This window comes from Spirochaetota bacterium, from assembly GCA_034190085.1.
Taxonomy (GTDB): Bacteria; Spirochaetota; UBA4802; order UBA4802; family JAFGDQ01; genus JAXHTS01.
The window spans coordinates 1-57,671 of the sequence record JAXHTS010000055.1; the positions used below are offsets into that span (position 1 = coordinate 1).

Annotated in this window: 46 protein-coding genes; 25 read left to right on the top strand and 21 right to left on the bottom strand. The window is 37.0% G+C overall.

Annotated features, from left to right (window positions below; all coding sequences use genetic code 11):
• Positions 1-268: 268 nt before the first annotated feature.
• The 6 genes from SVZ03_10975 (at position 269) to SVZ03_11000 (ending at position 5,548) form a co-directional block, all read left to right on the top strand.
• Positions 269-1,150, top strand: coding sequence for a hypothetical protein (locus tag SVZ03_10975; GenBank protein MDY6934724.1), 882 nt, complete (start codon positions 269-271; stop codon positions 1,148-1,150).
• A 160-nt stretch (positions 1,151-1,310) separates the two neighbouring features.
• On the top strand, positions 1,311-2,063 hold the full coding sequence (locus tag SVZ03_10980) for a class I SAM-dependent methyltransferase (protein ID MDY6934725.1): 753 nt from the start codon (positions 1,311-1,313) through the stop codon (positions 2,061-2,063).
• Between the two features lie 107 nt (positions 2,064-2,170).
• On the top strand, positions 2,171-2,761 hold the full coding sequence (locus SVZ03_10985) for a GyrI-like domain-containing protein (GenBank protein ID MDY6934726.1): 591 nt from the start codon (positions 2,171-2,173) through the stop codon (positions 2,759-2,761).
• A gap of 118 nt (positions 2,762-2,879) precedes the next feature.
• The gene (locus SVZ03_10990; GenBank protein ID MDY6934727.1) at positions 2,880-3,644 is read left to right on the top strand and encodes a GNAT family N-acetyltransferase; all 765 of its coding nucleotides are present in this window, start codon (positions 2,880-2,882) and stop codon (positions 3,642-3,644) included.
• A 60-nt stretch (positions 3,645-3,704) separates the two neighbouring features.
• Positions 3,705-4,601 carry an SDR family oxidoreductase gene (locus tag SVZ03_10995; protein ID MDY6934728.1) on the top strand — a complete coding sequence of 299 codons (897 nt, stop codon included), beginning with the start codon at positions 3,705-3,707 and terminating at the stop codon, positions 4,599-4,601.
• 494 nt (positions 4,602-5,095) lie between these two features.
• Positions 5,096-5,548, top strand: a complete 453-nt coding sequence (locus SVZ03_11000; GenBank protein ID MDY6934729.1) for a hypothetical protein — start codon at positions 5,096-5,098, stop codon at positions 5,546-5,548.
• Between the two features lie 129 nt (positions 5,549-5,677).
• Here SVZ03_11000 and SVZ03_11005 read toward each other — a convergent pair whose 3' ends face one another.
• Positions 5,678-6,889 (bottom strand): aspartate aminotransferase family protein, encoded by a 1,212-nt coding sequence (locus SVZ03_11005; protein ID MDY6934730.1) that lies wholly within the window; start codon positions 6,887-6,889, stop codon positions 5,678-5,680.
• Between the two features lie 578 nt (positions 6,890-7,467).
• Between SVZ03_11005 and SVZ03_11010 the strand changes: the two genes are divergently transcribed.
• Positions 7,468-7,806, top strand: coding sequence for an FHA domain-containing protein (locus SVZ03_11010; GenBank protein MDY6934731.1), 339 nt, complete (start codon positions 7,468-7,470; stop codon positions 7,804-7,806).
• A 126-nt stretch (positions 7,807-7,932) separates the two neighbouring features.
• Here SVZ03_11010 and ahbD read toward each other — a convergent pair whose 3' ends face one another.
• From ahbD to ccsA, 3 genes are read right to left on the bottom strand one after another with little or no spacing between them, the layout of a single operon-like run.
• Complete coding sequence (gene ahbD, locus SVZ03_11015) at positions 7,933-9,036, bottom strand: heme b synthase (GenBank protein ID MDY6934732.1); 1,104 nt, start codon at positions 9,034-9,036, stop codon at positions 7,933-7,935.
• Complete coding sequence (gene hemA, locus SVZ03_11020; protein MDY6934733.1) at positions 9,033-10,346, bottom strand: glutamyl-tRNA reductase; 1,314 nt, start codon at positions 10,344-10,346, stop codon at positions 9,033-9,035. The genes ahbD and hemA overlap by 4 nt, the downstream gene beginning before the upstream one ends.
• Before the next feature lie 2 nt (positions 10,347-10,348).
• The gene (gene ccsA, locus SVZ03_11025) at positions 10,349-11,017 is read right to left on the bottom strand and encodes a cytochrome c biogenesis protein CcsA (GenBank protein ID MDY6934734.1); all 669 of its coding nucleotides are present in this window, start codon (positions 11,015-11,017) and stop codon (positions 10,349-10,351) included.
• 31 nt (positions 11,018-11,048) lie between these two features.
• On the opposite strand from ccsA, the gene SVZ03_11030 reads away from it, so the two are divergent.
• From SVZ03_11030 to SVZ03_11045, 4 genes are all read left to right on the top strand, one after another.
• Positions 11,049-11,216 (top strand): hypothetical protein, encoded by a 168-nt coding sequence (locus SVZ03_11030; protein MDY6934735.1) that lies wholly within the window; start codon positions 11,049-11,051, stop codon positions 11,214-11,216.
• Between the two features lie 533 nt (positions 11,217-11,749).
• A complete protein-coding gene (locus SVZ03_11035; protein MDY6934736.1) occupies positions 11,750-12,973 on the top strand; it encodes a hypothetical protein in 1,224 nt (407 codons plus the stop codon).
• 465 nt (positions 12,974-13,438) lie between these two features.
• On the top strand, positions 13,439-14,293 hold the full coding sequence (locus tag SVZ03_11040; GenBank protein ID MDY6934737.1) for an HDOD domain-containing protein: 855 nt from the start codon (positions 13,439-13,441) through the stop codon (positions 14,291-14,293).
• Positions 14,290-15,168, top strand: a complete 879-nt coding sequence (locus tag SVZ03_11045; protein ID MDY6934738.1) for an MBL fold metallo-hydrolase — start codon at positions 14,290-14,292, stop codon at positions 15,166-15,168. The genes SVZ03_11040 and SVZ03_11045 overlap by 4 nt, the downstream gene beginning before the upstream one ends.
• Before the next feature lie 116 nt (positions 15,169-15,284).
• Here the strand turns inward: SVZ03_11045 and SVZ03_11050 are convergent, their stop codons facing one another.
• The 6 genes from SVZ03_11050 to SVZ03_11075 all read right to left on the bottom strand — a co-directional run bounded on the left by SVZ03_11050 (position 15,285) and on the right by SVZ03_11075 (position 22,725).
• Positions 15,285-16,832 carry an AMP-binding protein gene (locus tag SVZ03_11050; protein MDY6934739.1) on the bottom strand — a complete coding sequence of 516 codons (1,548 nt, stop codon included), beginning with the start codon at positions 16,830-16,832 and terminating at the stop codon, positions 15,285-15,287.
• A gap of 340 nt (positions 16,833-17,172) precedes the next feature.
• Positions 17,173-17,595 carry a cobalamin B12-binding domain-containing protein gene (locus SVZ03_11055; GenBank protein MDY6934740.1) on the bottom strand — a complete coding sequence of 141 codons (423 nt, stop codon included), beginning with the start codon at positions 17,593-17,595 and terminating at the stop codon, positions 17,173-17,175.
• 59 nt (positions 17,596-17,654) lie between these two features.
• Positions 17,655-19,340, bottom strand: a complete 1,686-nt coding sequence (locus SVZ03_11060; GenBank protein MDY6934741.1) for a methylmalonyl-CoA mutase family protein — start codon at positions 19,338-19,340, stop codon at positions 17,655-17,657.
• Between the two features lie 375 nt (positions 19,341-19,715).
• Positions 19,716-20,438, bottom strand: a complete 723-nt coding sequence (locus tag SVZ03_11065) for a hypothetical protein (protein ID MDY6934742.1) — start codon at positions 20,436-20,438, stop codon at positions 19,716-19,718.
• A 180-nt stretch (positions 20,439-20,618) separates the two neighbouring features.
• Entirely contained in the window at positions 20,619-21,863 is a 1,245-nt protein-coding gene (locus SVZ03_11070) for a SufD family Fe-S cluster assembly protein (GenBank protein MDY6934743.1), read from the bottom strand.
• Positions 21,864-21,969: 106 nt separating this feature from the next.
• Positions 21,970-22,725 (bottom strand): ABC transporter ATP-binding protein, encoded by a 756-nt coding sequence (locus SVZ03_11075; GenBank protein ID MDY6934744.1) that lies wholly within the window; start codon positions 22,723-22,725, stop codon positions 21,970-21,972.
• Between the two features lie 464 nt (positions 22,726-23,189).
• On the opposite strand from SVZ03_11075, the gene SVZ03_11080 reads away from it, so the two are divergent.
• From SVZ03_11080 to SVZ03_11090, 3 genes are all read left to right on the top strand, one after another.
• On the top strand, positions 23,190-23,957 hold the full coding sequence (locus tag SVZ03_11080; GenBank protein ID MDY6934745.1) for a hypothetical protein: 768 nt from the start codon (positions 23,190-23,192) through the stop codon (positions 23,955-23,957).
• 154 nt (positions 23,958-24,111) lie between these two features.
• Complete coding sequence (gene mfd / locus SVZ03_11085; protein ID MDY6934746.1) at positions 24,112-27,537, top strand: transcription-repair coupling factor; 3,426 nt, start codon at positions 24,112-24,114, stop codon at positions 27,535-27,537.
• 256 nt (positions 27,538-27,793) lie between these two features.
• Positions 27,794-28,447 carry a hypothetical protein gene (locus SVZ03_11090; protein MDY6934747.1) on the top strand — a complete coding sequence of 218 codons (654 nt, stop codon included), beginning with the start codon at positions 27,794-27,796 and terminating at the stop codon, positions 28,445-28,447.
• 58 nt (positions 28,448-28,505) lie between these two features.
• Here the strand turns inward: SVZ03_11090 and SVZ03_11095 are convergent, their stop codons facing one another.
• From SVZ03_11095 to SVZ03_11110, 4 genes are all read right to left on the bottom strand, one after another.
• Positions 28,506-28,982 carry a hypothetical protein gene (locus SVZ03_11095; GenBank protein ID MDY6934748.1) on the bottom strand — a complete coding sequence of 159 codons (477 nt, stop codon included), beginning with the start codon at positions 28,980-28,982 and terminating at the stop codon, positions 28,506-28,508.
• 31 nt (positions 28,983-29,013) lie between these two features.
• The gene (locus SVZ03_11100) at positions 29,014-29,712 is read right to left on the bottom strand and encodes an enoyl-CoA hydratase/isomerase family protein (GenBank protein MDY6934749.1); all 699 of its coding nucleotides are present in this window, start codon (positions 29,710-29,712) and stop codon (positions 29,014-29,016) included.
• Positions 29,700-31,589: a PAS domain S-box protein gene (locus tag SVZ03_11105; protein ID MDY6934750.1), complete on the bottom strand. Its 1,890-nt coding sequence runs from the start codon at positions 31,587-31,589 to the stop codon at positions 29,700-29,702. Before SVZ03_11105 ends, SVZ03_11100 begins: the two co-directional genes overlap by 13 nt.
• 212 nt (positions 31,590-31,801) lie before the next feature.
• Positions 31,802-33,745 carry a PAS domain S-box protein gene (locus SVZ03_11110; protein ID MDY6934751.1) on the bottom strand — a complete coding sequence of 648 codons (1,944 nt, stop codon included), beginning with the start codon at positions 33,743-33,745 and terminating at the stop codon, positions 31,802-31,804.
• Positions 33,746-34,435: 690 nt separating this feature from the next.
• Here SVZ03_11110 and SVZ03_11115 point away from each other — a divergent pair.
• The 3 genes from SVZ03_11115 to SVZ03_11125 all read left to right on the top strand — a co-directional run bounded on the left by SVZ03_11115 (position 34,436) and on the right by SVZ03_11125 (position 38,494).
• Positions 34,436-35,713 (top strand): CoA transferase, encoded by a 1,278-nt coding sequence (locus SVZ03_11115; GenBank protein MDY6934752.1) that lies wholly within the window; start codon positions 34,436-34,438, stop codon positions 35,711-35,713.
• An 85-nt stretch (positions 35,714-35,798) separates the two neighbouring features.
• The gene (locus SVZ03_11120; protein MDY6934753.1) at positions 35,799-37,019 is read left to right on the top strand and encodes a CoA transferase; all 1,221 of its coding nucleotides are present in this window, start codon (positions 35,799-35,801) and stop codon (positions 37,017-37,019) included.
• Positions 37,020-37,198: 179 nt separating this feature from the next.
• Entirely contained in the window at positions 37,199-38,494 is a 1,296-nt protein-coding gene (locus SVZ03_11125) for a CoA transferase (protein ID MDY6934754.1), read from the top strand.
• Between the two features lie 143 nt (positions 38,495-38,637).
• Here SVZ03_11125 and SVZ03_11130 read toward each other — a convergent pair whose 3' ends face one another.
• From SVZ03_11130 to SVZ03_11160, 7 genes are all read right to left on the bottom strand, one after another.
• Entirely contained in the window at positions 38,638-40,755 is a 2,118-nt protein-coding gene (locus tag SVZ03_11130; GenBank protein MDY6934755.1) for a cytochrome c3 family protein, read from the bottom strand.
• 295 nt (positions 40,756-41,050) lie between these two features.
• The gene (locus SVZ03_11135; GenBank protein MDY6934756.1) at positions 41,051-42,505 is read right to left on the bottom strand and encodes a hypothetical protein; all 1,455 of its coding nucleotides are present in this window, start codon (positions 42,503-42,505) and stop codon (positions 41,051-41,053) included.
• A gap of 500 nt (positions 42,506-43,005) precedes the next feature.
• Positions 43,006-43,230: an FmdB family zinc ribbon protein gene (locus SVZ03_11140; protein ID MDY6934757.1), complete on the bottom strand. Its 225-nt coding sequence runs from the start codon at positions 43,228-43,230 to the stop codon at positions 43,006-43,008.
• A gap of 234 nt (positions 43,231-43,464) precedes the next feature.
• On the bottom strand, positions 43,465-44,607 hold the full coding sequence (gene hflX / locus SVZ03_11145) for a GTPase HflX (protein ID MDY6934758.1): 1,143 nt from the start codon (positions 44,605-44,607) through the stop codon (positions 43,465-43,467).
• Positions 44,588-45,100: a DUF192 domain-containing protein gene (locus tag SVZ03_11150; GenBank protein MDY6934759.1), complete on the bottom strand. Its 513-nt coding sequence runs from the start codon at positions 45,098-45,100 to the stop codon at positions 44,588-44,590. The genes hflX and SVZ03_11150 overlap by 20 nt, the downstream gene beginning before the upstream one ends.
• Before the next feature lie 35 nt (positions 45,101-45,135).
• Positions 45,136-45,897 (bottom strand): hypothetical protein, encoded by a 762-nt coding sequence (locus SVZ03_11155; GenBank protein ID MDY6934760.1) that lies wholly within the window; start codon positions 45,895-45,897, stop codon positions 45,136-45,138.
• Between the two features lie 326 nt (positions 45,898-46,223).
• Positions 46,224-46,418: a hypothetical protein gene (locus SVZ03_11160; protein MDY6934761.1), complete on the bottom strand. Its 195-nt coding sequence runs from the start codon at positions 46,416-46,418 to the stop codon at positions 46,224-46,226.
• A gap of 1,262 nt (positions 46,419-47,680) precedes the next feature.
• Here SVZ03_11160 and SVZ03_11165 point away from each other — a divergent pair.
• From SVZ03_11165 to SVZ03_11200, 8 genes are all read left to right on the top strand, one after another.
• Entirely contained in the window at positions 47,681-49,000 is a 1,320-nt protein-coding gene (locus tag SVZ03_11165; protein ID MDY6934762.1) for a hypothetical protein, read from the top strand.
• Positions 49,001-49,020: 20 nt separating this feature from the next.
• The gene (locus tag SVZ03_11170; GenBank protein ID MDY6934763.1) at positions 49,021-49,455 is read left to right on the top strand and encodes a hypothetical protein; all 435 of its coding nucleotides are present in this window, start codon (positions 49,021-49,023) and stop codon (positions 49,453-49,455) included.
• 106 nt (positions 49,456-49,561) lie between these two features.
• Complete coding sequence (locus SVZ03_11175) at positions 49,562-51,001, top strand: hypothetical protein (GenBank protein ID MDY6934764.1); 1,440 nt, start codon at positions 49,562-49,564, stop codon at positions 50,999-51,001.
• 18 nt (positions 51,002-51,019) lie between these two features.
• Positions 51,020-51,454, top strand: a complete 435-nt coding sequence (locus tag SVZ03_11180) for a substrate-binding domain-containing protein (protein MDY6934765.1) — start codon at positions 51,020-51,022, stop codon at positions 51,452-51,454.
• Positions 51,455-51,568: 114 nt separating this feature from the next.
• Complete coding sequence (locus SVZ03_11185) at positions 51,569-52,999, top strand: hypothetical protein (GenBank protein MDY6934766.1); 1,431 nt, start codon at positions 51,569-51,571, stop codon at positions 52,997-52,999.
• 13 nt (positions 53,000-53,012) lie between these two features.
• On the top strand, positions 53,013-53,447 hold the full coding sequence (locus SVZ03_11190) for a substrate-binding domain-containing protein (GenBank protein ID MDY6934767.1): 435 nt from the start codon (positions 53,013-53,015) through the stop codon (positions 53,445-53,447).
• An 89-nt stretch (positions 53,448-53,536) separates the two neighbouring features.
• Positions 53,537-54,964 (top strand): hypothetical protein, encoded by a 1,428-nt coding sequence (locus tag SVZ03_11195; GenBank protein MDY6934768.1) that lies wholly within the window; start codon positions 53,537-53,539, stop codon positions 54,962-54,964.
• An 833-nt stretch (positions 54,965-55,797) separates the two neighbouring features.
• Entirely contained in the window at positions 55,798-57,510 is a 1,713-nt protein-coding gene (locus SVZ03_11200) for a methyl-accepting chemotaxis protein (GenBank protein ID MDY6934769.1), read from the top strand.
• The last annotated feature ends 161 nt before the right edge of the window (positions 57,511-57,671 follow it).

A 57,671-nucleotide genomic window follows, 5' to 3' on the forward strand; every position in this document is an offset into this window, starting at 1 on the left:
CAAATCCTCACGAATTCGCCCTTGCCTTTCGCTAATAGTTCTCGTCAAATATTACTTGACGGCGACCTTCCTAATAAGAGACTCTCATTCCATAAGTTCACACACATGCCGGGCGTACACAAATCGTTTAAGCGGACGCAACCGTTATTTTATCTTAGCAGACTCTTGAAAACGAAATTAAGTTGATCAATTCTATTCAGTCGTGTATGGAAGATAACTGCGAAGCTTAACTCAAACGTTAACTAACGACAGGTAGGAATAACAAAAGATGAAATTAGCAAAAGAAGATCTTCAATTATTTTACAAATTGCATCCTGCTTTACTTTTATTTACAAATCAAGAAGCACAAGTAATACAAAATGTAAATGATTTACAACAATTTTGGGATCTGGATATTAACGACAAGGCAAAAATCAGAAATGAATTATACAATAATATAGATATTATTAACAAATTATATGAAAATAATCCATTTAGTTTTACGGAACGTGAATTAAGAATTGTACTTGATTGGAAGAATTATATTAAGGGTGAATTTATTGTATATAATCAATATAAAAAATATTGCGCCTTTACCTGTGATGATGACAACTTAACCAAAACATATGGTGTAATTGGATTGTCTAATTCATTTGATGAAATAATAGAGGAATTTCCAATTTTAGTTAAAACTGTTCTGTTACCATTTAAAAATCAAATCATCTATGATGGATTTTTTTCGCCTTATTCAATATATTTTGGCCCTAATATTCGAGCTGAATTGAAAGAAAAATATGAAGTATCCAAGGCTAAATATGGAATTATTGAACGACTTCCCTTCCATCCTCCTTCAAAACACGAATCAAATATTGGTCTTCTAAAATTGTATTTGAAAAATGAAGCAAATATAGAACATTATGAGTATGAGATTAAGGAACTGTTAGAAAGTAACAAAGATTTGATCGAAATATATCATCAAGAGTATGGCAAGACTCATTTTAAAAAACATAAAAAACGTTTAAAAGAACTTGGGATTTCAAAGGGTTGGTTCGCTGTCTTTGATGATACAATAATCGCAAGTGGAAAAACTGAAGAAAAAGTTAAAGAGATTATCAATGATTTGATATCAAATGATAAATTAGGATACATTACATTTTTTAAAATGAAATAGCTTCTAACATTTGTTTCTATCGGACGCAAGGACGGTTTCTGCAACTGCTTTACACTTATTGCATTTATGAAAGCTTGTATACAGCATGAAGTTATTTTTTCTAAGCCCTTGCGCCCCTGACGCCTTGATATTAATGCTACAAACAGATCAGGATAGACCAATGGTAGATTATCAACTTTTGATAGACCTTCATAAAAATGCAAGCCGGCAAGGGCCAGGTGGTGATGCAGAGACGGAGAAAGCTCTCAGCCTGGCTATGATAGACCAAGCTGCACAATTAAAGATTGCCGATATAGGTTGCGGTACGGGGGCTTCCACACTATTGCTCGCTCGCCTATTTAAGGCTCAGATTACGGCAGTGGACTTCCTTCAAGACTTTCTTGAAGTTCTTGAAGGCAAGGCCAAAAATATGGGACTTTCTAAAAAAATAACGACGCTTGCCTGCTCAATGGATAACCTCCCCTTTGCGGATGAGGAATACGATGTTATCTGGTCAGAGGGCGCGATATACAATATCGGCTTCGAAAGGGGCGTCATAGACTGGAAGCGTTACCTGAAAGCAGGTGGACTGATGGTTGTTTCGGAGATCACCTGGATTACAGCCTCCCGTCCGTTGGAACTCCAGAAATATTGGGAGAGCGAATACTCTGAAATAGATGTAGCCTCTTCAAAGATAGGTATCCTGGAGAAGAACGGCTATTCTCCGATTGGCTATTTTGTTTTACCAGAGCATTGTTGGCTGGGCAATTATTATCGGCCTCTGCAGGATAGCTTTAAGGATTTCCTTAATCGGAACGGCAATAGTGAAGGTGCACGCGCAATAGTGAAAGCGGAAAAAAAAGAAATTGAGCTTTATGAGAAATATAAAACCTATTACAGTTATGGTGTATATATAGCAAGGAAATTGGATTAGCGAAAGCCATGCCAACCGCATCTACTCGTACTGACATTTCAGCTGCTCTTCATTGACAGCCGGTTGTGCGGATCATTATATCTCTAAATGAATAAGGAGTAAAGAAAATGAAAATTATTGGGATAATCGGCATTACTATAGTTCTTGTTATAATAGTTTTGCTAATAGTACTTTCTATGTATGGTTTGTTTGCTTCGGTAAAAATAGCTGAAAAAGATATTGGCCCATATCTGCTAGTTTACAAAAAGCATATTGGAGACTATAAAAATGTTGGTCAGATAATGGATAAACTCTATTACGATTTAAAAGATAATTATGACATTGAAACAACAAAGGGATTTGGGCTTTATTATGACAACCCTCAAGAGGTTGATAAAAAAAAATTAAGAAGTATTGTGGGCTGTATAGTAGAAGATAAATCAGTGGAAGATTTGAATATCATAGGCAATAAGTATGGAGTTAAAGAATATCCATCATCAAAATGTGTGGTTGCAGAGTTCCCATACAAAGGCAAAATGTCAATTATCCTTGGAATATTTAAGGTTTATCCAAAATTAAACTCATACATAGACGAACATAAATATCCTCAGATGCCGATAATGGAGCTTTATGATCAACCAAATGAAAAGATTGAATATATCTCATCTATTGATTTAGCAAAAGAAGTATTTGATGCGTTTTTAATATCAAATAAATAGAATGCATATTACAGAATTTTACAACTGAACGCAAAAAGCCACACTCACTAAAAAGCGACGTTATGTTTCAAAAAGTATAGTAGTTCACTATCGACTTAAACAACAGGAAACGAAGAAGATGAGTTTCGAAACGAACATGGTAGAAGTAACTGCTGATAATATTTCTGAACATCCCCAAGCTATTTGTTTCATAAACCCGAAACATGAGTTCTATCATAAGAAGATTGATTGGCTCAATGACCAGTTCAAAAATGGATTGAAAATCAAACTGCTATATATAGAAAGTGAAAAGAGACCAATAGGATTTATTGAATATGTGCCAGGTGAATTCTGTTGGCGATCTGTTAATGCAAAGGGATATATGTTTATTCATTGTCTTTGGACGAATGGGAAGAAATATCAACACCAGGGATTAGGCACTCAATTGATTAAAGAAGTTGAGAAAGATGCAGAAGATATGATGGGAGTTGCTGTAATAACGAGCGACAAAGCCTTCATGGCCAACAAGGAGATATTCACAAGGAATGATTACAGCATAGTTGCCGAATCCGGAAAAGAACAGTTGATGGTAAAGAAATTCAAAGAAGGTCCACTACCCTCACTCAACAATAGCGAAAGTGAATTAAAGAAATATAAAGGGCTAACAATCATATATTCAAAACAATGTCCATGGGTCGCAAGATTCATGGAAGAGTTCAAGCCCCTACTTGACGAGAAGGGTTTTGATCCTAAAATAATCGAGCTGAAAAATCATACTGAAGCGCAAAAGGCGCCCTCAGTATATGGAGTTTTTAATCTAATCTATAATGGCAAATTACTGGCAGACCGCTACATATCAACAACCCGCTTCCTGAACATTGTTAAAAAAAAAATTAATACATAACAACATAAGCCTACAAGCGGCCAACTCAAGTGTCAGGATCAATTAAATGGAGAAGACAAGATGAATAGTAACGGTTTGAAGAATAAGGTGGCCCTGGTTACTGGGGGGAACAATCCATTCGGCATTGGTGCAGCCATCGCCCGAGCACTTGCCTTACATGGCACCAAAGTTTTTATACATTACTTCCGCCAAACGACCGAATTATCAGAAGAATACAAGAAAAATCATGAATTGCTTGATCCGGGACTGGCGTTCTTTTTTAAACAACAAGCGAAAACAGCTGATGAGGTGCTGGCATCCATTCGAGATGCTGGTGGCTGCGCGGAGTCCTGTGAGGAGGACCTTCGTGAACCCGAAAATGTTCATCGTTTATTTTCGCAAGCAGAAAAAACTTTTGGACACGTGGATATTCTCGTAAACAATGCTGCCGAATACATCGCAGACACCTTCCTTCCCCTTAGTACATTAGGCGAAAAAGTGGAAATTTGGGAGGAAGGTCCAACTACATTGACAATCGACGAGGAAAGTCACGATCGTCATTTTGCTGCGAACACCCGAGCTATAGCTATTTTGATGAGCAAGTTTGCCGGCCGGATCATTGAAAGGCAAAAGAGATGGGGCAGGATTATCAATATCAGCGCGGATTGTGCATGGGGGGCCCCAATGGAGATATCCTACCGCGCCAGCAAATACGCTTTAGAGTCATACAGCCGTAGTGCTGCTGCAGAGCTGGGGCCCTATGGCATTACGGTTAATATCGTGTCTCCCGGACCGGTGCAATCGGGGTATATCTCATCCGATGCGGAAAAGGCGCTTATTACGGATATTCCATTGAGAAGAATTGGTAGACCGGAAGATATTGCAAATGCGGTTGTATTTTTTGCCTCAGAACAAGCGGCTTGGATTACAGGACAATTACTCTTTGTTCATGGTGGCCATCGGATGACATTAAGCTAACAATGAAAATGATGAGAATGAACTCTAACCAACTAAACTTAGCTGAATCGCAAACACCTGGCTGATTTGTTTAGTTTTGCATCAAACGCCAGGAAGCAAACACTGGGCTTGCCCCGTTTTTCCGGACACAGCGCTAAGCTATATACTCTTCACACTCTGCAGGAATTATATAATCAAGAGAAGAATGAATACTCTGCCTATCATTAAAAACCGCAATAAATTAAAATGAATTCTTGTGCCTTCTTCCTGGTATTATTACTTCTTTAAAGACTTCCTTCATCAACAATGTTGAAAAAACTCTCGACACATGCATTATCCCAGCAATCTCCTTTTCAACTTATGCTTTGAACTATTATATATGTTTTCAATGGTTATAGTTGAAATGCAGATTACCAGACATTCTTACTGTAACCAATACAACAGAAAGAGTCAGGATCTATGATATCATTAAAAAGTAGTTGACTCGACACAACATTCCTTACTAGGCTATAGATATGAAAATCATAGTTTTTATACTATTATTATTATCCATATCCACATCTTTATGGTCTAGCGATGGGTTTACTCAGAAAGATAGAGAAACTCTTATTGAATTGAAAGTAAGGGTAGAGGAACTTCGTATTGATATGGATATGCGTTTTGAGCAGGTGGATAAGCGCTTTGAGGAACTGCGCATGGATACGAATAAGCGCTTTGAACAGGTGGATAAGCGCTTTGAACAAACCTTTACCTTTCTCTGGATCTTAGCAGGAATATTTACAACATTAACCATTAGTGTAATAGGTTTTGCATACTGGGATAGACGAACAATCATAAGGAAAGCGAAAGAAGAGACCATAGAAGAGATTGATGGAGACAATCTGAAAAAGATATTGCCAATACTCCGAGAAATGGCAAAAAATAATACAAACATCAAAAAAATTCTATCAAAATACAATCTGCTGTGAATACCATCAGAAATGGCAACGACCTCTGATCTCATCTATGGGACTTTTCTGCTTATGGAATACTCTTTCCTCATCACTTCCTTAATGAAATGTGGAAATCTCATTATGGGATTGCCGAATAACACTGAGTCAAGGATTCCTCTCAGCACATTGATCAATAACACTTTTTAAAATCGTCAATCCCTCTTTCGCTTCTTCTAAGGTTATGTTTAACGCTGGGAAGATTCTTATCATTGTGCCATGAGTGACGTTCAATAATAGACCAGCATTTAAAGATTTATTATTTATTTCATCGACAAAATCAGAGTTTGAAAACTCCACCACAATCAGCAAACCCTTCCCCCTAACATCAATAATGTGTTCTGGATACTCCTCTATCCACTTATTAAGAATCTCAAAGATGTATTTACTCACATTTTCAACATTATTACCTATGTTATTATTCAATAGATACTTTATCACTGCATACGAGACAGCACATCCAAGGGGATTCCCGCAATATGTCCCTCCATGATCCCCCACATCAATTTTTTCCGAGACCTCTTCAGACATTGCAAAGGCACCAAAGGGAAAGCCACCAGCAATACCCTTTGCCATAGTTATAAAGTCTATCTTCATATTACTCACACTCGAAGCAAACATAGGGCCGGTTCTGCAAAAACCTGTTTGCACCTCATCCATAATTAATAAAACTTCATTGTCAATACATAGCTTCGATACCTTTTCAAGATAATCTTCCGAGGGCACTATGACTCCGCCTTCTCCCTGTATAGGCTCAAGAATAACAGCAGCTACATCATCTTTTATTATGTTAGATAAAGCGTCAATATCGTTAAATGAAACAAAGAGATAATTTGGCATTAGGGGATTGTATTTATCCCGATGTGAGGATTGACCAGTTGCTGAAGCTGTGCTGATGGTCCTTCCATGAAAACTCATATATGTTGAAATCACATTCTTTTTGCCAGAGACCTTTCTTGCTAATTTTATAACTGCATCATTAGATTCAGCGCCACTGTTTGTAAAAAATACCCTAGTTAGATTCTTGGGCAATATTTCATTCATCAGGCATAAAAGCTTTGATCTTATGGGTGAGTAGGTTAATCCTGAATTCGGGTTTTGAATAATCCTCTTACCCTGTGTTAATAATGCTTCAGTAATAACAGGATTAGCATGACCTATGCTTGTTACTCCCCACCCTGATGTGAAATCGAGATATTTTTTGCCATTTTCATCCCAAACAAATACCCCCTCGCCTCTCTCTATAGATATCTTAATTTTTTTAAAAAATGGCGCAAAATGCTTGTCTTCTACTGAGATTGTTTCAATATTATCATTCATGTTAAATATCCTATAAATTTAAATTTGTACCACCTATTTTACCGCAAAAGAATTTTGATAAATTACATGGACGTAATTTATCAAAATATTCAACTAGCGGCAAAATGAGCCATGGAGGGCTTATTTTATGTTCAAATGCAATATGTATTACTTAAATGTGTTTTATCGACTAATATTACATGAAAGAGTTAAACTATATTTATCATACTTGGATGAAATATGTATAAGAAAGATAAATCATCTATTCTATTAAATTGTATGGAAGAGCTATTCCATATTTTATTTTAGGGTTGATATATGATCATATTTGTTAGAGAATATGTAAAGTCTGTAATGAGTATTGTATACAAAAAATATGAATCTCAGTATAATAAATCAATCAAAATATATTTTAGCATTTGCACACGATTATTGTGGAAAACCAATACTGTCCAAAGGGGTGTATACATACTCACGTGGGGATATATAAACAATAACGTTAACTGAGTGGTTTCATAAGAAATACTAATTATAGTAATTGAAAAATAATAATCTCCTTATTATATTATATATGTTTATTTATTTCTCAGGAGTCTGTTATGAATAAAACAATCAATGTTAACAGCAATATTGGGAAAAGGTTGAATAAAATAAGAAAATCCAAGTCGAGATGTCTTCTGTTCAATGGCAAGGAGATACCCTTAGTTGGTAAAATCACGATGGGACGTGACAGCAAGAATGCCTTTGTTATAAACGATAATATGGCCTCTCGCTTTCATGCAGTAATTCAAAAGATAAAGGACGACTATTTCATTAAAGATCTGAACAGCACAAATGGAACCTTTGTCAATGAAATGCAGGTACCCAAAGAGAAATATGTTAAACTATATGATAATGATATAATCCGTATTGGTAGAACCGAGTTTTCAATAATTTGAGTTCTGAAGATTGATTATACAAGGCTCTCAGCCTTACTTCAGGTTAGTGAAGTGGTTAATAAATAGCGCCTATTTATATGTTAATTTATCAGGAAGAATTCATCAATTATCCGCAGAGCACAATATCTAATCATGAGAGGAGGGTGTTGATATACCATCCTCTCGCTTCCTCAGCCTTTTGGGAATATAGACACAATAGGGCTCTTCAGCAAGATAATCGTTATACTCCGAGTAGGCTCTTGCCCTGCATCCAGCGCAAAAGGTTTTATATTCACAAATTCCACACTTCCCCTTCAGTTTGCTGAGATCCCTCAGGTTAGTAAAGAGTTCAGACTTTTCCCATATATCTCGAAAGGGAGTTTCCAATACATTCCCTGCAATCAAAGGCAGATAACCGCAAGCCTGTACATCGCCTTTGTGAGAGATAAAGCATACAGCAGTTCCACTCAGGCATCCCCTTGTCATGGCTGAGAGTCCATCCGTTTCGAAGGTTATCTCTCTGCCCTCCTCTTTCGCTCTTTGCCTAATTATTCGATAATAATGCGGGGCGCAGGTAGCCTTAAATTCAAGTTTGGTCTCCTTTGATCTATCATAAAACCAATTCAAAACCTCCTCATACTTCTCCTTTGATATCATGTCAGTTTCTACAATCTGAACCCCGCAACCAACAGGAACCAGCATGAAGATATGAAGAGCCTTTGCTCCCATCTCTTCTGAGAGCCTCAATATACCCTCAATTTCGTCAACATTCCTATTTGTTATTGTCGCATTGAACTGAAAATCAACTTCATATTCTTTTAAAAACCCTACACCCCGAAGAGACTCATCAAAGGCACCCTTTATTCCTCTAAAACCATCATGGGAAACAGCATCCTTGCCATCAATTGAAATGCTGACCCTCTCAAATCCGGAATTTTTAATCGACTCTGCAAGCTTACTGTCTATCAATGTGCCATTAGTAGCAAGGGCAAGCCGAAACTCCTTTGTCTTAGCATATTTAGCAATATCGAAAATATCTGATCTGTAAAGGGGTTCTCCACCTGTTAATATTAAAATCGGATTAGCAAAGGTTGAAATGTTGTCAATTACATCCTTTATCTCTTCTGTTGTCAGTTCACCCTGATAATCGAAATCCTCTGCCTCGGCCCTGCAATGCTTGCATTTCAGGTTGCACTTCTTTGTTAATTCCCAGAAAACGATTCTGAGATTATTTATCCCTAAATTCTTCATGTGCCTAATAACTCCTCAATGATTCTGATCTTATCCCTAATAGTCCTTTTCTCATGTCCTCCTATACCCCTACCATCAGTTACGTGATTCTTTAAATATACAATCGGGTTGTGAAGTGTTTTAGTCATTATTTGATTTGTCAACTCTTCAATAAGCTGAAAATCCTCATCTGATACATGCTTTAATTTCCTTCGCTTATATTTGTTGAGTTCCTTCTTTCTTATCTCATCAAATTTATCCTGAATCTTTACAATTGTTGGGACAACCACCAATCCCTCATACCATTCATAAAACTCCTCTGCATCCAATTCAATTAGACTTTCAGCCAATTCAACCTCTCTCAGCCTGCTCTTCAAATTTTCATCCGCAATAGATTTAAGATCATCTATATTGTACAAAAAAACATTATTTATCCTCCCTACCTCTGGTTCAATGCTCCTCGGAACAGCTATATCAATCATAAAGAGGGGCTGATTACCTCTCCTTTTAATTGCGCTCTTTGCTGTAATGGGTGTTATCATGTACTCTGGGGTCAAGACTGATGAAATTATAATATCCACCTCTGCAGCGGAATACCGGATATCCTCCAGGGTAATAATTCGAGCCTCCCTATTGATATTATTTGCTATCCTCTCAGCATTATGAAAAGACCTGTTTGCAATAATGACCTCGCCAATATTGCATTTTGTGAGATACTTAAGAATTAACTCCCCCATTTCTCCGGCGCCAACCAGAAGGGCTTTTTTCTGTGATATATCTTCAAAGATGCTTTTTGCGAGTTCTGTTGCTATATATGCGACCGAGAGGGGATTTTTAGCTATTTCTGTTTCGGTTCGCACACGTTTTGCGGTGTTAAAGGCTTGATGGAAGAGTCTGTTCAATATCTGCCCTGTGCACTTTTCGATTGAAGATTTTCTGTAGGCTTCCTTCACTTGACCTATTATCTCATTCTCCCCAACCACCATTGAATCGAGGGAGGACGCTACTGTAAGGAGATGGAGAATAGCCTCCTTTGAGTATTTTTTATAGATGCTATCCTCAAAGTCATCTCTTTTTAGAGATGATATTTCTTCAAATATTTCTAATACTGAATCCACCGATTCTTTTATGTCATGTGAGGCTACATAGACCTCAACCCTGTTGCAAGTTGAAATGCATACAGCCTCCTTTATCCCGCAAGAGCACAGCCTTAGTAAAAATTCAGAAATATTTTCATTTGCCAGGGAGAAATGTTCCCTCATTTTGACTGGCGCAGTTTTATGGCTCATTCCAATCAGTATTATCTCGGGTATGCCATTTTGATTATCCATGATTACCTTAAGCTGTGAAATCCTGAAGTAATATAAATATTGGTGAAGATGAACAAAAACATTAACAGAAGGAAAAATGCGATATTGATGATGCTGATATTATGAGAGGCTATTCTCTTTATACGCCTTATCAAAAAAATGGTAAAAATTACGATCCAAGAAAAATATGTGTGAAACTCCTTTGCGGTTCCGAGGGAAAGTGATTTATAACTAATAAATACCATCACAACACCAATTATAATGCCTACTGTTAGAAGTATCAAAGATCTCGATATTGCCCAGGCATTAAAATTTTCAATTGTTTCTAGATTTGGCAATTGATATATCAACCTCATTGATCCCTTTTTCCGTAGTTGCCATTCCATAACAAGATAGAGTATAGAGCCTACAAAGCTAAAAAAGAAGAATAATTCTCCAATTATTGTAATAAAGATATGAGCTGGCAATATATGCGATGTTAATACACTATAATCTGTTTCAACGGTAACCCTTCTTGTGGAATTGATAAATGGAATTGAGATGATAAGCATAATCGTAATAAAAGGAAAAGCAAGGGCCATAAAGGATCTCCAATGGTGATGCCACCTAGAAAAATAGAGATAAAGGATTATCAGTATTAGTACAAATGATAGTATGTAGAAATAGCTCCATATGCTGGAAATGTTCTCCACAAAGCCGTCAATGGAGGAGGTATAGATCCTAATGAATCCAAGAATTATCAATAAAAATGCTGAAACAAAAAACAGATATTTTGTCTTATTAACATATTTCTCCTTTTTTGAATGCAATGATAGAATGCTAAAAAAAGAAGTTAAAATAAAGAGAATCAGGGTTAAAATAAACGCTAAGTTAAACATAACTAACCTTTAAGGTGATTTATATTGATTTAATATTCGGTTAATGAATTTCACTTTCTCCTTCTACAATTATTGTAAATTGTTTCCATATATAATTTATATAATAGTACTTGGATATAAATGTCAATTTCTTTATAATACAATATCTCAAGATATGAAATATTCATATAAGTTGAATTATTCACAATATATATCTCTAATGATTACCCTCCATGCCATGGATGAGGGTAATATAAAGGCTACTCGATTGATAATAAATATATATAGGATAAATAAACATATTTTCCTCTTACATTTTTTTCAAGCTAGCATTGAAAAAGAATGAAAATCCTTGAATATTATATCATATTTATTATATACTTTATCTTAATAAATTAATGTTTTGACAATGTAGAAGAATTATATTTGATTTTTCAACGCCTATTTTTTACTAAGTGTCAAGCTTTATTATTTAATAACTTAGGATTCGAGGGCTATCATGTATTTTTGAGTGCTGAATGCATCTATCTTGAAAATATTAATAAAAGAGTTATTAAGGAGGAAATAATGCGGGTAATATATAAATCAATGACTATTCTAATACTATTTTTGTCGCAGGCCTTCCCCTTCACCGACCAAACTACTACTGAAAGAATTATAAAGGAGAATAAAGATTTCATAAACTTTATGAATGTCTCAATAACAAACTTTGGTGATCAAGAAAGAACGAATCTATTTAAAGAATTATATCTGATTCATTTTAATGCCTTTGTATCATACCTTCAGTCAGATTATAAAAACGCCTACAAAAAGCTCTATGACTCTCAGGAACGGCAATCTCTTTTATATTCATACATAGTCAAAAAGCTCTATTTAGATTCATCAAAAGAAATACTAGACAGCCTAGCCCCAATTATTATAAAATCAAAGAATACAAGAGCAAGAAAGTATCTATCTTTAGGATATAGGGATAGAACTGTTGGGAGAAATAATTTTGTTTTTGGTGAAGCCTCAAATCCAAGGCTTCACTCAAATAAGATCTATAAATATATAAAGGCAATCAAAAGGGTTAGGCGAGCAAAGAGATATGGATTTCTCGCACTCTGGGAATGTCAATCCGATGAGATGAAGAAGGAGATATATAACCATCTTATAACAAAGGAGAAGGGAGCTGGAAATCACTTTTTCAATAGATTTTTAATACAGGGTGATGATGAATTTCTGCAGGAGATAAATAAAACCTATAAAGAACATAAGGAATCAATTGAGAACAAGAAAGAGACTCAAACACAAGGAATAGACCAAAAAGAAACACCTATGAAAGGGAGTATAATAACTGCAGAGAGTAGAATTGAGAAGAGAGTCAGATTTCGTCAAGAGAAGACTACCGCAAACTATCTATTGAATTACGAATTCGACGGGGTTGATGACATGACACGAAAATATATCAAGGATTATAATTTTAAGCTAATTCAAGCTACCTTTGAGGTATTAGCAACACATAAGGGTGACTCAAAGGATGAAATTGATTATAATAGCTTTAAAATTCATCATATGGATAATTACATCCGTTTATCAAATAAATCTGCAATAGATACCTTTGCTGATTACCTGAAGGTTGATGAGGTGGTTGAAGCCCCATCTGAAGAGGTGGGGATAACAATGGATACCGGTCAGCCTGCACAAGAAAAAGATGAGATTGACAAAAAAGAGAATAAAAATATAGATGGAATTGAACAGATAGAGGCAAAAGAGACGAAAAAGGTTGGGGATAGTACAGAGAAGAAATAATACAATATACGTGATCATTCAATACATAAACTACAATTAGGCGTACAATATTTGGAAAATAGTTGAACATGATAGAAAGATCTGATCCTTTGTTGAAATAAATTTAAACAAGCTTTCAAACAATATTAATTGATGACTAATCGTTGGAGATATATAATAATAAATTTCTTTATGACACTAAGTCAATGAAGCCTTTCTTTATTCATTGTAATCTGACATCTTTTCTGATTGATAAATTTCTCTAGACAAAAACATTACGATATAACTGATTTTACTATGATTATGAAAAAGATTATATGGTATTTCATACTCTTTTATACTTTCCTTTTCTGGATACTAATCATCCTTGATTGCCTTTATTGGTATATCAATTGATAATTGGAGAAATGCATTTCCAGCACTTACATTGAAAGAGTAAGAATATTTAAATAATACTTACTTTTAAACAATAGAGATAACAAAAAAATGAAAGAAGTTGTCGAAAAAGTAAAAACATCAATTGAAAAGATGCCAGCTCTATCGCCTGTTATCAATAAGATCAATGAGGTGGCGAATGATAAGGGCGCCTCAGCTCAAGACCTTACGGATGTTATTCAACTTGATCCTGTTCTAACCGCAAAGGTAATAAGGATGGTAAACTCTGCCTATTTTGGCTTATCCCAACAGATAAAGTCACTAAAACAGGCAGTGGTAATGTTGGGGATTAATACAATAAAAAATGTGGCTCTCTCCTCCTCATTTCTTAGCATAGTGAATCTGAAGGGTCAATCCAGCTTAGATGGAGAGGAATTCTGGCAACACTCCCTCGGGGTAGCAGTTGCTTCCAAGCTAATTGCCAGGCGCTTAGGTGTTGATGAGACCTATATTGAAGAGTATTTTATTGCAGGGCTGATTCATGATATCGGGAAAGTGCTAATAAACAATTTCTTTCCTGACGAGATGAATGAGATACTCGCTGCTTCTTCCAAAAAGGATGAACCAATTGTTGAAATAGAAAAGAGAATAATGAAACTATCACATGAAGAGATTGGAATTGCCATTGGGAAAAAATGGAAATTTGAGAATGCCCTTCTATTTGCTGTAGGCAAACATCATCATCCTGTTTTACAGGGCAGTTCTGCTATCTTCTCAATGGTTGTCTCAGTGGCAGATACCTTTGTAAAGATTTTGAAGGTAGGCTTTAGTGGAAATTATAAAATTGAACCTGTTCCTGAAGAGGTCTGGAGCGCCATAAACCAGGATGAAGAATCAATCTTTTCAGCTTTGTCGACTATTAATGAAGAAATTGAAAAGGCTAAATTATTTCTTAAGCAGAAATGAATGGACTAAAAATAACATTTTGGGGGGTAAGAGGCTCCGTACCTGTACCTGGCCCATCCACAGTTAAGTACGGCGGTAATACTGCCTGCTTCGATTTGAAATCAGATGATGGAGATTGGATTATCTTTGACGCAGGAACAGGCTTGAGGGTGCTTGGACAGTCTTTAGACCTATCGAAAAATTACGATATACATCTATTTATCTCACATCCTCATTGGGATCATATTAATGGTTTTCCATTCTTCCCGCCTGTTTATATCCCTGGCAATAGGGTTACAATTTATGGTCCAGGAACCTTTGAATTATCCCTTGAAGATATAATTAATGGCCAGATGAAATATACCTACTTCCCAGTACGTACAGCAGAACTCAATGCAGAATTTAAGTATAAAGAATTGAAAGAAGAATCTTTTACACTTGGAAATCTGTATGTGGAGACTCATATGCTCAATCACCCGGTTACATGCCTTGGCTATAAAATAAAATACAGGGATAAAGTCTTTGTTTACTTAGGAGACAATGAGCCATATTATAATGTATTCAACGATAATGATAACGAGGTGGATCACTTTGCCAAAGATATGAACAATAGACTGGCTGAATTTGTCAAAGGCGCTGATACCCTAATATCCGATGCTCAGTATATTCCATCTGAATATGAAAGCAAGAGGGGTTGGGGGCACAGCACAACCCATGACCTTGTAAACATGTCCATCAAGTCCGGTGTCAAAAAGATCTTCTTCTTCCATCACGAACCGATGAGAAGTGATAGGGAATTAGATTTTATTGTAGATCATTATAGAAAAAAGATAAAAGAAAAGGGATATGATATTGAAATATATGCAGCTATGGAAAATGCGACCTACGATGTATAAGTCAAATCCTCTCATTTTCAGCGATATTTATAAAAGTATAATTCATACCTTCTTTCATATCCAATATTAACTGATAGTACAAATTATAATAATAAATAATACATGAAAATCATATATTATTTTTCCCTCTCTTTATCCTTTAACGCAGCCTTTTTTATCTTAAATGTAGAGGTCATTGGGAATTCCTTCAAGATTTCCAGATGTCTTGGGTATTTATATTTTGCAACCTTCCCCTCAAGAAACATATGAATCTCCTCAAGCGTCAGTGTTTCCCCTTCCTTGAGAACGACAAATGCCTTGCCAACTTCAGCCCATTTTTTATCCGGAACACCAATTATGGCCACATCTGCAATTTTCGAATGGGCATAGAGTACTTTCTCAATTTCAGCCGGATACACATTCTCTCCACCACTACGGTACATGTCCTTGGCGCGGTCCACCAAATATAAAAAACCATCCTCATCCTTATATCCTAAATCTCCAGTATCAAGTACGCCATTATTCAATACCTCGTTAGTCTTATCCGGCAAATTCCAGTAACCACTCATAACGCAGGGACCCTGAGCAAGCATTCTGCCGACTTGTCCCATCGGCACTTCTTTCCCATCTTCATCCGCTATCCAGATATTCGTAAAAAAGCCTGGCAATCCCACAGAACCGATTTTACTCTGAACAAACTCTCTGGGAACCGTTGTCATTGCAGAATTTTCAGTTTGCCCAAAACCAACCTGCAAATGAATACCTCTTTTACTCAACTCTCTAAAAAGACTCGTCGGAGTTCGCTCTCCACCTCCAAGGGAGTATTTAACACTGGAGACATCAACCTCATCGAGTTTGCCAGTCTTTAGAATAAAATTCCACATTGTTGTCAATGCAAATACAATTGTAGCCCTGTATTTCTGTATATCTTCAGCAAACTGATTGGCATCAAAACCCCGCCTCATAATCATAGGAATACCATTACACAGAGCGGGTGTAGCTACGATAAAAAGACCACCAGAATGGAATAGCGGCAATTGAGCTAGTATTATATCCTCTGAAGTTATATCTATATATGATCTAATCTGAAATGTCTTAAAATAAGTCTGCCCATGCGATAGCACTGCCCCCTTTGGATTGCCCGTTGTCCCGGAGGTATATACAATAGACAAGGGATCGTCTAACGATACGATACTTGGCCCGTGAAGTTCATCAGTAGAACCTTCCTTGATAGCATCATTATAATCTATCGCCCATTCAGGGCAAAGCGGTGTGTCAGAATTGCCGGATTTCAGATAAACATACCTCCCCTTTTCAACTTTTACTCTGCTGCGAATACTATCAATATTCATCGTAAATGAATCATGAAAGGCTAAAAGACGCGAACCACTATCATTTATCTGATATTCTAATTCCGGTCCCACCATACGCCAATTTAAAGGAACAAAAATTACACCAAGTTTAGCGCATGCAAGGTATATTTCAAGAAATTCAGGACAATTCAACATTACAACTGCGATTCGATCACCCTTTTTGATTCCAATTTTATGCATATAATCTACAAAACGATTAACACCCTGATCCAATGCCTTATATGTATACCTTTTATCTTCAAAAATAAATGCTGTCTTTTCAGGTGTTATTGCTGCTCTCTTACTTGATATATACCCTATATTCCAATTCATTTGAATTTCTCCTGTAAAAGTGTTATTTGTCTTAACTTCCATTTCTAATCATGTAGTATATCAATTTCTCAAAGACATTGCACCCTGGATAAGGGCTGTATTTAATAATAACGCATCCCTTTAGTTATTCAAGTATTTATTTCAATAAGACGAAAGGGTTATTTACTCTATCAAGAGTTCTATCAAACCCTTTTTCTTAATTTTTCTTCTATTACCATGCTTTTCTGTATTCTCAATTTTATAGATTATAATATTGTATCGCATGTATATTTTTTCATTATTAATTCCCCAATCTAAATTATTTCTGTATTTCAATATTATTCAAAGGTATAAGACCTTATTAGTTCTCAAAATCCTTATCTCCTCTTTTTACATTTTCTTTTACCCAATAAACTATCTCTTCTAATGATGATCCTGGCTTGAAAATCTCTTTTATTCCAGCGTTTTTCAAAAGAGGAATATCATCCTCCGGAAAAATGCCTCCACCACAGACAATAATGTCATCAGCCCCATTTTCCTTTAACAATTCAACGACTCTGGGAAAATGGTATTTATGAGCCCCAGCAAGACTTGATAAAGCGATCATATCCACATCTTCTTGAATAGCAGCATCAACAATCTCATCCGGGCTTTGATGAAGACCAGTGTACACAACTTCATAACCAGCATCCCGATAAGCTTTAGCAATAATCTTTGCGCCCCGGTCATGCCCATCAAGTCCTGGCTTTGCCACTAATATTTTAATCCTTTTCATGTTTGTCATCTTATCCTATCCTTATATAAATGATAACACTAATTATATTTCAACATCCCTGCATTGAGCTAAAATATACCTGGATCCCTGTATTCTCCAAAAACCTTTCTGAATATATCACACATCTCTTGAAGGGTGGCATAACTTCTCACTGCATCCAGAAGGGGTTCCATCACATTCTGATTCCCAGAAGAAGCCTCACCTAATTTTTCAAGACTTTCCTTTACACTTGAATTATCTCGACTATCTTTAATACGATTTGTTTTTTCTATCTGCAATCTCTCCAAGTTCTCATCTATTTCCTGAATCTCAACTGGTAATTCTTTTCCTGATATATACTTATTTACTCCAACTACAATCTTGTTTCTCTCATCTATCTGTTTCTGGTATAGATAGGCCGCATCGGAAATCATCTTCTGAGGATAATTATTTTCAATTGCAGCGAGCATTCCGCCCATGTCATCTATTTTTTGTATAATGGCCAGAGCCTCCTCCTCCATTTGATCGGTCAATCTTTCAACAAAATATGATCCTCCAAGTGGGTCAATGGTATTTGCAACTCCTGACTCATCAGCAATAATCTGCTGAGTTCTTAGCGCTATTGTTACAGCCTCTTCTGTTGGAAGGGATAGCACTTCATCCAGTGAGTTGGTATGGAGAGACTGGGTTCCACCCATTACAGCAGCCAAGGCTTGAAGTGTGGTCCTTATGATATTGTTATATGGTTGTTGTGCAGTTAATGAGCAGCCAGCTGTCTGTGTATGAAATCTCATCCAACATGATCTGGGATTTTTTGCTCCAAATCTATCCTTCATAATTTTTGCCCAAATTCTTCTCGCTGCGCGGAATTTGGCAACCTCTTCAAAAAAATCAAGATGTGAGTTAAAGAAAAAAGAAAAACGTGGCGCAAACTCATCCACATCTAATCCACGGTCCATGGCAGCCTGCGTGTATGCGATTCCATCAGCTAGGGTAAAGGCAAGTTCTTGAACAGCAGTGGAACCAGCTTCCCTTATATGATATCCACTGATACTAATTGTATTCCATAATGGAACTTCCTTCACCCCATATTCTACTGTATCAGTTATGAGACGCATAGAGGCTATAGGTGGACACATAAAGGTTTTTTGCGCAATAAACTCCTTTAGCATGTCATTTTGAATTGTGCCGCCTATCCGCTTTTTATCAATACCCCTCTTTTCAGCCATAACAATATACATCGCCCAGATCACAGGAGCTGGCGGATTGATAGTCATGGATGTGGTTATCTTATCAATAGGAAGACCTTCAAATAGGTTTTCCATATCCTTGAGGGTATCGATTGCCACACCGCATTTTCCGCATTCACCTACGGCCTTCGACGAGTCCGAATCGTAACCCATAAGTGTAGGCATATCGAATGCAGTGGAAAGGCCGGTCTGCCCCTCATTTACAAGAAGATGAAATCTCCTATTTGTATCCTCTGCCGACCCTAAACCAGCAAACATCCTCATTGTCCAGATACGCCCCCTGTACATTGATGGCTGCACCCCCCTTGTGAAGGGATATTCTCCTGGGAAACCTATATCTCGGACAAAGTCATTATCCATCAAATCTATTGGTGAATAGGTTCTATTGATATCTTGATCCGATACTGTAGAAAATCTCTCAAGCCTTTCAGGCCTTTTGCTAAGAACTTTATTCAGCTTTACTGTCCATTTTTCATAAGCCCTTTTAATGTCTTCAAATGGATTCTGGTTTGATCTCAAATTCATAAACTCCCTCCAAATTTCTGTTCAGTTCATTAATGATTCTATTAATGAACAACTGTATTAATGATAATTATGCTTATTTCACAAAACGATATTATGAGAAACGATTCATCCCCCACGAGCATCCTTCATATCAATCTCTTGGGAGAATCTTTATGTAATATAGATACCAAGCCCGATTAGATGTGTGATAGATAATATCAATTCATTTTTTAAAAGTATTTTTTATAATTTTTGATGAAAATAACTCTATAAGCAACCGAATCACTTGAAAAAACAACATAGCTTTATTTTAAGGAGATAAAAAAAAAAAGGAAGTTGAGTGATTGATTAATGATAGCTGGCTGAAATGCCTAGGTTTCTTAAATCTTGGTGTCATCAAGTATATAGCCTTTTTGCAATAGAGAGTGTTTCTTGAGCCTCCTCAACGGATGCTATTCCTAATGCAACACCAGATATCTTATTCTGGCTGGTCAAATATTGCAAAGCCTCAAGGGGATCTAATCTCCCAGCTGCAAGAGCCTTTTTGGCGATTACGATCTTAGGGGTATTGCATATAATGTCAAGTGTGCTTTTACTGTCCTTTCCCATAAACCTGCCAATCTTATTTATAGGGGCAAGGTAGGTTGAAATATCAAGTTTGGAATCATCAAGAAAGGGGATTGTTGTTGCAGGATTGTGAGTAGCGCATCCAGGAATAAAATCATATCTTCTGATACTTTCTATAATCTCTTTAATGAGTGATAGCCTTCGTGAATCTGAAATCCTGGCATGAATGTATATAATATCACTGTTGAGTTCTTCAGCATATCTGAGTTCCTCTTCCCAATCCTCAATTCCTATAACAAGAGATGAATATATCCTTTGAGTGGATATTTGCGATACTTTTAATACAGCATCCACAATCTTTCTATAAGCAATTACGTTTACAGCGTTAATCCCCATTTCCAATGATTTTAGTATAATATTAATCATATTTTCAGGCTTATTATACAGATTACTGTAATAATTAAGAGCGCGTGAATCGAACTGTCCAGCCCCTAGGAATGGGGAGGTTCCAAGTGATATCTTTGGAAATTCAATATTATCAATCTTAATCATGATTGTTATAGACAGAGATTATGGAAAAATAGATCATTATAATATAGACACTAATTACAGACAATTATAGCAAGAAATTGGAAGCAAAACGATCAAAACTATTTATGCAAGGGCGTAATTTATAAATTGATTTCAAAACATTTGCAGATTGTATAACTAAATCCTGTGCTGCAATCCATTCTACATATCACTCTTATCACTAATTCCAACTGCTCTATCCAATTCATTTTGTAGATCAGGGGGGAGACCCTCAATCTCAACATTTAAGAATCCACGCACAATAGTTGCCGTGGCCTCTTCCTCGCTTAATCCTCTAGCCATCAGATATTCGACCTCCTCACGCGCGATCTTGCCCACTGCCGCCTCATGAGAGAGATCAATATCCTCTTTATAGCCCTCCAGCTCAGGTATGGCATGAATCACACCATCATCGGAAAGGATCAATCCCTTACACTCAAGATGTGCCTTTATTCCAGGAACCTCCCCAATGATATGACCGCGCGCAATAATCTTCCCGCCCATGGTAATAGCGCGGGAAATTATCTCTGCCCGAGATCCCTTGGCCTTTAAAAAGATCCTCGAGCCAACATCGAGCTCTGATCCGGGTGTCGCAACCAAAATGGAATTATATCTTGCAGTAGAATTCTCTCCAATCAAATATGTAACAGGATACATCTGCAGACTATTTACTGGCTGCATACATACATAATTAGACAGAAAGAGCCCTCCCTCCTCTACAATGGTTGCGCTTCGAGGACGCACTGCTACCTCCTCCGCCCAATTATGAATCATAGTAAATGTAAGCTTTGCATTCTTTTTCACATAAAACTCTGAGATGCCCACATGAAGGCCTGATTTCACATGTGGAGCCACAGCACATCCAGTAATGATATGCAATTCTGAATTCTCCTCTGCTATGACAATATTATGGACATCCTGAATTAGCTTATCCTCATCCAAATATAAACATGCCTGTAGAGGATATACGGATTTTGTTCCTGGAAGGGATCTTATGAAATAGCCGTTTTCCTGATGCAGTTCCGCTCTGGAGGTGTATTTATCCATATCAACTGCCACTGCTCTCCACCAATAATCCTCCATCCAATCATACTTCTCTCTGGCATTATTAATTTCCAATATCTCCATCCCCTCTTGAGAGGTGCTGCAATGAAGGACAGAATGGTCCTTCTGAACGAAGGTACCCGATCTATTCTGTTCCGTTATGTCCACACCCGCTCTTAGCAATTGTTCCTTCTCAGTGGAAGAGAGTTTAGATAAATCATCCAAATATTGATGTTCTACTGTGGTATCTATATAATCATCTACTAGAATATCACTGCCATAAGTAGCCACTTTATCTTTTGCCCCTTCTGCAAGGTTAACATTATCTTCCTTTTCAGCATGTTGAATCTTCCTTTTACTCATAATTACCTTCCAATTTTCTAAAATAACTTATGTTAAACCACATTATAGATATTTTCACTTAGCATCATCTTAATATGAACAATCATAGATTAAACAGATACAAGGTTTATGATGCACATTTAACACACTCATTATATCCCTCCTCCTTGATACACTTGAGCATTTCGCGTGGATTCCCGCTACAACTCAATCTTCCATTCATAAGAACATGTCCTTTATCAACATCAAGGTAATCAAGGATATAGCCCGTATGAGTAATTATCAATCCTGACTTTTGCCTCTCCTTCTTACATTCCTGAAGCGATTTCCCTTCCTGATGCTTTAGGCCTCTCTGCAAAAGCTCTTCAATCACACCACTTATTAAAGCAATGTTTTCCAGATCAACCCCGGATTCTGGTTCATCAAGCAAGAGAAGTTCCGGGTCCTGAGCCATTAACTGTAAAAGCTCTGATCGCTTAATCTCACCTCCAGAGAAACCGTCATTCAAATCCCGATCCATGAATTCATTAAAATTAAGCTGTCCGATCATGGGATTTACGTCCTTCTCTCCTCTAACGCAAATATCGAGCATCTGTTTCATCTTAACACCCTTGATGGTTGGAGGTCGCTGAAAGGAAAGGCCAATACCCATCTTCGCCCTCTCATTCAATGATGAGTTGTTTATCTTTTTGCCATGAAACTTAATCTTGCCACCTGTTACCTTATAGCCTGGGAAACCCATGATGGACATAAGCAGGGTCGTCTTACCAGAACCATTAGGGCCAAAGAGCACATGAATCTCCCCAGGATTAATATTTAATGAAACTTGATGTAAAATTTCTCTACCATTTACCTCAACCTTTAAATCTTCAATATTTAACATCCTAACCTCCAAAAATCACACATCTCAATTCTATTTATTTCAAATAAATATATTACACAATAGTCTCAAATCCTTCATAAATAAAAATTTGCATGATATCATCTATCTATTATAAAGCACATTAATTGCAAGTAAAATAATACCGCTTTTTTTCATAACATAACATTACAAAGATCAATGCTAATTTTTCGCTTGACCTTTATATTATTATGTTTTACTTATTTCAAGCAAAATGTACATATTTCCCTCAACCTATTGAGGATGAAATTTATATTAGAGATGGTTAAAAATATCAAGAATATTCCACATTCTGCCATGAAAGTGTATAATTACATTTCGTGGTACATATGGCAATAAACTACATAATTTTATGTCCCTCCTTCCAATCGTTTCGATAAGTAAAAGATAATAATTATATGTATCAGCGATAAGATATAAAAATAAAATTGACAATGAAATACAATATGAAAAGGACATCCTCATTTGCAATCACATCAATAATAATTTTAATATTGAGCTTTTCTAAAGCATCCGCTCACAAATCCACTAGACCAATACTATACCCCTATGGCACAATAGGTAATAACAGACCCTGCTTCATCTGGAAGGATATATATAACCAACGGGATAAAATACACAATGTAAAATATAGAATCACAATCAAAACAAATGAGGATAAAGAAATAAGACCGATCTTATTCACACCCAATCTCTATTATAAATCTTTTTATGTATTTGAATTCCCCGAACATCTGCCAAATGATGATTATACTTACACCATTGAACGGATTGTTGATAATAAATCAATCAATTCGAAACATTTTCACTATCTTAATTATCCAATAATTGAAAAATTTATAATTAATACAGATGAGTTGAATGAATCGGACAATCTAACACCTCAAGATCTCATAAAATATCTCCAAACAGATAAATACAACAGACTAATAAATGGTTACAACTTCATTTTCTTCGGAACTAGCGGTATTGTCACCTTTGGAATAGGTATGTTATTCCTTAAAGTGATAGACCTAGGACTAATCAGCAATATTATAACAGTGATATCCTTCACCTCTTCCGCCATCGGCATATCTGCTGCAGGGTATTATGGATATAAGTATATAGATGGGAAGAGAGAACTTCATAGAATTGTTGAACTCGACAAAGGGATTTCATTAAATGGCGACATCAATAATGATAATATTGATATTGAAATTGAACTCACCTTTTAATATTGTATATATCCCAACTTCTATGTGAAATATATGCTAAAAGTATTCAAAGATATAATGAAATGAATATCAATCTCAACATCAATAGGAATGGACGCTTTTTCAGCCATTAACTGTTGAGAAAATGCGATAACTGATAAATAACCATTATTCAATGAAATTAGAAACAATATCCGAACTATTCATCAAGTCTCAAGAGATGAAGGAATTCTTCCAAGAGGAAGCCCAAGGGAAGATATCAATAGAGGGTATTACACCAAGCGCCTTTCCGCTCATCATCTCAACGATTTTCAACTACTCTCCGAACCAAATGCTGGTTTTAACCAAAAACCCACAAAAGATGCAGGAACTATATACCGATATTACCTGCTTTGTTAAGCCTGAATGCGCCTTTATGCTTCCTCCTTGGGAGACCCTACCCTATGAATTCGTATCCCCCTCAGAGAAGGTAGAAAGGGAGAGAATAACCTCCCTCTATAGGCTGATTCAAGGCAGGCCAGTGATTGTGATTACAACTGTTGAATCTCTAATTAGAAAGATCCCTGAAAAGAAATTCCTCATCAATAAGGGAGTCACCCTGAATATTCAAGAGGAATATCCATTTGATGATATATTAGAGCAACTCGTTTATTATGGATATACACGGGAATATAAGGTGGAGTCATTTGGGCAATTCTCAGTCAAAGGGGGAATTATAGATATATTCCTTCCCTCTTACCAAAACCCTGTAAGGCTTGATTTCTTTGGTGACACCCTAGACTCGATTCGAGAATTTGATCCTGAGAGCCAATTGTCCTATGTAAAGCATGAGTCTGTTACTATATATCCGAGAAGAGAATTAATACTCTCAAATAGTGAAAATGAAAGGTTTATAAAATTATTCGATAAAGCAAGTGCAAAGGGATTAGGGATCCCAGAGATAGTCAAAAAAAACTTTGAAGGATATGGAGAGATAATCTCAAGAATAAATGGAATTGAAGACATATTTCCATTTGTAATAAAAGCTGATACACTCCTTTCATATCTAAGGAATGATGCCAGAATTTTCTTTATTGAGACCTCAGAACTTATATCTCAAAAAGAACTTATAGAGAATACCTTTCATCAATTATATGAACGAAAAGCAGGGGGCGCTTTTTTATCCCCGCCAGATATGCTTCTATCAAATACCGTCTTTGATGAAGCCAAATCCAGATCAACAGAGCTTCAGGTATTTCTCACAACGCCAAAATCCCTTCAATGGAGGATCAGGGGAATTCCGAATTTTCATGGAAGAATAAAAAACATAAGGGAAGAGATATCAAAAAAGATACTCAATAACTGGATGATCGTCTTATGCACAGCATTTGAGGGTCAGGCAAGAAGGCTCCTTGATCTGTTTAGCGAATTTCAGCCCAATAGTAATTTTGAAATGATAGATGAGTCAGAGCAGTTAAACATTCTAATTTCACCACTGCAAAGTGGATTTGAGTTAGGCTCAAAAAAAATACTAATAATTACTGACAATGAAATATTTGGAAAAAAATATAGGAAAAGAACGCATTTTAAAAGAAAAGGATCAAGACCAATTGAATCCTTCCTCGATCTTGAAGTTGGTGACTATGTTGTTCATATTAACCATGGCATCGGCATATTCAAAGGCATAGAAAGGATGTCAGCGGGTGGCGTGGAGCGGGACTTCCTGATGATTGACTATGCTGATGGAGATAAACTATATGTATCGCTTGATCAGATTACATTGGTCCAGAGGTATGCAGGCCTTGATGGGAAGCAACCCAGAATAGACTCTCTGGGTAAAAAATCAGCCTGGAACAGGATCAAGGAAAGAGTAGCGGAATCTGTAGAGGAGACAGCCAAGGACCTAATAGATATCTATTCAAAGAGAAAATCCCTAAAGGGATTCCAATATCCGCCCGATACGCTCTGGCAGGAAGAGTTTGAATCAAAATTTGAGTTTGAGGAAACCGCAGATCAGATTTCAGCTATTGAGGACGTGAAAGACGACATGGAAATCCCTCAGCCTATGGAGCGACTAATCTGCGGTGATGTTGGTTTTGGAAAGACCGAGATTGCCGTTAGGGCAGCCTTTAAAGGAGTAATGGCAGGGAAGCAGGTTGCTATTCTTGTTCCCACTACAGTGCTTGCCATGCAGCACTTCTCAACATTCAGAAAAAGATTTTCCGATTATCCCATCAATATTGATATGATCTCAAGGTTCAGAACCAGAACCGACATTATAAAAATTAGACAAAAAATTGCAAAGGGTGAAATAGATATTATCATCGGCACACATGCCTTACTCTCTAAGGCCATATCCTTTAAAAATTTAGGCCTTCTCGTCATTGATGAAGAACAGAGGTTTGGTGTTAGACATAAGGAACAGATAAAAAAAATGAGACTCCTTGTAGATGTACTTATTTTATCTGCAACACCAATTCCCAGAACACTCCATATGGCTATAGCCGGGATTAGAGATCTTTCAATAATCACAACTCCACCTGAAAACCGACAGTCTATTGACACCTATGTTCTTGAGGATAATCCTGAAATAACGAGGATGGCAATACTTAGAGAAATCGAGAGAGGAGGACAGGTCTTCTATGTTCACAATAGGGTTCAGACCATAGAGGCAAAGGCGAGAATGCTGAGGGAACTAGTGCCAGAGACATCCTTTTGTATTGCACATGGGCAGATGAATGAGCATATGCTGGAAGATGTGATGATTGAATTCTTAAATGGCAAGAATGACGTTCTAATCAGCACCTCCATTATTGAATCCGGTCTCGATATGCCCAACGTTAACACTATTATCATTGATAGGGCTGATACATTTGGTCTCTCTCAATTATATCAACTGAAGGGAAGAGTCGGCAGATCAATGACAAAAGCATATGCATACCTATTTTATCCAAAGCATATCCCTCTCTCTGAGGTTGCTCAAAAAAGACTTCAGGTGATATCTGAATACTCAGATTTAGGAGGCGGTTTTAAAATAGCCATGAAGGATTTGGAGATCAGGGGATCCGGAAATATCCTTGGGAGGGAACAATCCGGTAATATCATGGAGGTGGGTTTTGATCTATATTGTCAGATGCTTGAAGAAGCGGTGATAAGACTCAAGGGGGATAATCCAAAAAGCATATTTAGAACACCTGTATTTATTAAATCCAATTTTTATATTCCTGAAAGCTATATGCATGACGAAAGACAAAAAATTGAGTTCTATAAAAGATTTGAATCATGTGAATTATTAGAAGAGGTAGAGCAACTGGAGGAGGAACTGATTGATAGATTTGGTTCCCCCCCTAATCAGGTAAAAATCCTTATCTATTTAGAGAAGATAAGAGCAATAGCATCATCACTCATGATAGATGAAATATTGGAAGATTCTAAGGCAATAAAAGTCAGAATTTCAAAAGATTCTTCAATAGATTCCACAAAAATCATATCAATGATAAAAAAGGATAAAAGACTATCTGTAGATCCTTCAGATAAAGAGATTCTATTATTTGCGCCTGTGGAAACCGATGAGGAAAAAAAGCTAATAGAAATAAAAAAATGGTTGCAACAAATCTCCTGACATGTGAGCTTATATCTTCAATACCTATTAAAAATTGACTCTTTATTATTCTTGCTAGCCTAACTTCTATTAATATATATAATTGAAGATTGAATGTACAATCATAATTTAACAACAAAGGAATGAGTTTATTATATCGGAAAAGATAATATTAATTTTAACTACCCTGATCCACTTAGGATGATAAAATAATAACATTCTACCTCCCGATTAACTGATAGATGATCAAATTTGTATAACATAAAGGATAATATATATGAAAATGAGAAGTAATATTTGTATTTTCTCCCTGATCCTTTTATCCTGTACCTTCTTTTCATGCAAGAAGCGATTTCATGGAGATTGGATAGCAAAAATTGATGGCAATACAGTAACGCTTGATGAATTAAATACTTTCTATTATGCACAGCAGAAATCGCTATATAACATAACCAAAGAAGAGATCGATAAACTTGCATTAGATCCTGCAGCAATCGAGAAAAATCCTACCCTAAATAAACAGGAATTTCTTGAACAGCTTATCAGACAACGACTTGTCTACAACAAAGCTGTAGAAGACGACATTTTAAAGAACATGGAGGTTGAAGCCCTTGCACAAATGGCCAAGGAGGCTGTGGTGGTTGGCTATTATGTCAGGGAAAAATTTAATGATGAAATTGCTGTTAACGATGATGAGGTTGAAAAAATATACTCGAGCAAGAGGAGCAAATTTAAGGGCGTTCCTATTGAACAGGCAGAATTATATATAAAGCAACAGCTATTTCAACAGAAGTTGCAGATGAAAATAAGAGAACTTGTTGAAAATCTTAGAGAACAAAGCAGAATTGAAAAAAATGCAATGCTATTGAGTGAAGGAGAAGGTCAAGAAGTGATAGAATCAATTAAATCATCAGCAGAAAAAACCAAATAATCCTGGTGACAATCAGAGTCAATTATTCACGCCTGAGGTAAACTTAAATTAAAGACTCCTAACAAAAGGTTTTCGATATCCAATCACCGATGTAATGACTCAGCAATATGACTAACGATGCAATAATAAGATGCTCTGCAATCACCCTCCAATGATTGACCTTCTGTGATGTTGCCATCCTATAACTTAAAATGCTAAGAATCGATAATCCCCATATTATGCTGAACACTATTGCTATAGAAAACTCAAAGAGCAAAATCGGCACAACAAATGATAATGCACATATAAACTTAAAAATAAAAGTTGATACTGTTGCTTCCCATATCTCTCGTGAGCTGTGTCTGTTTTCAAATTCATCGGATATATGAATGCCCAAAGCATCCGAGAAAGCATCAGATATTGCTATTATCAATATTCCTCCAATTACAGCAAGTCTAGATTTAGTACCGGAATGTAGACCTACTATTAAGCCAAGCGTTGTGATTATTCCAGATGTTAATCCGAAACTAAATCCCCTCTTTAACGAATGTTTCATTATAAGCCTACAATAATCTCATGCTTGGACATTAGATGGAAGACCTAATAGCCTCAGGATCCTGCTCCTCAATTACATCTACAACCGCCTTAGCCCATCTCCTCTTGGTTACTGCAAAGGCAGGCTGTGCTTTCTTGGCCATAAAGGATGCAAACTCCATAGCCGCTGAAATGAGTTCTTCCCTTGGTAAAGCCTGGCGCGCCCATCCTATGTCCACTGCCTCAGCGCCGCCATAGCGCTTGGCAGTCCAAGCCATTTCCCTGAAAAGCCTCTTCCCAAGGCCATGCTCGCAGATAGCTATCATGCCTGGCCAAAATGGAATATTGATATCCATTTCAGGAAAGCATACCCATCCACGATCTTCCCTCATAATCCTAAAGTCAAATCCGGAGGACCAGATCGCTCCCATACCAAAGGCATGCCCATTGATTGCCCCGATCAGTGGTTTTGGAAAAATTGCAGTATCCCTGAGCAGATGGCTAATATCATAGAGGAAATCAATTACTATATTATGATCCTGTTGGTTCATCCAATCAAGGTCTAAACCGTTGCAAAAAAATTTTTCATGTGCTCCTGTTATAACAAGCGCCTTAGCATATCCATTATTTGCGATCTCTGCTAGAGCTTGTCTGATTTCTTTAGTAAAGTCTCCAGAAAACCGATTCTCTACATTATGATCCATGATGAGCAGGGCCACATCCTCCTGGATATCCCATTTTACCCATTCCATTGTAATTTCGAATCCCCTTTCTCTTTATAGTGTTCCGTTGAAAGCATATTCCCATTCTTAATTCCGTTTACAAAAGAAAACATTTTTTCCTTAAATAAAATACAGCAGGCATCAACAACAATGGGATCATAATACACACCCCTATATTTGGATATCTCTTCAATGGCTTTGTCAATTCCAAGCGCAGGGCGATAGGGACGATGAGAGGAGATTGCTTCCACTACATCTGCCACTGTCAATATTTTTCCAGCAAGATGGATATCCTCATCCTTGAGGCCCTGTGGATATCCAGAACCATCAATTCTTTCATGATGTTGATAAACAATATCTGCCACTGGCCATGGAAAATCAATTTCCTTTAATATTTCATATGCGATTTTAGGATGCATTTTAATCAGATTAAACTCGATCTCAGTTAGACGCCCTGGTTTACTGAGGATCTCTGCTGGTATATTCACTTTACCCAGATCATGAATTGTGCCTGCCATACGAATACCATCAATCTCATCGCTGTTAAGCCCAATTTCCTGAGCTAGAGCCCTTGCAAGGTTAGCTACCCTCTGTTGATGACCTGCAGTATAAGGATCTCGCACCTCAACAGTTGACACCATCGCATGAATCACTCCACCCATTGCCTTACGGAGCCTATCTAGGGCTTTTTCCAATTCCTTTTCAGACTGCATAAGTTCTTCAATATCTCTATAAATACAATAATTACCCACCTTCTTACTATTAACCATTATTGGACAAGCGAATATTGAAACATTTATCAGTTGACCATCTTTGCATTTTCTAACAGATTCTTTTTTAGCCACGCCTTCAGAAAGGATTGTACGGGAAAGGGATTTCGCTTCATCCTTAAGATCATCTGGTACTATAGGATCGCAAATATATTTATTTTTAACTTCATCACTTGAGTATTTAAAGAGATTTTCAAAACTTCTGTTGGCATCAACTATCTTATTCTGATTATCCAGAATCAAAATAGCTTCCGGAGAATTATTAAACAATTGTTTGAAAAAGGCTTTTTGAAGTTTCAACGATTCTTCTGTTCGTATCTGTTTGCTTATATTCCGCGCAATACCATAGGTTCCTAAGAATATCTTATCCTTATCATCTATCAATCTGTCGTAAAAGCCCTTTGCCTTTAATTCAATTGTAATATATTTCTCTCTTCTCTTTGTGTGTGAGAAATTTTCATTATTTACTTTAAGACGTAAGTGTATAGACTTTGATTCTCGGTTACTAGTTCTTCTCTCAAAAAAAGTATATTTAGCCTTTTCCAAATCTTCGGGATAAATAATTGTTGAATAATGCTTTCCAATTAGATGTTCTTGATCATATCCAAGTATTTTTAAAGAATCGTTAACAAAAGTAAAAACCCCCTCACTATCGAGGTTATAGATGACATCCATAGAATTTTGCACAAGGCATTGATATCGCCTTTCTGATTTCTCTAATCTATCTTGATTGATCTCAAGCTCCTTTAATAATCGCTTTTGAATCAATGCATTCTCAAACCTCTTTGGTATCTCATCCTTGTTGAAGGATTTTGTTATGAAATCATGAGCGCCATGTTTATAGCATTGGATCGTTTTTTCAATGGAATCCTCTCCTGTAAGAATTATAATCATCGTATTTGGGGTATAGTTCATTGAGAAGTTCATAACCTGTAAGACATTCATATCAGGCAGGTCTACATCCAGTAATATAAAATCATAATTCTTTTCCTTTAACTGCTCAATTGCCTCCTTCCCATTATTGGTGAGTTGTATTTTATAATTCAGCTTATTTAATAGAAATTCTATAATATTACTGATTCCAGGATCAACAGATACAATCAGAATATTTAATGCATAGTTCGCTTTTTCTATCATTTAAATGATATCTCCATATCAAGCTTAGACAGTAAGCAGTATAATCCAATTAGTATATGGAAAAGATATTATTAGAAGAAGGTACTTAATGAAGTATTCTTGTATAGTAAACATATACAAGGAATAAACCATCATCCCACATTCAGCATGAAAGCAGATCTATTCCTTCTTAATAAAGCCATTTCTTCACTCACCAAAGGAGTAACTATCCATTACTGCATATTATAAATAATATTTTTATTCTTGTTGCTTTTAGGTAACGCCGCTTCAGCAATAGATGCTTTTCGCGGTTCCCAAAAACTGTCCTGCAAGTTTAACAGAGACGATTTATCTTTGTTTATATCATTAGCGAAAGTGAACCTCTTTTCCACAAAAAGTTTAATACATGCATCAACAGCTTTTGGATCATAATATACCCCCCTATATCTGGATATTTCATTAAGGGCCTTATCAATTCCTAAAGCCGGACGATAGGGACGATGTGAAGCGATAGCTTCCACCACATCAGCTACGGTTAGGATTTTGCCTGCTAATAAAATCTTATTACCCTTTAATCCCTTAGGGTATCCCGAACCATCAATTCTCTCATGATGCTGATATACTATCTCGGCTATTGGCCAGGGAAGATCGATCTCCTTTAGTATATGGTATCCAATTTCAGGATGCATCTTGATCAGATTAAACTCTATATCTGCTAAACAACCCGGCTTGCTGAGAATCTCAGCAGGAATATTTACTTTACCTAAATCATGAAGAGTACCTGCCATGCTGACACTATCAATCTCGCATTTAGGAACCCCCATCTCTTTAGCTATGGCTCGTGCCAGGTCAGCAACTCTCTGTTGATGACCTGCAGTATATGGATCCCGAACCTCAACAGTGGAAACCATTGCATGTATAATTCCACCAGTAGCCTTTCTCAGCTTCTCCATAGTATTTCCCAATCTATTTTCAAAACTCCTAAGTGGAGTAAGATTTTTATATATGCCATATACTCCAATCTGCTTATTTTCAAAAGTAATTGGATGATTAAATATTAAAACATTGAATTGACTGCCATCTTTTGATTTTCTGGAGGTCTCTTTTCTAACAATCTTCATTGAGTGAGAAGAGCGAGATAATGATTTTGCTTCATTTACTAGACCATCCGGCACAATCAGGTCAGTAATATTGCAACCCTTGAGTTCTCTGAGAGAATATTTGAATAGATTTACAAAGCTTTGGCTTGCATCGATTATCCTATCAGCATTATCCAGAATTACTATCGCCTCCTGTAAATTATTGAATAATTGTCTATAATAGGCTTTTTGTAACCTTAACGCCTTTTGTATCTGAATATGTCCGCTAATATTTCTAGCAACACCATAGGTTCCCAAAAATAGCTTCTCTTTCCTATCAACTGATCTATCATATACGCCTTTAGCCTTAAATTCTATTGTAATTAATTGCTTTAGTTTAATGCTACTATCATCATCCCCATAGGTCATTATTCTTAGCATATTACGCTGCGCCTTGCGATTGATAGTTCTTCTTTCATGAAAAGCGTGTTTAGCCTTCTCTAAATCATCTGGATAAATTATTGTTGAATAATGCTTTCCCAATAACTGATGATAATCATAACCTAAAATATCTTTTGAAGAATCGTTAATAAATGTAAATTTCCCCTCATAATCCAGCGTATATATAATATCCTGGGATTCCTGAATCATGTTATGATATCGCTTTTCAGAGGCCTCCAACCTCTCCTTCATCTTTTTCAATTCTTTCTCCATATCTTTTTGAGCAAGGGCGTTCTCAACTCTTCTATGGATTTCTTCCTTCTCAAAGGGTTTCTGTATGTAATCATAAGCTCCTTGATTAAGACATTCAATAGTTTTATCGAAGGAGCTATCCCCTGTCAGAATAATTATTAAGGAATTGGGGGTTTGATCTTTGGCAAATGAGAGAACCTGAAGGACATTCATATCAGTTAGATTCACATCCAATAATATAAGATCATAATTCTTCTCCCTTAATTGCTCAATAGCCTCGGTACCACTGTTTGTTAACTGTATTTTATAGTTCAGATTATTCAATAGAACTTCAATAATGTTACAAATGCCTGGATCAACAGTGACAATTAAAATATTGGGTGTATGTATCTCTTTTGTGACCATAAAAATGCAGTCTTTATCACATATATAATTTACTGATATTCACTTTTACTTAAAACAATCCTAATTTTAGTTAAAATCTTATTCTCTTATAAATATGTATACATATAGACATATTTCATTACTTTATATATCGATCTAAATCAAAAAAACCATTAATTATAAAGGGATATTCTGTTACTTTTATTAATTTGATACCATTTAAGCTCTTCATATCTGAAGTTATGCTAACTGATATAATTATGTAATATTCCTTTTGATTGATGTTATATTCATATAATTATTATTTTTCTTGACAACATTGACATACATCTTAGTTTAATTAAAGTTTTTCATTTACGTACAGCTATCTGATAAATATAAATGGATAGCCCTGTTTTCAATACTATAAAGTTCTATTGTAATGTATGCAATGATTGTTGGATATCTATTGTAGTATAACAATTAGTAAATGTAAAACTGTTTATTAGATTATTTTATGAAATTGCGTATCCTCTAGTATTATCAAGTATGTTGATTTAATCTATTATCAATTTTTATACAATTCCAATTAGACACTGCGGCAATCAACAACCCAATAATTTAATGCATATAGTGTATATGTAATAAAGATGATATTTTTTATGGTATGGGTAAGTATACCATGAAATATTAAGAGGATATGAAAAAAATTAAGGAAAAGGGGTAATTATTATGCCAATTACAAAAGGGCCATTAAATGGCATTCGCGTACTGGATTTAACTCAGGCTCATGCTGGACCATTTGGAACCATGCTGTTAGGCGATTTGGGGGCTGAAATTATTAAATTAGAACCACCTCCCGGAGAGCTTATGAGAATGGGTAATCCGGAGGTTACTATTTCACACTATTACATGATAGGTCTTAATAGGAATAAGAAGGGTTTAGCCCTAAACTTAAAGGGCGAATTGGGCAAAAAGACATTTTATGAACTAGTCAAAGAATCTGATATTGTATTTTCCAACTATCGCGCCGATGTTCCCAAAAGACAGGGTACTGACTTTGAGACTCTCTCAAAAATAAATCCAAGGATTATTCGCTGCAACATCTCCGGGTATGGAGACACAGGCCCTTACATCGGTTATCCGGCCTATGATATTATCGCCTGTGGGCATAGCGGGATACTGAGTGTATCTGGCGAGCCTGGAGAGGGCCCATTAATACCCGGCGGCATAGCTCTGGCTGATATGATGGGAGGAATATGCGGAACCTTGTCTATATTAGCTGCTCTGGTTAAGAGAAATAATGACGGAAAGGGTATGGAATTAAATGTAAACCTATTGGATGGGCTTTTAGTCATGCAGCAGGTTATGTTTCAAAACTATTTTCTAATGGGGAATGAGCCAGGTTTTCAGGGCCGAAGGCATACAGTAGGGGCTGGATATGGAATATATAACACAAAGGATGGATATATTACATTAGCCTCACTTGATCAGGATAAGGTATTAAAGCTTATCGGTCTTGAATGGGTAATTGAAGATCCAAGATTTAAAAATATTATCGATAGGCTTACCAATAAAGATGAACTTGATAAGTGTTTTGAGGATGCTCTTATCAAGAAGACGACAGATGAGTGGCTTAAGATCCTACGTGATGAGAATGATATTGCATGTGGACCAGTGCTGAATTTTGAACAGATTCTCAAGGATCCACAGGTTATGGAAAACGAAATGATCATTGAGATGGAACTTAAGGGCGAAAAATACAAAACCATCGGATCGTTATTTAGATTTTTCAATAAAGCAGGAGAATCTCTAATAGCTGGAGATCCAGAACCACCGCCTGATTTAAACGAACATATAGATGAGATTTTAAAGAATGTTTTGGATTATTCGGCTGAGCAGATAAACGAGGTTAAGGCAGAAAATGAAGCAACCATGTCTAAGATAAAAGAGCGTCAATACAAAATAGATATGGCTCATGAAGATGATTTGGCTGAAAATAATGAATAGACATATAATTATATATGCATAGCTGATTATTCAAAAGCTAATTATGTGAAATTAACACATTTATAAAGGAAGAGGAGGATTATATATGGCGATAACGAAAGGACCATTAAGCGGTATTAGAATTATTGATATGAGTCAGGCTCATGCAGGCCCATTTGGCACTATGCTTCTGGGGGATCTGGGTGCAGAAATTATTAAGTTAGAGTCACCAATTGGTGATATGCTTCGTATGGGTGATCCAAAGGTAACAATACTAAACTACTACATCTTATCCCTGAATCGAAACAAGAAGAGCCTTGTATTGGATCTTGGAAGTAAACATGGCAAACAGGCATTTTATGATCTGGTAAAAAAATCTGATGTTGTTTATTCCAACTTCAGGGCTGATGTCCCTAAAAGACAGGGTTCTGATTTCGACACACTTGAAGAAATAAATCCCAACATAATCCGCTGCAATATATCGGGGTATGGCCCTACTGGCCCCTATATAGGTTATCCATCCTATGACATCATTGCATGCGGTCATAGCGGGATACTGAGCATCTCAGGTGATCCTAAGGTAAATAAACCGGTTATACCTGGGGGCATTGCAATGGCTGATATGATGGGAGGAATATATGGGGTAATGTCCGTATTAGCAGCTTTAATCAATAGAGCTAAGGATAAAGAGGGACTAAGGGTTGAGGTTAATCTTTTGGATTCGCTTTTACTCATGCAAAAGGCTATTTTTCAACACTATTTTTCATTTAATCAGGTTCCATCTTTTCAGGGCAGAAGGCATACTATGTTGCCTACATATGGTGTTTTTGAGACAAGTGATGGTTATTTAACAATAGGTCCCAGCGATGAAAGTCTATTATTAAGGCTTGCAGGTCTAGAATGGATGTTAGAAGATCCTAAGTTCAACAATACGGTTAACAGAATATTAAACGGACAGGAATTTACACCACTCTTTGAAGAGGCGATACGCAAAAAGACAACAGCTGAGTGGGTTAAAATTTTCCGCGATGAAAATGACATTGCCTCTGGACCGGTATTAAATTACGAGCAGGTTGCCAATGACCCTCAGGTTTCGCACAATAATATGATAAAGGAGATGGAAATCAAGGGTGAAAAATATAAAACCATAGGCACATTTTTTAAGATGCCAGGTGTGATTCAAGGCGAGCCTGAAACGGCTCCTGATCTGGGGGAACACACAGAAGAGATACTGAAAAACATCCTGGGGTATTCTGATGATTTGATAAAGGAGATTAAGGCTGAAAACGAAGCAGCGATTCCTAGATTACAATCCAGAAAAAAATAAGATAATGAATGTAAACTCATTAATTTATTATAGAATGATTGGCTCTCCTATACTTGTTTATAATGAAGAGATTGACATCTATACCATTGATTTATGATTTCTCTTCATTAATAATCAGGTATGTGGGTATTTTTATCCAACATATTGTAAATGTTCAATTATTTTAAGGAGTATTGCATATGTCAATTACAAAGGGACCGTTAAATGGCATAAGAATCATAGATATGACCCAGGCACATGCTGGACCATTCGGAACAATGCTTTTGGGTGACCTTGGAGCTGAAATTATCAAGTTGGAACCTCCTACAGGTGAACTTATGAGACTGGGCAATCCAAAGGTATCGGTTACCCATTATTATATGATAGGGCTTAATCGAAACAAGAAGGGTTTAGCATTGGACCTAAAGGGAGAAATTGGGAAAAAGACCTTTTATGATCTTGTAAAAAAAGCTGATGTTGTCTATTCCAACTACCGAGCTGATGTTCCCAAAAGACAGGGAACTGACTTTGAGACACTCTCAAAAATAAATCCAAGGATTATCCGCTGTAATATATCTGGATATGGGGACACAGGACCATATATAGGCTATCCAGCATTCGATATTATCGCATGTGGACATAGCGGGATATTGAGTATCTCCGGTGAACCCGGCGAAGGCCCATTAATACCAGGCGGCATAGCGCTGGCCGATATGATGGGCGGCATATGCGGCACAATGTCTGTATTGGCTGCCCTGATTAAGAGAAACAATGATGGAAAGGGTATGGAGTTAAATGTAAATCTATTGGATGGCCTGTTAGTGATGCAGCAGGTCATGTTTCAAAACTATTTTCTTACGGGTAATGAGCCAGGATTTCAGGGCCGAAGGCATACAATCAGCGCTGGATATGGGATTTACGACACAAAAGATGGTTACATAACATTGGCATCAATTGATCAGGATAAAGTCTTACGGCTTATTGATCTTGAGTGGGTAATTGATGATCCGCGATTTAAAAATATTATAGACAGGCTAGCTAATAAAGATGAGCTCGATAAATGCTTTGAGGAGGCTCTTCGTAAAAGGACAACAGAAGAATGGTTAAAAATCCTTCGTGATGAGAATGATATAGCCTGCGGGCCTGTGCTAAATTACGAGCAAATCCTTAATGATCCACAGGTACAGCAAAATAAAATGATTATTGAAATAGCAATGGGTGAAGAAAGGTATAAGACAGTAGGCTCATTATTTAGGATGTCAAATAGATCAGGACAATCGATAATAGAGGGAGAACCGGATCCACCACCGGATCTGAACCAACACGCAGATATAATATTAAGGGATCTGTTGAATTACTCTGATGAGCAAATAAAAAAAATAGCAGAAGAGAATGAAGCGGCTATTCCGAGGTTAGAGGAACGTCTATACGGAGGTGATGCTGAGGAGACTCAGAAGGCATTCAACATTTCAGAGACAACGGATATTAAGCTTTAAGGCATAATTAACATTCATCCTCAGCACTTATCAATTCTTCCCCACTTCACGAGACTACTCATCTATCGCTTCAATTAGAATAATCTTCTGTAATTGAAGCGATAGATTTAACCCTAAGCTAAAGCAAAAAGTCGCCACCAGAGTCAGAATGTACGCCTACCAGTCACATAGTTGCTGCCATTTACCACACCGCTGGATGGATCGATCAGCCAGCTATCATCCCCGCCATGGAAATGACACTTGCTACATGGGATATTAGTATTCCCTGTGTCTGTGTTATGACAATTTGAATTATTACATGGTGAAGTATCATATGGAGCATCATCAAGGCCGCCATTGCTGTGATGGATACTCCAGAGTGATTGTTGGTGACACTTTTGGCACAGTGGCTGCAAGTCCTTAGGAGATCCTATCGTAATAGGGCCAACCACCGCCCCATTAACTTCACCTCTGATCAACATATCGCTGGATGATCCATGTGGTTCGTGGCAATCGGTACAGGAAAGAACAAGTCCTGAAGCTGTCCAGGGGCGGCTTTGATACGGTTCAAGTAAGTCAGCAGCCATCGAGTTAGTGGCAGGATTTATACCGTGCTTATCTCCACCCGACTCGCCTCCGGAGGTTGCCCAATCAATGGGTGTGTTTAAAAGATTATACGGGGGCACACTCATATCAGTCACATGACAATCCTGACAGAGTGTCGCATAGTCTGTCAGGTTTGAGCCGTCTGTTGTGCCAGAGCCATCCGGTTCATAATCCCCTCCACCGAAAAGATAAGGAGCCTGATAGTAGTCCGTATAACCGCTCATTCTCTCACCCGCATCGTCACCCCACAATATCTCACCAACAACCGAACTGCCATGATTGCTTGGCAATGTCATGGGCCAGCCTCTGACACCGTCAGCGTGCGGATCCCTTTGCGCTGCGTGTGGATTGTGACATGCGTCACAGGGATTAGAATCGGCCGTGAATCCCCATTTTCCTGTAATAAAGGTGAGTATATCGTTAAGATTGTGCGATGAAGTATTCGAAAAGGCCTCCTTTACGTCATCTACAGTATCATCCGTCCAGCCTCCCGCTCGATAGCTATAGCTGTACTGCTTTACCATACCCGCTTGAACCGGGCTATCTCCTGTATCCCTATGACAATGAAAGCAGAAATTTTCAGTCTGGCTGCTCCCGTTCATAGGCGCAAATAGCATGAATTCATTTGCAGGATCAGCGGCAAGGTCGTGACAATGAAGACAATCCCCTCTATCATAGCCTGTACTCGATCTATTTATTCCATAATCATCGGTGTTTCCATGAGCGGAAGTAGTATATCCGGCAATATCATTATGACAATCTGAACAGTTAAAGGCGCTGATATCACTATGACAGGAGAAACAGGATACAAGTGTATTGCTCCCTGTAAAATCCTCGCCATGGCATCCGGCACAATCATTAGGCAGAGTATGTGATGCTCCATGCTGCCATCCACCTCCAGCCTCCTCATGATGGCAAATGCCGCAATCTCTATCCTGATCACCCTTGCCGTTCAAATCCTCGCCGTGACACTCTTTGCAGTTATTGGGATCTCCAGCATAAGCATCACCATGCGAACCTGTCCATCCAGCATGATGACAATCCGCGCATGATTCAATTGATCCACCATGACACCCTTTGCAGGATTCTGGATTTTCGTTAAATGCCTCATTATGAGGACCATTCCAATCATGATGACACTCTGTACATGAGATGACTGCAGAATTGTCATTTATCTCACTATTGTGACAACCATTGCATGTGTTAAGACTTGAAATCGACTCACTTCCATGCTCCTCCATCCAATTATCGCTTCCTGCACCGTGATGACATGAAAAACAAGCTGCCTCTACAAGACCACCCTCAAGATCCTGTCCATGACATCCCATGCAAGTGCTTGGATTTTCAATAAACCCGCTTCCATGTTGTGGATTTTCAGGCGCCCCCCAATCGTGATGACATGATACACAGGAAACACCTGATTGTCCTCCATTCAAATCATCGCCGTGACAAGCCATACAATTTTCTGAATTCAACACAAACATATCGTCGTGTTGAGGATTATCGCTCATCCACTCAATCTCTGAATGATAATGATCTTCTATCAATCCATCTGGCAGAGATTCTGTACACCCGATGAATATAGTTATGCAAAATACCAAGGAAAGGAAGGCTTTAGTAATAGTTGAATGAATCATTTCATTTTTTTCACATTTAATTATGTTGATTCTTCTCATGATTACCCTTCCTATACTAATGGAATTGAAATTCCTCCTGATCAATATCTGGCATGGCAATATTAAAGCACCATGTTAAAATAAGCATAAAAATGGTGGAAGTCAAATATAGAAGTTGCTTTATGGACAAGAAAAGGTAATTCGAATAGTATTATGAAGTTTAATGGTATTTTGAGCAATATTTTTTAATTCTAAAGGGAATAACTATCATCAGATGCTTCGATTTGCCTTACCGCTTTGGATTAGGGATGAACGATACTATGCTAATATTTGATATAGAAAGGTAAAGTGATCATTATAAAATATCATCATGGCAATCAATACACTCGAAATCATCAGCATCAGGATGACAAGTGGCACATTCAATTAGTGTATTACCTCCATCCAGGTTTTCACCGTGGCATGTTCTACAAGTATCCGGAGATATATGAAACCCTCCATGCTGCCATCCACCCCCAGGCTCCTCATGATGACAACCGATTACATCACAAGATTTGTTGACAAGCCCTCCATCAAGATCCTGTCCATGACAACCCTTGCAGATTCTTGACTCCTGAGGGTATTTAACACCATGAGTTGTCCCATCCCAGTCGTTATGATGGTGACAAAATGTACATGAGACTAATGTGTCGCCTCCATTCAGGTCATTGCCGTGACACTCCTTACAATTGTCAGGATTATCCGCAAAAGCCTCCCCATGAGTGCCTTCCCAACCGCTATGATGACAGGGAGCACAAGATTCATTCACCGAGCCTCCCTTTAGATCCTGTCCATGACAGCCCTGGCAGATACCAGAGTCCTGTAAATATTTAACGCCATGAGTTGTCCCATCCCAGTCGTTATGATGATGACAAATAGTACAAGAGACTTGCGCTAAACCTCCATTCAGACCACTGCCATGACATGCCATGCAGACCTCATGCTTCTGTATATATTCAACACCATGCTGTGGGTCTTCAGGATCACCCCAGACATGATGACAATATAAACACGAATGTTCTGAATCGCCAGGCCTTAGCCCAAAATCTTCCCCATGACAATCCTTGCAACTGTCAGGATTCTCTGTAAAAGCCTTACCATGCTCCGTTGTATCATTACTCCAGTCTGAGTGATGACAGGACAAGCAGGAAAATTTTACTGGCCCTCCAATAATATCACTACCGTGACAGCCATCACATACATCTCCTTCTGCTGAATAATCATCTCCATGCTCCTCTAACCAATTGCTATTCCCTTCACCATGATGACAGGAGAGACAGGGTAGCTTAATGATCCCCCCCTTCAGGTCTTGCCCATGACATCCAAAACAAACCATCGATTTATCTATAAACTCGTCTCCATGCTGGGGATCGCTAGGCATTCCCCATGGGTGATGACAGTCTATGCATGACACCCCTGATTGACCACCATCAAAATCCTCCCCATGACAGGATATGCAATTGTAGGGATTTTCATTGAACTTTTCACCATGCACAGAATCTTCACCTCCCCATTCCATTGAAGTATGGTAACGACTTCCATCTAATCCATCCGGAAGAGATTCAGTCTGACACCCGATAAGGATGTAAGCAGATATTATAAAAATTGCAGTATAAATTGATGCTCTGCTAAAGAAGCAATAGATAGATAATAAAAAATATTTTTTAAGGTTATTGTTACTGCATCGAAATTTCAATAGATTACACAGGATTAATTTATTATTAATTTGCACTAAATTAATCCATGATGGAAGGGTTATTCTATCTCTCATTTCTCTCACCTGATATAAAATTTAGAGTGAAGGTTACCTTGGTTATTATTTATAATTTATTGAAATAATTTATAATTTCAGAGCTAACATTGACGTGACTCATTGTTAACAAGATAATTAATAGCACAAACATACGTCAATCTAATTTTATAAATTAATGAAAAACATAAATATACATCCTCATCCAGCTTCACATAAACTGTTTAAGATGAACTTTGTCATAGAGAACTAAAAGCTTATAGTTTATATAATTCTATTTGTGGCTATTCAAAAAATTGTGTAGATAGTAATAATGAAACTTCTCAAATAGCGCCATCATCCCCCCCTTTAACGGCGATTATGGCACTTCCCTTAGTATTTAATGGAAATCTACACAATATTGGATTAAAATTGAGGTGTATTATTGTATTTTTCGATCAAATTGAAGAAAGTGTACTATATCTTTCTCCAGCCTTGAAGTAGAGGGGCATTACCTCCCCTGAAAGGCATAATTCAGAAAATTATTTTCCACATTTCGTACATGAATTACATGAGGAGCCCCCTGAACAGGAGCTATCACCAAAGGATGTGTCTCCACCCTTAGTCATAAAACCCAATCCGCCGGTAATCAACCGCTTAATCATACCATTGCAGTCAGGACACTCTTCAAGAGGATCGTCCTTAATTCCCTGATAAAAGTCAAAACGTCCATTACAGGATGAACACATATATTCGTATGTTGGCATATATTCCCCGCTTAATTATGATTTAGTAATATAAGCATTCTGTTAACTTACTTATTGATAGAAAATAGATCTAACCTACAAGATGAATTCCTCAGAAACTCCTATATTATAAGATATAGTCCTATTAAATGGAGTTACTATTTTATTATGATAAAATTACAATTTTTTCAAGCTTTTTTCAATTCAATAAACAAGAACCAATAGGAATGAATATGATATTATCTTAAAGAATGATTAAAAGCGACCGGCTCTATGAGCGCTCTTGTGTATACTATCATATATAAAAATAAATCGCTCTCTCAGTTCATCAATTCCTATTCTTTTTATAGCGGAGCCAATTATGGGATAGGGGTACCTATTCATGATGAATTCCCTTACACCGCAATTTTGTAGAGAATCTATCTTATTAAAAAACATAATATTAGGCTTGTTCAGGCATTCAAGTGCCAACAATTCGTTCTCAACAGTTTTAATATTATTTTCTATGTCTCTTGAAGTTATATCGATCAGGTGAATCAAGAAATCCGCATTTTGAATCTCTTCCAATGTTGATTTGAATGACTCTATCAGGTTAGCTGGCAAATTTCGAATAAATCCAATAGTATCTGTGAGCAATATCTTTTTCCCATGATCAAGGAATACCGTTCTTGTGAAGGCGTCCAATGTTGCAAAGAGCCTATTTTCAACAAATAGATCATCCTTGGCAAGTACATTTATCAAAGTGGATTTGCCTGCATTGGTATATCCAACTACTGCCCCCAATATTTCACTGGATCTTGATTTTCGGATAAGGCTTCTATGTTCAGCTATCTTTCTTAATTCCCTATCCAACTTTGATATTCTTCTCAGTATATGCCTTCTATCAGTTTCAATCATCTTTTCGCCAGGGCCTCTAGTTCCGATTCCTCCACCCAGTCTGGACAAGGCGCCGCCAAGTCCCTTTATTCTTGGTAGAATATACTTCAACTGTGCCAATTCAACCTGTATTTTTGCCTCAGCGCTTCTCGCCCTCTGAGCAAATATATCCAATATCACCTCAGTCCTTCCTATAATCCTGCATTTCAGCAATTCCTCAAGATTTCTAACCTGAGCAGGCCTTATTTTATTCAAATCGAATACAATCAGGCGTATTCCCTCCCTGATTACAATATCCTTAAGCTTGTCAAGATACCCCTTGCCAATGATATGGGCAGGATCAATTTTCTTCCTCTTAATAATTGTTGATTCAATAATAACCGCTCCAGCAGTAGACACTAGGAGATCAAGTTCTGCAAGGGAATCCTCAACAGCCTTAATATCCTGACCATCTGTCACTATGCCTATTAGAAAGGCCTTTTCGTCAACAGATGACGGAATTCTATTTACCGATGCATCCATTCAATATCAACTTACAACCTACAGTAATTTTATTCTCACTAAACCAGCCCTTATTTACCTCCAAGACATATTGCGCGGGCAAAAGGGAGGGATAAATGATCGAAGTATCCAATGGTTTCATATAGTATATCTCATTTATAACACCATAACGGTTTATAAATGCTATATCAAGTGGTATAAATGTATCCTTCATCCAAAAGTTGCGTTTTTCTTCTTTTCTGAAAACAAACAACATGCCGCTATTCTTTTTGAGCATTTTGCGAAACATTAAACCCCTTTTTCTGCTTTCAAATGAATCAGCAATCTCAACCCTTAAAAATACAGGCTCGTTATTATTATTGATTATTGAGATATTACAAAACCTATTTTGCTGAGCGATTGTGCTATTAGATAAAAAAAGCACAAAAAACGTCAAATAAACTATTTTAATGAAGGATTTTAACGATAATCGAGGTCTCTCTGGAATGCAGTGAGGATATACTAAAAATTTCATCCTTAAATATTGACATTCATGTGAATTGGAGATATTTAGAATTCATCATTATACTCAATCTTAATGATCCTGTTAGCGCGGTCCTGCTTTTGCAGCAATATAGCAAACTCAATTCCAAGGTGATTGAGATATGTATATCTTAAACCAATATTCAATAACCATTCATCAGGCCTTGAGAAATCATAGTATATTCTCTCGCCCTCTGATTTGAAAATAATAGATTCCCCCAGTGGAATGTCAATCGAAATATAATATGATGAGTTTTCAGGAATATAATCGGGTTGTGTAGGCACCCTCATCCCAAAATGAATATGCTGTTCATCAAATAGCAGGTAAATGGGTTTTGTTATTACAAAGTATGGGCCATATATCATTCTATTCAACTCGTTCTGGTAGTTAGTAGTCTTCCCTTCCCTTCCAATATAAAAGGAATCGTAACCTATTGCAAAAGAAACAGGAAAGGGTTCCCACCCATCTGATATTTTCAGTTTAGCAATCACTCCTGGAACATTCGGCTCAGCATTATCCTTGCCTATGGCGTTTTGTATATCCAGAGAAACCCCAAAGAAGATATTATCATGAATGCCAATAAATGTCTTTAATTCAACCCCGCCATTATCATACCCAAGAAAGGATACCTGATAGGTTCCCCTGTCAATTGTATAGGCAGTGGGTGTATCAATGACTCTAGTGTTTCTTATATATGATGCATCAAGGGAAATACTGGAACAAATGAATATAATGATTGATAATAAATATAAAATAGGTTTCTTCATATTCATTGGTCTTGATTTCATGTATACCGAACCATCTCTGATATTGTATTGGAAAGAAGAATAGATCCCTCTTCCCTCAACATTGGCTGAGAGAAGATGATCTTTTCACAAATCAAACAAAAGATATTAAAACTTGCCTTCTCGGAGATTGATGTGCAAGGCTTATATATATTATCGGATTTTTTTTCATCTGAAATAAAAAAATCTCAAGATTAGATGATTAAATCTTATAAAATATATAATCATCAGTATTGACGGTGAGAATCACATTATTGATGGAAAAATTTCCAATTTAACTGAAAAGCTACATCTATATGTCAAATTTACTGATAGCAAAATGGTAAAAATCATACAAATGAAAAGGTAGTGGCATGTGTAATCTTCTGAGAGAGTTTATACCTAGCGGAAAGGAAGTTGGACAACGAAGGGTCTGAATAATCACTAAACAATGGTTTGTGACTGCTGAAAAAGTAGACAATAAATACAGTTATCCACACTCTCATGCCTGCGTTATGAGGTTCCTGTATTCGCAGTGGAGACACCACTGTCCCCCCTGGGTATGTAGGAGTCTTTATTAAATAGAATCATTATGCGATTTAAGCATTCTCAAAACCTGCCCCTGTACATACAGGTGAATGACTTCTATGAATGATAAAAATTAACCCATCTCAATCCCTAACTTGATGAGCAGTTAGGATGGTTTTTAAAACTTTAATAAATTTTATTTGACAAATATTGATATATCAAATATATAACATTCAATGTTTTATAAAAGCTAATCAATTTTGCATCTTCAACATTTTACAACTATAAATATCCAATCAACAATACCTAATTCCCATTATCTATGATAATAATAGTGGTTATCAACAATTTCCTTTATGACTAGTCACTCTCCCCCTTCTTCTTTGAAAAGGGGTAAAGATAGGTTATTCTGATAGTTTTACAATAAGACATAATCCAGATTTCCTTGAGTTGAAAACAACATTAAACGTGCATTGCGATTCCATCCTTTCGACTCTCGGCTAAAAATAAAGGTAAGGGATTTATTCAACGCTTATTTCAGTAAAGTTTAATAAATATAGAAAGATCTGAAGTCTCAGAAGACTTTTTCCATCTCCCTTCCCAAGTGGAGCAGGCGTTATGCGCATTTGAAATGTACATCAATATGGAAATATTATTTTCTTTTCTTAACTTAGCCTAGTTGAGTGCAAACATTTATCCCCAATGATATAATGAAAAGAAATAAAGATGGACTAATTATCAGATGAATATGGATTGGATAATTAAACTCCACTTCTATAATATTTTTCTTGTATTATCGCTGATATGAGTTATACTACAAAGGTTTCAATAATTTTGTAATAACCAAATTATCATTAAGCTCTATTTCAGCAAACATAGATAGCTCTTAATTATATTCAATTTAGCATGAATACTTTATGGATATCAAATGAGTAGTTTTAAATCTATCCATAACAGGATGACAAAACATTAAGCGGATCTAATAAATCTCCCATCAGGAATTTTAAATATAATATAATTTCCAATGAAAAATTGGAATAACCTTTATTAAAAAGGAGGTGAAAAGATTATAGATTTTGCATGATCTAGAACCGAATAAATAAAGGTTTTCTTTAACAAAAAGATATCAGCAAAATATATTAATAAAAAATCATTTCGGAGGTATAGGATGAGAAACAAAATACTACTTGTATATTGTTTTGTATTGATCATGGCAGTTGTTCAGAACACACTTTTGGCTCAGGATATTGAAAAATAGCGCTATCACATATCTGGGTTTATGCAGACCATATATATACAAATTGATCCTGCTGCTGAAGAGAGTATGATGGAAACTATACAAACAAATTCAAACAAAAATGGTGCATTCATGCAGAGCGATCTGAATCTCTATTTTACCTTCTTTATCGATGAAGGCTGGAAGGCCTTTAGTGAAGTTGCCTTCCTTTACACACCAACAAGAGAATTAAATGTAGAGCCTGAGACAACCCAGGTCATAGACTCCACTACTGGCGAGGTAACCCTATATTCAACTGGAAATATGATCGGAACGCCCTATGATACATCTTACATGACCCCAACATTCTCACTTTCTAAATATGGCGCAATTGAAATTGAACGCGCATATATTGAATGGAACAAACTGTCCTATGCTAATCTACGCTTTGGTCGCTATTTCACCCCCTTGGGGATATGGCAGCGCTATCATGGAGCGCCAGTCGTAACAAGCGTGCGCCTCCCTATAATGGTAGTTTCAGCATTGGGAGGAACCGGGATGCCAACGTCCAAAACAGGGGTAGAGTTACTTGGGAAAGTTGATATTGCAGACACATTAATCGAGTATGCTGCCTATGTAGAGAATGGCATATCCGAGGCTGATGCGCTATATGATGACAATGCAAATAAGGCTGTTGGTGGGTTCCTAAATTTTAAGCTTCCAACAATCGCTGGCAGAATAGATGTTGAGTTTGGCGGCTCAGGTTATTATGGCAAGCGAACACATATCTCGCAAAAAACCTATTTGTTGGCTATAGGGACATCAGACCTATTGGATTCAACTAATCTAAATAATATTGTTGTAACAATGGATTATGATCCTTCACAAGATGAATACGCCGCTGAGCAATGGGACACAATGGCACTGGCTCATCTTAAACTCTCCATAGCATCACTACCCCTTGATGGCACCTTCATCCTACAGGCTGAAGGTGTGCATCAAGGGAGTGACAGGGATGATGATAGTAGAATTGTAAATTCAGTTCACGGCTATAGTGTACAGGAAGATGATATGAAGTATTACTCCTATTACGGACAGGTGGAATATCAATTCTATGGTAAACTTACTCCCTATTTTAGATATGAAATTACTAATCGAGATACTGATATAGCACAGGATAAGATATTAACCAAAAATTCAACAATGTATGTAACAGGTCTAAATTATAAGCCAAGGCCAAAGGTTGCCATAAAGGCGGAAACTATTATTGCTGATCTGGATAGCGACGTTGGCAACATGGCTAATCGTTGGGATCCAACAAAAGATGAAAAGATGAATAATGATATGATTATCTATATGGGATCAATATCAGTAGCTTTTTAATTCTAAAGGGAGGTTTAAACATGAAGAAGAAAAGTATAAAGAGTCACTTAATATTATCTCTTATCCTTTTGGCAGGGACATTCACCATAGGACTGCATGAGGCTCCTGCTCAGGATGACGTTGTTGTGATAGCGAATAATAGCAAGGGCTCGCTTAATGCTAGTCAGATAAAACGCATCTTTAATGGTGATGTTACCAACTGGCCTGATGGAGGTGCTGTCAAGGTTTTGCTGAACAGCAATCCCGGCATAACAGAGCAATTCTGCTCAAAGTACTTAAACACAACGCCTTCCAAACTGGATTCGTCATGGGTAAAAAAGAGCATACGGGACGGCACACCTACCCCGCGCAAGGTTGCCAGCAATGTAATAGTTACCATGGTGAGCAACTCGCCAAAGTTTATAGGATTTGTCAAAAGGTCAGAGGCGGGCTCCTCTGTAAAAATTATTGATTGATGTATTGTTGGAATATGGAGCTAGGAAATCACATTCTTCATGTGAATATCCAATGCACTATAAATAATAGCTTAAAGCAATAAACTACAAAATTTGGAGGTAATTTATGATGATGAAGCATTTACTATTATTGGTCAGCATAGTACAGCTTATCATTAGCACCCACAGTATGCTTTTTGCTCAATTGATGATGGAAGAGGAGAAACGATTTCATATATCCGGATTTATGCAGACCATATACATACAATTAGATGTAGAGTCAGAAAATAGCATGTTAGAATCAGTCCAAACAAATGCAAACGAAAATGGAGCATTTGTGCAGAGTGATCTAAATCTTTATTTTAGCTTCTTCATCGATGAGGGCTGGAAGGCCTTCAGTGAGGTTGCCTTCTGTTACAAGCCAACTGGAGAACTTGATATAGAGCCAGAGACAACCCAGGTAATAGACTCCACTACTGGCCAGGTAACCATTTATTCTACAGGAAATATGATTGGGACGCCTTATGACACTTCATACATGACCCCAACATTCTCACTTTCTAAATATGGCGCAATTGAAATTGAACGCGCATATATTGAATGGAACAAACTGTCCTATGCTAATCTACGCTTTGGTCGATATTTTACCCCCTTTGGGATATGGCAGCGCGATCATGGAGCGCCAATCGTAACAAGCGCGCGGCTCCCTTTAATGGTAGTCCCGACATTAGGAACAACCGGAATGCCTAAAGCGCAGACAGGTGTGGAGCTACTTGGATCAATTGATGTTGCAGACACATTAATAGAGTATGCTGCCTATGTGGGGAATGGGATATCAGAAGCTGAAGCGCTATATGATGACAATTCAAATAAGGCAGTTGGTGGATTTCTAAACTTTAAACTTCCAACAATCGCTGACAGAATAGATATTGAGTTTGGCGGTTCAGGATATTATGGCAAGCGAACATATATCTCTCAGAAAACCTATTTATTGGATATAGGAACATCAGACCTATTGGATTCAACTAATCCAAATAATATTGTTGTAACCATGGATTATGATCCCTCACAAGATGAATACACAGCTAAGCAATGGGACACAATGGCACTGGCCCATCTTAAACTCTCCATAGCATCACTACCCCTTGATGGCACATTCATCCTACAGGCTGAAGGTGTGCATCAATGGAGTGACAAGGACGATGATATTAGAATTGTAGACTCAGTTCACGGCTATAATATACAGGAAGATGATATGAAGTACTACTCCTATTACGGACAGGTGGAATATCAATTCTATGGTAAACTTACTCCCTATTTTAGGTATGAGACTACTAATAAAGATACTGATATAGCACAGGAGAAGATAATGTCTGAACAGACATACATGTATGTAGTAGGTATCAATTACAAGCCAAGACCAAAGATTGCGATTAAGGCAGAAGCTAATATCGTAGATATGGAAACCGACACTGCCAACATGGCCAATTATCTGGATCCTACAAAAGATGAAAAAATAAATAATGATATGACTGTATATGTTGCGTCAATATCAGTAGCTTTTTAATGCTAAGGGAGGGTTAACATGAAAAAGAAAAGTCTATTTAATTACTTAGTTCTTACTCTAATCCTTCTTACAGGAACATTCATCATAGGAGTGCATGAGACTCCTGCACAGGATGATGTTGTTGTGATAGTAAACAATAGCAAGGGCTCGCTTAGTGCCAGTCAGATAAAGCGCATCTTTACTGGCGATGTCACCAACTGGCCTGACGGAGGCACTGTTAAGGTTTTGCTGAACAGCAACGCCGGCGTAACAGAACAATTTTGCTCAAAGTACCTTAACACTACGCCTTCCAAACTGGATTCGTCATGGGTAAAGAAGAGTATACGAGATGGTACTCCAACACCACGCAAGGTTGCCAGCAATGTAATAGTAACCATGGTGAGCAATTCGCCCAAGTTTATCGGATTTGTTAAGAGGTCAGAGGCAGGCTCCTCTGTGAAAATTATTGACTAATGTGTAGGGGGAATAAGGAGTTAGGAAATTCATGATTTATCATTTGAATATCCTATACTCTTAAATCTAAATAGCTTTAAGCAAAAAAAATTACAAATTTTGGAGGAAATTTAGATGAAAAAGTATTTTCTTTTATTAGTATATGGATTGTTTCTCACCTTAGGCATTCAGGGGATGCTTTTTGCACAGTTTATGGAAGAGGAGAAACGGTTTCACATCTCCGGGTTTATGCAGACAGTCTATATGGACATCAATTTTGATTCCGATGAAAATATGATGTCTGCCTTAGCGCCACAGCTAAATGATAACGGATATTTTGTACAGAGTGATCTCAATATCTATTTTACATTCTTTGTTGATGATGGATGGAAGGCTTTTAGCGAAATAGCATTTCGATACACACCCACTGGGAATATTACAATTGAGCCAGAGACAACCCAGGTAGTAGATGAAACTACTGGCGAGGTAACCCTGTATTCAACGGGAAACATGATAGGAACCCCCTTCGATTCATCCTATATGACGCCCACATTTTCGCTATCCAAGTATGGTTCAATAGATATTGAACGAGCCTATATAGAGTGGAATGAATTGTCTTATGCTAATCTCCGCTTCGGACGTTTCTTTACCCCCTTTGGGATATGGCAGCGTGATCATGGCGCTCCTATTCTCACGAGTATACGACTCCCAATGCTAGTACAGCCGCCATTGCCAGGATTGGGAATGCCCAAGGCACAGACAGGCGTTGAGCTTGTTGGAACAATGGATGCTGGCACATTGATTGAATACATGGCATATGTAGGGAATGGTATATCTAATGCTGATGCGTTATATGATAATAATAAGAATAAAGGGGTAGGAGCCTTTTTGAATATCAAGTTACCCACAATTGCTGATAAGATCGATCTTGAATTGGGAGGTTCAGGGTATTATGGCAAGACAACACATATATCCCAAAAAACCTATTTGTTGGATATAGGCACATCTGATCTCTTGGATTCTACTAATCCCAATAACATTGTTGTTACCATGGACTACGATCCATCACAAGATAAGTATACTACCAAACAGTGGGATACAATCGCCCTTGCACACCTGAAATTAAGCATTAGTTCGCTACCCTTTGACGGCACATTCGTCTTACAGGCTGAAGGGCTGCACCAATGGATGGACAAAGATGACGATCCTAGAATTGTAGATTTAGTTCATGGCTATGCCGTTCAGGAGGATGACGCTAAGTATTATACCTATTATGGTCAGGTTGAATACCAATTCTATGGCAAAATTGCTCCCTATTTTAGATATGAAATAATGTCTCTAGATAGTGATATAGCACAAAATGTTGTTTTACTGGAAAATTCGACCATGTATACAATGGGGATAAGCTTTAAGCCCAAACCAAGAATAGCAATTAAGATCGAAAGTATAATAGTTGATATTGAAACTGATTTCGGCAACATGGCCAACCTATCGGATCCGACCAAGGATGTAAAAATGAACAATGACATGATATATTATTTGGCTGGAATCTCAGTTGCATTTTAATTAAGGAGGTAACATGAAAAATACAAATAGAATTACTCGTCTTCTCTTAATATTAGTTATGATGGCAGGAACCTTCATATTAGGATTGCATGAGGTTCCTGCTCAGGATGATGTTGTTGTGATAGCGAATAACAGCAAGGGCTCGCTTAGCGCTAGTCAGATAAAACGCATCTTTAATGGTGATGTTACCAACTGGCCTGACGGGGGCGCTGTCAAGGTTTTGCTGAACAACAACTCTGGCATAACAGAGCAATTCTGCTCAAAATATTTAAACACTACGCCTTCCAAACTGGATTCGTCATGGGTAAAAAAAAGCATACGGGACGGTACTCCAACACCTCGCAAGGTTGCCAGCAATGTAATAGTAACCATGGTGAGCAACTCACCCAAGTTTATCGGATTCGTTAAGAGGTCAGAGGCGGGCTCCTCTGTGAAAATTATTGACTAACGGTAATGAAAACCTAAAGATTTAGGGATTTATGAATCTTCATTTAAATACCCTATGCTCTTAAAACCATAACTTGGAGGAAATATTATATGAAAATCTTATTTGGTCTAATCGTATTGCTGCTTACTTTAAGCACTCAAAGCATGCTTTATGCTCAGTATATAGAAGAAGAAAACCGATATCACATCACTGGTTTTCTTCAGACAGTTTATATAGATTTTGATTTCGATTCAGATGATAATATGCTATCTTCCATATCGCCATCACAAAATGATAATGGCAATTTCGTACAGAGTGATCTCAATCTATATTTTACATTTTTCGTTGATAAGGGTTGGAAGGCCTTTAGCGAAATTACCTTTCGTTACTCACCGACTGGAGAAATTGAAAAGGAACCAGAGACTACCCAGGTAGTAGATGATTCTACTGGCGAGGTGACCCTGTATTCAACGGGCAATATGATAGGAACCCCCTTTGATTCATCCTATATGACACCCACCTTTTCTCTCTCCAAGTACGGTTCAATAGACATTGAACGCGCCTACATTGAGTGGAATGAATTATCCTATGCCAATCTGCGTTTCGGACGATATTTTACTCCCTTTGGAATATGGCAGCGTGATCATGGCGCCCCCATTCTCACCAGCATAAGACTTCCCATGCTGGTGCAGGCACCAATTATAGGAATTGGGATGCCAAAGGCGCAGACAGGTGTTGAGCTTGTTGGGTCAATGGATGTAGCAGGCACATTATTTGAATACATGGCCTATGTCGGGAACGGTATATCAAATGCTGATGCCTTATACGATGATAATAAGAATAAGGCGGCAGGTGGTTTTTTAAATATTAAGCTCCCCACAATCGCAGATAAAATTGATCTTGAATTTGGGGGTTCAGGGTATTATGGCAAAACTACAATAATATCCCAAAAAACTTATCTGTTGGATATCGGTACATCTGATCTCTTGGATTCAACTAATCCTAATAACATTGTTGTAACCATGGACTATGACCCATCAAAGGATGAATACACTAAAAAACAATGGGATACAATCGCCCTTGCGCACCTGAAACTCAGCATAGGTTCACTGCCCTTTGACGGCACCTTCATTTTACAAACTGAAGGGCTGTACCAATGGATGGACAAAGACAACGATAATAGAATTGTTAATTCAGTTCATGGCTATCCTGTACAGGAAGATGATGCCAAGTATTACACCTATTATGGTCAGGTTGAATACCAATTTTATAACAAAATAGCCCCATATTTTAGATATGAATATATGGCCATGGATACTGACATATCGCAAACTTCAATAATAATTGAATCATCGAATATATATATTATTGGGATGAACTTTAAGCCCAAGCCAAGAATAGCAATAAAGGTTGAATGTGATATAGTAGATATGGAATCTGATGTCGGCAACATGGCCAATCTATTAGACCCGACCAAGGATGTTAAAAGGAACAATGACATGGTCATATATATGGCCGGGATATCAGTTGCATTTTAATAAAGACAACCAGATAAGCAATAGTGATTAATTCGAATTAATCACTATTGCTTAGTTCTAATCCTACTGGCAGGAAAATTATTTATTGGATTGCAGGATAACGAGGTTAAGAATTCTTGTTGATTTTAGTTTTATTTTTATTGGCTTAACTGTATACTTTATCAAAATAGAATTTAACTTAATCAAGTTAACTGAGTTTTCAGCAATATTTAATAATACTGATAAATCACGCTTATGCATCAAGGTGATTATAATATTATTGATATTGACAATAGTCAATTATCTATAATAAAATTAAATTTTATTAGAAGAAGTGTTACTGTGGATACTATACTATATTTTTATAATTTCATTACCCCCTAAATATACTAAATCAATAATAAATGTTACATTGTGAACATTAAACCTTCCTCAAGCTTTATTGGAGAATTCACAGATACAACAAAGTAATTCTAAAACATTCGCATTTATTTTATCTATAAATTTTATGATAAAATTTATATAAAAGTCCTATTGAAATGATCAGATAGCATCTCCAGTATCCGTGGTTGTTTCATGAATATATATTAAATTACTTGTGATTCTTTATTTTAAATAATAATGAATCACATACTATAAATTTGTATAATTATAACATCTCAAAAATTACCATAATCCCCACCAGCTACTGGGTTTATGGTAATTTCCCTGCAATTTATTGAGAACTTACTTGTATTTTTTTTTTTACTATAAAAATTACTTGTAACTATTTAAAATTTAGTGCATTATAAATTATACAAATTAAGCAATATAATCTATTATTTAGGTATAAAAACATGAGCATCTCGTTAAATATGTTTAAAAAAATGAGAATTAAGGCGAAACTCTTTTTTGCTTTTATTCTCATTCTTCTGCCAGCCACTATTATATTGAGTGTTGGCGCATACGTCTCACACATTAACTCGAGACATGCACTATTAGTCAAAGAGACAAATTTACCAAATGCCCTATTATTTATTGATATTGAAAAAGATGTAATCATGATTCAAGATTGGCTCACGAATGTAGCCTTAACAAGGGGAGCAAAGGGCTATGATCAAGGTTTTGATGAAGCCCAAAAGCATTATAACAGTGCGATCAATAATGTTGACAAATTGATCGAAAAGTTCCAAAACACACCTGATGAGTTGAAAGAGATTGAGCAGATGAAGGCGAATCTTAAAAATTATTATGATGTTGGCAATGAAGTGGCCCATGCCTATCTTGAAGGCGGCTCAGAAGCGGGCAATGCGATGCTGGACGTCTTTGTTGTTGTTCGCGATAAGTTAAATAACATACTGAGCAGGTACCGAGATAATCAAACTCAAGAATTGATAAACACAATTGGGAATATCCAAAAGGATCTGGATAACACAAAAATTACTAATATAATATTTGTATTTGCATTCTTTCTCTTTGGCTTTATAATCGTTCTTTTTATGGCAAACAAGATAGTTCGCCCAATAATTTCGGTTAATACAAAGCTTAATGATATATCAAACATTGATGGCGACTTAACCGCTAAACTCTTAATTGAATCAAAGGATGAGTTAGGAGAGATGGCTAAATCCTTCAACACCTTTGTAGATAAGATCAGAAACGTTATCAAAGAGGTAAAGGATTTCTCAAAAAATCTGGCCACCTCCTCTACAGGTATTGCGAAAGTTACAGATACCTTTTCAATGAATATCCAAAGCCAGGCAGCCTCCTCGGAAGAAATTCATTCAACAATTGAACAAATTTCCGCAAGCATGGATTTAATCTCTAACAGGGCTGGAGATCAATTCCAGCAGATGAATTCATTAATAGAACAGATGCAGGGCCTCTCTAAAATTATAACTAATATGAGTAGGCGGATTGGAGAGGCGATGTCCTTAGTTGAAGATATTTCATCATCTGCAAAATCAGGGAGTAGTTATCTTGACTATATGAATGAAAGCATGAATAAGATTAGCAACAGTTCCTCGAAAATAACAGACATCGTTAACATCATCAATGATATTTCTGATAAAATAAATCTATTGTCGCTAAATGCTGCCATTGAAGCTGCGAGAGCAGGTGATGCTGGAAGAGGTTTTGCGGTTGTTGCTGATGAAATATCAAAGTTGGCTGATCAAACGGCCGTTAGCATCAAAGACATAGACCAATTAGTAACAACCAATGATAAAGAGATAACTAAGGGAATGAAAAACGTTACAGATACAGTAAATATAATTAGCAAAATAATTAATGGAGTCAAATCCATTAATGAGATGATGAATAATATCTCTACAGATATGACAAACCAATTGGAAAGGAATGATTCTGTTAATAATGAAGCTATCAACGTAAAAAATAAATCTGAAGAGATCAGATACGCAACTGAAGAACTAAAAATAGCTGTTGACGAAATCTCCAAGTCCATATCAACCATTACTGAATCAACACAGATTACTTCTACTGGAGCGGAGAACATCGCGACAAATACTAAACAAGCATCTGAAATGACAGAAAATCTTAATAAATTAGTGGACTTCTTTAAAACATAGCTTTACTGATTTAAATCTTCCTCAGATATATTCGGACATCATCCAAATTATAATAAACATGACATGGGTTGTTTATCATCCCCTTTGGATTATATAATTATGCTCATAAGGGAATTTCTTCAATGAGCAATTTATTACTAAAAGTTAATCAAATATTTATC

What these genes read in the sequence shown, in the direction of transcription:
- SVZ03_10975 (MDY6934724.1), top strand. Translation starts at nt 269, where the DNA reads ATGAAATTAGCAAAAGAAGATCTTCAATTATTTTACAAATTGCATCCT.
- SVZ03_10980 (MDY6934725.1), top strand. Translation starts at nt 1,311, where the DNA reads ATGGTAGATTATCAACTTTTGATAGACCTTCATAAAAATGCAAGCCGG.
- SVZ03_10985 (MDY6934726.1), top strand. Translation starts at nt 2,171, where the DNA reads ATGAAAATTATTGGGATAATCGGCATTACTATAGTTCTTGTTATAATA.
- SVZ03_10990 (MDY6934727.1), top strand. Translation starts at nt 2,880, where the DNA reads ATGAGTTTCGAAACGAACATGGTAGAAGTAACTGCTGATAATATTTCT.
- SVZ03_10995 (MDY6934728.1), top strand. Translation starts at nt 3,705, where the DNA reads ATGAATAGTAACGGTTTGAAGAATAAGGTGGCCCTGGTTACTGGGGGG.
- SVZ03_11000 (MDY6934729.1), top strand. Translation starts at nt 5,096, where the DNA reads ATGAAAATCATAGTTTTTATACTATTATTATTATCCATATCCACATCT.
- SVZ03_11005 (MDY6934730.1), bottom strand. Translation starts at nt 6,889, where the DNA reads ATGAATGATAATATTGAAACAATCTCAGTAGAAGACAAGCATTTTGCG.
- SVZ03_11010 (MDY6934731.1), top strand. Translation starts at nt 7,468, where the DNA reads ATGAATAAAACAATCAATGTTAACAGCAATATTGGGAAAAGGTTGAAT.
- ahbD (MDY6934732.1), bottom strand. Translation starts at nt 9,036, where the DNA reads ATGAAGAATTTAGGGATAAATAATCTCAGAATCGTTTTCTGGGAATTA.
- hemA (MDY6934733.1), bottom strand. Translation starts at nt 10,346, where the DNA reads ATGGATAATCAAAATGGCATACCCGAGATAATACTGATTGGAATGAGC.
- SVZ03_11030 (MDY6934735.1), top strand. Translation starts at nt 11,049, where the DNA reads ATGAATCCAAGAATTATCAATAAAAATGCTGAAACAAAAAACAGATAT.
- SVZ03_11035 (MDY6934736.1), top strand. Translation starts at nt 11,750, where the DNA reads ATGCGGGTAATATATAAATCAATGACTATTCTAATACTATTTTTGTCG.
- SVZ03_11040 (MDY6934737.1), top strand. Translation starts at nt 13,439, where the DNA reads ATGAAAGAAGTTGTCGAAAAAGTAAAAACATCAATTGAAAAGATGCCA.
- SVZ03_11045 (MDY6934738.1), top strand. Translation starts at nt 14,290, where the DNA reads ATGAATGGACTAAAAATAACATTTTGGGGGGTAAGAGGCTCCGTACCT.
- SVZ03_11050 (MDY6934739.1), bottom strand. Translation starts at nt 16,832, where the DNA reads ATGAATTGGAATATAGGGTATATATCAAGTAAGAGAGCAGCAATAACA.
- SVZ03_11055 (MDY6934740.1), bottom strand. Translation starts at nt 17,595, where the DNA reads ATGACAAACATGAAAAGGATTAAAATATTAGTGGCAAAGCCAGGACTT.
- SVZ03_11060 (MDY6934741.1), bottom strand. Translation starts at nt 19,340, where the DNA reads ATGAATTTGAGATCAAACCAGAATCCATTTGAAGACATTAAAAGGGCT.
- SVZ03_11065 (MDY6934742.1), bottom strand. Translation starts at nt 20,438, where the DNA reads ATGATTAAGATTGATAATATTGAATTTCCAAAGATATCACTTGGAACC.
- SVZ03_11070 (MDY6934743.1), bottom strand. Translation starts at nt 21,863, where the DNA reads ATGAGTAAAAGGAAGATTCAACATGCTGAAAAGGAAGATAATGTTAAC.
- SVZ03_11075 (MDY6934744.1), bottom strand. Translation starts at nt 22,725, where the DNA reads ATGTTAAATATTGAAGATTTAAAGGTTGAGGTAAATGGTAGAGAAATT.
- SVZ03_11080 (MDY6934745.1), top strand. Translation starts at nt 23,190, where the DNA reads ATGAAAAGGACATCCTCATTTGCAATCACATCAATAATAATTTTAATA.
- mfd (MDY6934746.1), top strand. Translation starts at nt 24,112, where the DNA reads ATGAAATTAGAAACAATATCCGAACTATTCATCAAGTCTCAAGAGATG.
- SVZ03_11090 (MDY6934747.1), top strand. Translation starts at nt 27,794, where the DNA reads ATGAAAATGAGAAGTAATATTTGTATTTTCTCCCTGATCCTTTTATCC.
- SVZ03_11095 (MDY6934748.1), bottom strand. Translation starts at nt 28,982, where the DNA reads ATGAAACATTCGTTAAAGAGGGGATTTAGTTTCGGATTAACATCTGGA.
- SVZ03_11100 (MDY6934749.1), bottom strand. Translation starts at nt 29,712, where the DNA reads ATGGAATGGGTAAAATGGGATATCCAGGAGGATGTGGCCCTGCTCATC.
- SVZ03_11105 (MDY6934750.1), bottom strand. Translation starts at nt 31,589, where the DNA reads ATGATAGAAAAAGCGAACTATGCATTAAATATTCTGATTGTATCTGTT.
- SVZ03_11110 (MDY6934751.1), bottom strand. Translation starts at nt 33,745, where the DNA reads ATGGTCACAAAAGAGATACATACACCCAATATTTTAATTGTCACTGTT.
- SVZ03_11115 (MDY6934752.1), top strand. Translation starts at nt 34,436, where the DNA reads ATGCCAATTACAAAAGGGCCATTAAATGGCATTCGCGTACTGGATTTA.
- SVZ03_11120 (MDY6934753.1), top strand. Translation starts at nt 35,799, where the DNA reads ATGGCGATAACGAAAGGACCATTAAGCGGTATTAGAATTATTGATATG.
- SVZ03_11125 (MDY6934754.1), top strand. Translation starts at nt 37,199, where the DNA reads ATGTCAATTACAAAGGGACCGTTAAATGGCATAAGAATCATAGATATG.
- SVZ03_11130 (MDY6934755.1), bottom strand. Translation starts at nt 40,755, where the DNA reads ATGAGAAGAATCAACATAATTAAATGTGAAAAAAATGAAATGATTCAT.
- SVZ03_11135 (MDY6934756.1), bottom strand. Translation starts at nt 42,505, where the DNA reads ATGAGAGATAGAATAACCCTTCCATCATGGATTAATTTAGTGCAAATT.
- SVZ03_11140 (MDY6934757.1), bottom strand. Translation starts at nt 43,230, where the DNA reads ATGCCAACATACGAATATATGTGTTCATCCTGTAATGGACGTTTTGAC.
- hflX (MDY6934758.1), bottom strand. Translation starts at nt 44,607, where the DNA reads ATGGATGCATCGGTAAATAGAATTCCGTCATCTGTTGACGAAAAGGCC.
- SVZ03_11150 (MDY6934759.1), bottom strand. Translation starts at nt 45,100, where the DNA reads ATGAAATTTTTAGTATATCCTCACTGCATTCCAGAGAGACCTCGATTA.
- SVZ03_11155 (MDY6934760.1), bottom strand. Translation starts at nt 45,897, where the DNA reads ATGAAATCAAGACCAATGAATATGAAGAAACCTATTTTATATTTATTA.
- SVZ03_11165 (MDY6934762.1), top strand. Translation starts at nt 47,681, where the DNA reads ATGCAGACCATATATATACAAATTGATCCTGCTGCTGAAGAGAGTATG.
- SVZ03_11170 (MDY6934763.1), top strand. Translation starts at nt 49,021, where the DNA reads ATGAAGAAGAAAAGTATAAAGAGTCACTTAATATTATCTCTTATCCTT.
- SVZ03_11175 (MDY6934764.1), top strand. Translation starts at nt 49,562, where the DNA reads ATGATGATGAAGCATTTACTATTATTGGTCAGCATAGTACAGCTTATC.
- SVZ03_11180 (MDY6934765.1), top strand. Translation starts at nt 51,020, where the DNA reads ATGAAAAAGAAAAGTCTATTTAATTACTTAGTTCTTACTCTAATCCTT.
- SVZ03_11185 (MDY6934766.1), top strand. Translation starts at nt 51,569, where the DNA reads ATGAAAAAGTATTTTCTTTTATTAGTATATGGATTGTTTCTCACCTTA.
- SVZ03_11190 (MDY6934767.1), top strand. Translation starts at nt 53,013, where the DNA reads ATGAAAAATACAAATAGAATTACTCGTCTTCTCTTAATATTAGTTATG.
- SVZ03_11195 (MDY6934768.1), top strand. Translation starts at nt 53,537, where the DNA reads ATGAAAATCTTATTTGGTCTAATCGTATTGCTGCTTACTTTAAGCACT.
- SVZ03_11200 (MDY6934769.1), top strand. Translation starts at nt 55,798, where the DNA reads ATGTTTAAAAAAATGAGAATTAAGGCGAAACTCTTTTTTGCTTTTATT.